This window comes from Micromonospora sp. NPDC093243 (assembly GCF_044753725.1).
Taxonomy (GTDB): Bacteria; Actinomycetota; Actinomycetes; order Mycobacteriales; family Micromonosporaceae; genus Micromonospora.
In genome coordinates, this window is sequence record NZ_JBIVNT010000009.1 from 225560 (window position 1) to 281118 (window position 55559).

At 73.6% G+C, this 55559-nt stretch carries 55 protein-coding genes, 1 tRNA gene, 1 other RNA gene and 2 pseudogenes (2 of these 59 running past the window's edge); 38 read left to right on the forward strand and 21 right to left on the reverse strand.

Features of this window, described 5'->3' with window-relative positions; translation table 11 throughout:
- From ACIP9D_RS28025 to ACIP9D_RS28040, 4 genes are all read left to right on the forward strand, one after another.
- Positions 1–224, forward strand: the 3' portion of a protein-coding gene (locus ACIP9D_RS28025) for a transketolase C-terminal domain-containing protein (protein ID WP_400451221.1). It extends 2353 nt beyond the left edge of the window; the window shows 224 of its 2577 coding nt (coding positions 2354–2577); the start codon falls outside the window, past its left edge; its stop codon occupies positions 222–224.
- 111 nt (positions 225–335) lie between these two features.
- The gene (locus ACIP9D_RS28030; RefSeq protein ID WP_350874143.1) at positions 336–773 is read left to right on the forward strand and encodes a DUF3052 domain-containing protein; all 438 of its coding nucleotides are present in this window, start codon (positions 336–338) and stop codon (positions 771–773) included.
- A 113-nt stretch (positions 774–886) separates the two neighbouring features.
- Positions 887–1351 carry a peroxiredoxin gene (locus ACIP9D_RS28035; protein WP_350874144.1) on the forward strand — a complete coding sequence of 155 codons (465 nt, stop codon included), beginning with the start codon at positions 887–889 and terminating at the stop codon, positions 1349–1351.
- A gap of 82 nt (positions 1352–1433) precedes the next feature.
- A tRNA-Val gene (locus ACIP9D_RS28040) sits at positions 1434–1505 on the forward strand.
- Positions 1506–1554: 49 nt separating this feature from the next.
- On the opposite strand, the gene ACIP9D_RS28045 is transcribed toward ACIP9D_RS28040, so the two are convergent.
- Together ACIP9D_RS28045 and ACIP9D_RS28050 are read right to left on the reverse strand one after the other, a co-directional pair.
- Positions 1555–2736, reverse strand: a complete 1182-nt coding sequence (locus ACIP9D_RS28045; protein ID WP_350874145.1) for a low temperature requirement protein A — start codon at positions 2734–2736, stop codon at positions 1555–1557.
- Positions 2737–2937: 201 nt separating this feature from the next.
- Positions 2938–3672, reverse strand: coding sequence for a VOC family protein (locus ACIP9D_RS28050; RefSeq protein ID WP_350874146.1), 735 nt, complete (start codon positions 3670–3672; stop codon positions 2938–2940).
- A gap of 7 nt (positions 3673–3679) precedes the next feature.
- Between ACIP9D_RS28050 and ACIP9D_RS28055 the strand changes: the two genes are divergently transcribed.
- Positions 3680–4465, forward strand: coding sequence for a DUF1028 domain-containing protein (locus ACIP9D_RS28055; protein ID WP_350874147.1), 786 nt, complete (start codon positions 3680–3682; stop codon positions 4463–4465).
- A gap of 65 nt (positions 4466–4530) precedes the next feature.
- Here ACIP9D_RS28055 and ACIP9D_RS28060 read toward each other — a convergent pair whose 3' ends face one another.
- A complete protein-coding gene (locus tag ACIP9D_RS28060; RefSeq protein ID WP_350874148.1) occupies positions 4531–5295 on the reverse strand; it encodes a DUF1223 domain-containing protein in 765 nt (254 codons plus the stop codon).
- Positions 5296–5575: 280 nt separating this feature from the next.
- Here ACIP9D_RS28060 and ACIP9D_RS28065 point away from each other — a divergent pair, with 280 nt between their 5' ends.
- On the forward strand, positions 5576–6160 hold the full coding sequence (locus ACIP9D_RS28065) for a hypothetical protein (protein ID WP_350874149.1): 585 nt from the start codon (positions 5576–5578) through the stop codon (positions 6158–6160).
- An 11-nt stretch (positions 6161–6171) separates the two neighbouring features.
- On the opposite strand, the gene ACIP9D_RS28070 is transcribed toward ACIP9D_RS28065, so the two are convergent.
- From ACIP9D_RS28070 to ACIP9D_RS28080, 3 genes are read right to left on the reverse strand one after another with little or no spacing between them, the layout of a single operon-like run.
- Positions 6172–6993, reverse strand: a complete 822-nt coding sequence (locus ACIP9D_RS28070) for an LLM class flavin-dependent oxidoreductase (RefSeq protein ID WP_350874150.1) — start codon at positions 6991–6993, stop codon at positions 6172–6174.
- Positions 6994–7002: 9 nt separating this feature from the next.
- Positions 7003–8136, reverse strand: a complete 1134-nt coding sequence (locus tag ACIP9D_RS28075) for a DNA glycosylase AlkZ-like family protein (protein WP_350874151.1) — start codon at positions 8134–8136, stop codon at positions 7003–7005.
- A 57-nt stretch (positions 8137–8193) separates the two neighbouring features.
- Positions 8194–10110, reverse strand: coding sequence for a transketolase (locus tag ACIP9D_RS28080; protein ID WP_350874152.1), 1917 nt, complete (start codon positions 10108–10110; stop codon positions 8194–8196).
- 119 nt (positions 10111–10229) lie between these two features.
- Here ACIP9D_RS28080 and ACIP9D_RS28085 point away from each other — a divergent pair, with 119 nt between their 5' ends.
- A complete protein-coding gene (locus ACIP9D_RS28085) occupies positions 10230–11027 on the forward strand; it encodes an alpha/beta fold hydrolase (RefSeq protein ID WP_350874153.1) in 798 nt (265 codons plus the stop codon).
- Here the strand turns inward: ACIP9D_RS28085 and ACIP9D_RS28090 are convergent.
- The 6 genes from ACIP9D_RS28090 to ACIP9D_RS28115 form a co-directional block, all read right to left on the reverse strand.
- Positions 10999–12390 (reverse strand): hypothetical protein, encoded by a 1392-nt coding sequence (locus ACIP9D_RS28090; protein ID WP_350874154.1) that lies wholly within the window; start codon positions 12388–12390, stop codon positions 10999–11001. The two genes, ACIP9D_RS28085 and ACIP9D_RS28090, sit on opposite strands and share 29 nt — an antisense overlap.
- Positions 12387–12890: a SigE family RNA polymerase sigma factor gene (locus tag ACIP9D_RS28095; RefSeq protein WP_350874155.1), complete on the reverse strand. Its 504-nt coding sequence runs from the start codon at positions 12888–12890 to the stop codon at positions 12387–12389. Before ACIP9D_RS28095 ends, ACIP9D_RS28090 begins: the two co-directional genes overlap by 4 nt.
- 88 nt (positions 12891–12978) lie before the next feature.
- A complete protein-coding gene (locus ACIP9D_RS28100; RefSeq protein WP_350874156.1) occupies positions 12979–13722 on the reverse strand; it encodes an SDR family oxidoreductase in 744 nt (247 codons plus the stop codon).
- Positions 13723–13874: 152 nt separating this feature from the next.
- The gene (locus ACIP9D_RS28105) at positions 13875–14810 is read right to left on the reverse strand and encodes a phosphotransferase (protein WP_350874157.1); all 936 of its coding nucleotides are present in this window, start codon (positions 14808–14810) and stop codon (positions 13875–13877) included.
- Between the two features lie 88 nt (positions 14811–14898).
- Positions 14899–15522, reverse strand: coding sequence for a Pr6Pr family membrane protein (locus tag ACIP9D_RS28110; RefSeq protein WP_350874158.1), 624 nt, complete (start codon positions 15520–15522; stop codon positions 14899–14901).
- A gap of 36 nt (positions 15523–15558) precedes the next feature.
- Positions 15559–16749, reverse strand: a complete 1191-nt coding sequence (locus tag ACIP9D_RS28115) for a glycosyltransferase (RefSeq protein WP_350874159.1) — start codon at positions 16747–16749, stop codon at positions 15559–15561.
- A gap of 129 nt (positions 16750–16878) precedes the next feature.
- Between ACIP9D_RS28115 and ACIP9D_RS28120 the strand changes: the two genes are divergently transcribed.
- Both ACIP9D_RS28120 and ACIP9D_RS28125 read left to right on the forward strand, forming a co-directional pair.
- Entirely contained in the window at positions 16879–17403 is a 525-nt protein-coding gene (locus ACIP9D_RS28120; RefSeq protein WP_350874160.1) for a GNAT family N-acetyltransferase, read from the forward strand.
- A 68-nt stretch (positions 17404–17471) separates the two neighbouring features.
- On the forward strand, positions 17472–18614 hold the full coding sequence (locus tag ACIP9D_RS28125; RefSeq protein ID WP_350874161.1) for a polysaccharide pyruvyl transferase family protein: 1143 nt from the start codon (positions 17472–17474) through the stop codon (positions 18612–18614).
- A gap of 11 nt (positions 18615–18625) precedes the next feature.
- Here ACIP9D_RS28125 and ACIP9D_RS28130 read toward each other — a convergent pair whose 3' ends face one another.
- A complete protein-coding gene (locus ACIP9D_RS28130; protein ID WP_350874162.1) occupies positions 18626–18832 on the reverse strand; it encodes a hypothetical protein in 207 nt (68 codons plus the stop codon).
- An 85-nt stretch (positions 18833–18917) separates the two neighbouring features.
- On the opposite strand from ACIP9D_RS28130, the gene ACIP9D_RS28135 reads away from it, so the two are divergent.
- Positions 18918–19439, forward strand: coding sequence for a DinB family protein (locus tag ACIP9D_RS28135; RefSeq protein WP_350874163.1), 522 nt, complete (start codon positions 18918–18920; stop codon positions 19437–19439).
- Positions 19440–19451: 12 nt separating this feature from the next.
- Here the strand turns inward: ACIP9D_RS28135 and ACIP9D_RS28140 are convergent, their stop codons facing one another.
- A complete protein-coding gene (locus ACIP9D_RS28140) occupies positions 19452–20318 on the reverse strand; it encodes a carbohydrate kinase family protein (protein ID WP_350874164.1) in 867 nt (288 codons plus the stop codon).
- Between the two features lie 62 nt (positions 20319–20380).
- On the opposite strand from ACIP9D_RS28140, the pseudogene ACIP9D_RS28145 reads away from it, so the two are divergent.
- The 3 genes and pseudogenes from ACIP9D_RS28145 to ACIP9D_RS28155 all read left to right on the forward strand — a co-directional run.
- Positions 20381–21370, forward strand: a pseudogene (locus ACIP9D_RS28145) (ATP-dependent helicase); the annotation flags it as partial.
- A gap of 72 nt (positions 21371–21442) precedes the next feature.
- Positions 21443–23674 (forward strand): annotated as a pseudogene (locus ACIP9D_RS28150) (DEAD/DEAH box helicase); the annotation flags it as partial.
- Positions 23671–24606 carry an SWIM zinc finger family protein gene (locus ACIP9D_RS28155; RefSeq protein ID WP_350874166.1) on the forward strand — a complete coding sequence of 312 codons (936 nt, stop codon included), beginning with the start codon at positions 23671–23673 and terminating at the stop codon, positions 24604–24606. The pseudogene ACIP9D_RS28150 and the gene ACIP9D_RS28155, both read left to right, overlap by 4 nt.
- A gap of 24 nt (positions 24607–24630) precedes the next feature.
- On the opposite strand, the gene ACIP9D_RS28160 is transcribed toward ACIP9D_RS28155, so the two are convergent.
- Entirely contained in the window at positions 24631–24888 is a 258-nt protein-coding gene (locus ACIP9D_RS28160; RefSeq protein WP_350874167.1) for a DUF3040 domain-containing protein, read from the reverse strand.
- Between the two features lie 461 nt (positions 24889–25349).
- Between ACIP9D_RS28160 and ACIP9D_RS28165 the strand changes: the two genes are divergently transcribed.
- From ACIP9D_RS28165 to ACIP9D_RS28185, 5 genes are read left to right on the forward strand one after another with little or no spacing between them, the layout of a single operon-like run.
- A complete protein-coding gene (locus tag ACIP9D_RS28165; protein WP_350874168.1) occupies positions 25350–27434 on the forward strand; it encodes a DUF1800 domain-containing protein in 2085 nt (694 codons plus the stop codon).
- A gap of 8 nt (positions 27435–27442) precedes the next feature.
- Entirely contained in the window at positions 27443–28825 is a 1383-nt protein-coding gene (locus tag ACIP9D_RS28170) for a DUF1501 domain-containing protein (protein ID WP_350874169.1), read from the forward strand.
- The gene (locus ACIP9D_RS28175; protein ID WP_350874170.1) at positions 28822–30240 is read left to right on the forward strand and encodes a ferredoxin reductase family protein; all 1419 of its coding nucleotides are present in this window, start codon (positions 28822–28824) and stop codon (positions 30238–30240) included. Before ACIP9D_RS28170 ends, ACIP9D_RS28175 begins: the two co-directional genes overlap by 4 nt.
- A gap of 13 nt (positions 30241–30253) precedes the next feature.
- A complete protein-coding gene (locus ACIP9D_RS28180; protein WP_350874171.1) occupies positions 30254–30838 on the forward strand; it encodes an FMN-binding protein in 585 nt (194 codons plus the stop codon).
- A 49-nt stretch (positions 30839–30887) separates the two neighbouring features.
- Entirely contained in the window at positions 30888–31610 is a 723-nt protein-coding gene (locus tag ACIP9D_RS28185) for an FAD:protein FMN transferase (RefSeq protein WP_350874225.1), read from the forward strand.
- A 270-nt stretch (positions 31611–31880) separates the two neighbouring features.
- Here the strand turns inward: ACIP9D_RS28185 and ACIP9D_RS28190 are convergent, their stop codons facing one another.
- On the reverse strand, positions 31881–32552 hold the full coding sequence (locus ACIP9D_RS28190; protein ID WP_350874226.1) for a bifunctional DNA primase/polymerase: 672 nt from the start codon (positions 32550–32552) through the stop codon (positions 31881–31883).
- 249 nt (positions 32553–32801) lie between these two features.
- On the opposite strand from ACIP9D_RS28190, the gene ACIP9D_RS28195 reads away from it, so the two are divergent.
- The 9 genes from ACIP9D_RS28195 (at position 32802) to mctP (ending at position 42525) form a co-directional block, all read left to right on the forward strand.
- Positions 32802–34031, forward strand: coding sequence for a helix-turn-helix domain-containing protein (locus ACIP9D_RS28195; RefSeq protein WP_350874172.1), 1230 nt, complete (start codon positions 32802–32804; stop codon positions 34029–34031).
- 16 nt (positions 34032–34047) lie between these two features.
- Entirely contained in the window at positions 34048–34620 is a 573-nt protein-coding gene (locus tag ACIP9D_RS28200; RefSeq protein WP_350874173.1) for a flavoprotein, read from the forward strand.
- 145 nt (positions 34621–34765) lie between these two features.
- Positions 34766–35596 (forward strand): Nif3-like dinuclear metal center hexameric protein, encoded by an 831-nt coding sequence (locus ACIP9D_RS28205; RefSeq protein ID WP_350874227.1) that lies wholly within the window; start codon positions 34766–34768, stop codon positions 35594–35596.
- Positions 35593–36330 (forward strand): C4-type zinc ribbon domain-containing protein, encoded by a 738-nt coding sequence (locus tag ACIP9D_RS28210; RefSeq protein WP_350874174.1) that lies wholly within the window; start codon positions 35593–35595, stop codon positions 36328–36330. Before ACIP9D_RS28205 ends, ACIP9D_RS28210 begins: the two co-directional genes overlap by 4 nt.
- Positions 36331–36336: 6 nt before the next feature.
- The gene (locus ACIP9D_RS28215) at positions 36337–37560 is read left to right on the forward strand and encodes a bifunctional RNase H/acid phosphatase (RefSeq protein WP_350874175.1); all 1224 of its coding nucleotides are present in this window, start codon (positions 36337–36339) and stop codon (positions 37558–37560) included.
- A gap of 88 nt (positions 37561–37648) precedes the next feature.
- Positions 37649–37729, forward strand: a complete 81-nt coding sequence (locus ACIP9D_RS28220) for a putative leader peptide (protein WP_350874228.1) — start codon at positions 37649–37651, stop codon at positions 37727–37729.
- Between the two features lie 115 nt (positions 37730–37844).
- Positions 37845–40298, forward strand: coding sequence for a M14 family zinc carboxypeptidase (locus tag ACIP9D_RS28225; protein WP_350874176.1), 2454 nt, complete (start codon positions 37845–37847; stop codon positions 40296–40298).
- Between the two features lie 335 nt (positions 40299–40633).
- On the forward strand, positions 40634–40876 hold the full coding sequence (locus ACIP9D_RS28230) for a DUF3311 domain-containing protein (RefSeq protein WP_281572902.1): 243 nt from the start codon (positions 40634–40636) through the stop codon (positions 40874–40876).
- Entirely contained in the window at positions 40876–42525 is a 1650-nt protein-coding gene (gene mctP / locus ACIP9D_RS28235) for a monocarboxylate uptake permease MctP (protein ID WP_350874177.1), read from the forward strand. Before ACIP9D_RS28230 ends, mctP begins: the two co-directional genes overlap by 1 nt.
- Before the next feature lie 117 nt (positions 42526–42642).
- Here mctP and ACIP9D_RS28240 read toward each other — a convergent pair whose 3' ends face one another.
- Positions 42643–43125 carry a MarR family transcriptional regulator gene (locus ACIP9D_RS28240; RefSeq protein WP_350874178.1) on the reverse strand — a complete coding sequence of 161 codons (483 nt, stop codon included), beginning with the start codon at positions 43123–43125 and terminating at the stop codon, positions 42643–42645.
- A gap of 53 nt (positions 43126–43178) precedes the next feature.
- Between ACIP9D_RS28240 and ACIP9D_RS28245 the strand changes: the two genes are divergently transcribed.
- A complete protein-coding gene (locus ACIP9D_RS28245) occupies positions 43179–44411 on the forward strand; it encodes an MFS transporter (protein ID WP_350874179.1) in 1233 nt (410 codons plus the stop codon).
- 130 nt (positions 44412–44541) lie between these two features.
- Here ACIP9D_RS28245 and ACIP9D_RS28250 read toward each other — a convergent pair whose 3' ends face one another.
- The gene (locus tag ACIP9D_RS28250; protein WP_350874180.1) at positions 44542–45303 is read right to left on the reverse strand and encodes a sulfite exporter TauE/SafE family protein; all 762 of its coding nucleotides are present in this window, start codon (positions 45301–45303) and stop codon (positions 44542–44544) included.
- A 136-nt stretch (positions 45304–45439) separates the two neighbouring features.
- On the opposite strand from ACIP9D_RS28250, the gene rnpB reads away from it, so the two are divergent.
- The 4 genes from rnpB (at position 45440) to ACIP9D_RS28270 (ending at position 48737) form a co-directional block, all read left to right on the forward strand.
- Positions 45440–45854: RNase P RNA component class A (rnpB, locus tag ACIP9D_RS28255), an RNA gene on the forward strand.
- Positions 45855–46078: 224 nt separating this feature from the next.
- Positions 46079–47311, forward strand: coding sequence for an epoxide hydrolase family protein (locus ACIP9D_RS28260; RefSeq protein ID WP_350874181.1), 1233 nt, complete (start codon positions 46079–46081; stop codon positions 47309–47311).
- Positions 47312–47335: 24 nt separating this feature from the next.
- Positions 47336–48265, forward strand: coding sequence for a redoxin domain-containing protein (locus ACIP9D_RS28265; RefSeq protein ID WP_350874182.1), 930 nt, complete (start codon positions 47336–47338; stop codon positions 48263–48265).
- A gap of 256 nt (positions 48266–48521) precedes the next feature.
- Positions 48522–48737 carry a hypothetical protein gene (locus tag ACIP9D_RS28270; RefSeq protein ID WP_350874229.1) on the forward strand — a complete coding sequence of 72 codons (216 nt, stop codon included), beginning with the start codon at positions 48522–48524 and terminating at the stop codon, positions 48735–48737.
- 76 nt (positions 48738–48813) lie between these two features.
- Here ACIP9D_RS28270 and ACIP9D_RS28275 read toward each other — a convergent pair whose 3' ends face one another.
- Positions 48814–48963, reverse strand: a complete 150-nt coding sequence (locus ACIP9D_RS28275; protein WP_350874183.1) for a hypothetical protein — start codon at positions 48961–48963, stop codon at positions 48814–48816.
- Between the two features lie 95 nt (positions 48964–49058).
- Between ACIP9D_RS28275 and ACIP9D_RS28280 the strand changes: the two genes are divergently transcribed.
- Entirely contained in the window at positions 49059–49439 is a 381-nt protein-coding gene (locus ACIP9D_RS28280) for a VOC family protein (protein ID WP_350874184.1), read from the forward strand.
- Between the two features lie 126 nt (positions 49440–49565).
- Positions 49566–50432, forward strand: coding sequence for an AraC family transcriptional regulator (locus ACIP9D_RS28285; protein ID WP_350874185.1), 867 nt, complete (start codon positions 49566–49568; stop codon positions 50430–50432).
- 60 nt (positions 50433–50492) lie between these two features.
- On the opposite strand, the gene ACIP9D_RS28290 is transcribed toward ACIP9D_RS28285, so the two are convergent.
- Together ACIP9D_RS28290 and ACIP9D_RS28295 are read right to left on the reverse strand one after the other, a co-directional pair.
- Positions 50493–50996, reverse strand: a complete 504-nt coding sequence (locus ACIP9D_RS28290; protein WP_350874186.1) for an NUDIX domain-containing protein — start codon at positions 50994–50996, stop codon at positions 50493–50495.
- 79 nt (positions 50997–51075) lie between these two features.
- Complete coding sequence (locus ACIP9D_RS28295; RefSeq protein WP_350874187.1) at positions 51076–52350, reverse strand: M48 family metallopeptidase; 1275 nt, start codon at positions 52348–52350, stop codon at positions 51076–51078.
- A gap of 197 nt (positions 52351–52547) precedes the next feature.
- Between ACIP9D_RS28295 and ACIP9D_RS28300 the strand changes: the two genes are divergently transcribed.
- The 4 genes from ACIP9D_RS28300 to npdG form a co-directional block, all read left to right on the forward strand.
- On the forward strand, positions 52548–52751 hold the full coding sequence (locus ACIP9D_RS28300; protein WP_350874188.1) for a hypothetical protein: 204 nt from the start codon (positions 52548–52550) through the stop codon (positions 52749–52751).
- 82 nt (positions 52752–52833) lie between these two features.
- Positions 52834–53652, forward strand: coding sequence for a histone (locus ACIP9D_RS28305; RefSeq protein WP_350874189.1), 819 nt, complete (start codon positions 52834–52836; stop codon positions 53650–53652).
- Positions 53653–53796: 144 nt separating this feature from the next.
- Positions 53797–55227 (forward strand): RNB domain-containing ribonuclease, encoded by a 1431-nt coding sequence (locus tag ACIP9D_RS28310; protein WP_350874190.1) that lies wholly within the window; start codon positions 53797–53799, stop codon positions 55225–55227.
- A 128-nt stretch (positions 55228–55355) separates the two neighbouring features.
- Positions 55356–55559: the beginning of an NADPH-dependent F420 reductase gene (gene npdG / locus ACIP9D_RS28315; protein ID WP_350874191.1), read on the forward strand. The gene runs 495 nt beyond the window's last position; the window shows 204 of its 699 coding nt (coding positions 1–204); the start codon lies at positions 55356–55358; its stop codon lies off the right edge, out of view.

The following is a 55559-nucleotide window of genomic DNA, read 5'->3' on the forward strand; positions in this document are numbered from 1 at the left end:
GGGAGGCCTCCGCGACCGGCCGGGTGCTGGTGGTGGACGAGACTCGCCGGTCCGGGGGCGTGGGCGAAGGGGTGATCGCGGCACTGGTCGATGCCGGATATGTCGGGGCGGCGCGACGAGTAGCCGGACTTGACTCGTTTGTACCATTAGGTCCGGCCGCGCGTCAGGTTCTGGTCTCCGAGGAAGCCATTACCCAGGGTGCCCGCACGCTCCTGGCACGGTAAATTCCGTTCCACCCGGTGCGCCACTTGCGCGGGGGGCCACAACTGTGTGGACTTGCCTGACGGCGTCGAGCGGGCGCCGCTGGCAGGGACGAGATGAGGAGGCACGCGACAGTGAGCGCGACCGCTGGTCAGGCCGCCGACGGGGTACGCAGCCTGGCGGACCGGTTCGGACTCGAGCCGGGGATGGTCGTCATGGAGATGGGGTACGACGATGACGTCGACCAGGATCTCCGGGACGCCCTGACCGACCGCTGTGGAGAGCTGGTCGACGAGGACACCGACGAGGTGGTCGACGCTGTCCTCGTCTGGTACCGCGACGGCGACGGTGATCTCTTCGAACTCCTCGTCGACGCCCTCGGCCCACTGGCCGACAACGGGGTCGTGTGGCTGCTCACCCCGAAGGCGGGGCGCGAGGGGCACGTCGAGCCGAGCGAGATCGCCGAGTCCGCCCCCACCGCCGGGCTGCAGCAGACCTCGACGGTCAACGCCGGCCGCGACTGGACCGGCGCCCGCCTGGTCCTGCGGCGCGGGGCCAAGGCCAAGAAGTAGCCGTCGGTCGCCGGTCGCACCGAGGGCGAGCGGCAGTCGATCGGACACCCGGCGGGGACTCCGCCGGGTGTGGCACGCTGGTGCCGTCCGGACCCCACCCGAGGAGTTCCCGCATGCCCATCGAGGTTGGCGCCGAGGCGCCGGACTTCGTGCTCAAGGACCAGAACAACCAGGAGGTACGGCTCGCCGACTTCCGGGGCAGGCGCACCGTGCTGCTGGTCTTCTACCCGCTCGCCTTCACCGGCGTCTGCCAGGGCGAGCTGTGCGAGGTCCGGGACAACCTCGACGAGTACGTCAACGACGAGGTCCAGGTGCTGACCGTCAGCGTCGACTCGGTCTACAGCCACAAGGTGTGGGCGGAGCGCGAGGGCTACCAGTTCCCGATGCTCGCCGACTTCTGGCCGCACGGCGCGGTCGCCCAGGCGTACGGCGTCTTCAACGACACGACCGGCGTCGCCAACCGGGGCACCTTCGTGATCGACAAGGCGGGCGTCGTCCGCTTCGCCGAGCAGAACATGCCCGGGGAACCCCGCGACCAGCTCCGCTGGCGCAAGGCACTGGCCGAGGCCGCCGACTGATCGTCAACCGGCCACGCGGTGCGACCGGACCGGCGGCGAGCAGGTAAGCTTGCCAGCCACCGGCCCGCCGCACGGGCGTTCCGGGCGCGTAGCTCAGTGGGAGAGCACTCGCCTTACAAGCGAGGGGTCGCAGGTTCGAAACCTGCCGCGCCCACCCATCACCACCAGCACAAACCCGTCGCGAGACCCATCCCCACAGCCGGCTAGCCGGGTGGCGACGGCGGCTCGGACGGGCCTCTGCGGGCGCGGGCCGCGTCGGATATGGCGATCCCGGTCAGGACGAGGGCGGCAGCGGCGGCGACCAGGACCGGCGGCAGGGGGAGCATCGCCGGTGTCAGGGCGGCCAGCGCAAGGACGCCGATCGGTCGGGACAGGGACACGCGGCCGAATACCGCGTACTCGAAGCGGGCGCGCCCGGCCAGGTACAGCGCGGGTCCGCCGAGGATGACGGCGATCCAGGCCGGTGGGGTGTGCCCGAGTGGACGGGCGATGACAAGTTCGTCGCCGACGGCCGTAGCGACCACGCCGGCCACCATGGTCAGGTGGGCGTATGACGCCGATCCGGCGAGGCGGACCGGGTCGCCGGACACGGCAATCGCTTCCGCCAGGACCTGTCCGGCGCGGTAGATGTAGATCCGCCACAGCAGCACGGTGGTCGCGATCGACACCGCGAACGCGGCGACCCTGTCCGGCGCGAAGCCGCTGCTGCTCAGCGCCAGGCCGGTAACCAGGATCAGCTCGCCGAGCGCGATGATGAAGAACTGCCGGTAGCGCTCGGACAGGTGTTCGCCCGAGATCACCAGGTCTTGGCTGGGCGTTCGGCCCGCCCCCGGGGTGGGGAAGCCGATTCTGCCTGCCGTGTGGTCAAGGACCACCGCGAGTGCCCACAGTGCGCCACGCGCCGTACCGTGCATGAGCGCCCCCGCGATCCACGGCAGCGCCGACAGGCCGTACCAGAACAGCCCGCGCACGCCGGTGCGCTGCAGCTCGTGGCCACGCAGAACGACCACGAGGACGAGACCGCGGCCGAGCTGGATGGCGACGTAGGCGCCCGCGAAGATCAGGCCCGTGTCGCCGAACGCCTCGGGCACCGCGGCTGCCATCACCAGGCTGCCGACCATGGTCGCGGTGACCAGCGCCTGGATCACCGGTCGTTGCGGGTCCGTCCGGTCGGTCAGCCACGCGGTGCTGGACCAGACCCACCAGATGGCCCCCAACAGCACCAGCGCCCGGAAGGCGCCGCTCCACCCGAGATCCTCGGCCAGGCCGCGCGAGAGCTGAGCGAGCGCGAGGACGAACACCAGGTCGAAGAAGAGTTCCAGGAACGTGGCCCGCTGTGGATCCCCGGCCTTCCGCACCAGCTCGGCCGCCCTGCGCGTCGTCATCGGCTCGCCCGTTCTGCCAGTCTGCTCCCGGTTTGGGGGCATTCTGACATGCGGCACCGGCGGCGACCGCGGACGTGCTGCCGTGAACTGGATCGAGCGACCCGCGGTACACGGACGGCGTTCGCGACGCAGCGGAGTCGCCCAGGGCGCGTCGCGGAGGCCGGGCTCGTGGCCGCAGTGAGCGGATGAAGAGGGTTTGGGTCAGCTTGGCGCGAGGAGGCAGAACTCGTTGCCTTCCGGGTCGGCGAGGACCGTCCACGGGACACTCTCGCCCAGGTCGATGGCGGTGGCACCGAGAGTGCGCAGTCTGGCCGCCTCGGCCTCCAGGTCGTCACCTGGGTACGGGCGGACGTCGAGATGGACGCGGTTCCACCCGGTTTTCACGTCCGGTGTGCGGCGGAACTGCAGGTAGGGGCCGACGCCCTTGGCGGAGCGCAGTACCGCTTCGTGGTCGGTCACCTCGTGCACGCTCCAGTCCGTGGCCGTGCCCCAGAAGCGGGCCATGGCTCGCGGATCCGCGCAATCGACCACCACCGCGGCGATCGGTCCGGTGTCTCGGTAGAGCGGTCGGGGGTCCAGGACGCAGAACTCGTTGCCCTCCGGGTCGGCCATGACCGTCCATGGGACGTCGCCCTGGCCCACGTCGGCGGGTGTTGCGCCGAGATCCTTCAGGCGGGTGACCACCTCCGCCTGATGGGCCGCCGACGTGGTGGCGAGGTCGACGTGCACGCGGTTCTTCACCGTCTTGGGTTCCGGGGAGACGATGAGGTCGAGGCAGACAGCGACGGGGTCGGGGTAGACGAAGCCCTCGGGTTCGAGGTTGGTCACGCCGGGTCCCTCGCTGGAGACTCCCCAGCCGAGCGCCTCCGCCCAGAAACCGCCCAGCGCGGAGTCGTCCCGAGCCTTCATGTTGATTTGAACAAGCCGCGTTGCCATGCCGAGGATGCTAGAGGAGATCAACGACCAGCCGACGTCTACAGCTCCCACGCACCTCGCCCGACCACCAGCCGGGGCTCCGGCATGGCGGGCGTTCGTCCGGGTACTGCCGAGCGTGACCTTCTCGATCGCCGCGCGGTGTCCGCGTACCGGTCAGCTCGGGGTGGGAGCCCTGACCGCGCGTCCCGCGGTCGGCAAGCTCGTCGCCCACGTCCACTCCGATGGTGGTGCGGTGGCGACCCAGGCCACCCCCAACCCGTTCCTGGCCTACGACGGCCTGCCGCTGCTCGGCGAGGGCCGCTCGCCGCAGGACGTCCTGACCGAGCTGCTGGCCCGGGATCCGGGTCGGGAGGTGCGGCAGGTCGGCATGGTCGACCGTCAGGGTCGCTCGTACGCCTTCACCGGCTCCCGTACCAGGGACTGGGCGGGGCACCACACCGGGCCGGGTTACGCGGTGCAGGGCAACCGCCTGGTCGGCCCGGAGACCCTCGCGGAGATCGTCCGGGTGTTCGAGGAGAGCCGGGAACTCGACCTGGCGGAGCGGCTCGTGCTGGCCATCGAGGCCGGCGAGGAGGCCGGCGGCGACCGGCACGGCGCCCGGTCGGCCACCGTGACGGTGATCGGCGATCAGCCGTATCCGCTCTGGGACGTGCGGGTCGACGACGCCGAGCATCCGGCGCGGGAGCTGCGCCGGCTGCACGGCGTCTTCCGGGCAGAGGTGCTGCCGACCATGCAGGGGCTGCCCACCCGCGACGACCCGATGGGCGAGGCCGCCCGGCAGGCGCTGGGGTAGCCACCAGACCCTCCGGCGCACGCCACCGGTCGCAGCGACGCTTGGCGCGAGCACCCTACGAGCGTTCAGGCCTCGGCGGGCACGTCGACGGCCGTGGCGCCGACGATGGCCCTGGCGCCGTCCTGCTGCACGTAGCCGACCACCGAGGCTTGTCGAGGGTCGAGATCGGGCGGGACCTCCAGCTCCAACCGCCCACGCTCCACGTCCAGTCCGAGCGACATGAAGGCGCGCACCACGTTGTCCTGCCGCAGCGTCCGCCCGGCGTTCTCACCCCGGGCGACCTCGCTCTCCAGGGCACGTTCCACGACCGCCACATTCAGCACCGCCCGCTGCGGCGGCCGCTCGGTCCGGAAGTCGACCACCACTCGGCGCCCGTCACCCCCGGCGGCCTCGACCGACAGCGCGAGCGGGGTGAGGGCCGCCGCCGTCAGGGCGGACGCGATCGCGGTCGCCGCACGTCGCCGGTCGGAACCGATGAACTCGACGGTGCCGTTGACGACCATCTGCGGGGTGTACAACCGGCCGGTGCCGAACGCGCGTGCGTACGCCTCCTGCCGCGCGCTGTAGGCCTCGTCGGCGAACCGGTCGGGCCAGCCCAGGTAGTCCCAGTAGTCGACGTGGAATCCGAGCGCGAAGACCGGCTGTCCCCGCTCCCGGGCGTCGCGCTCGATCTCGGTCAACACCTCCTCCGCGGGCGGACAACTCGAGCAGCCCTGGGAGGTGAACAGCTCCACGACGGCCACGCCGCCCCCCGGAGGGACGTCCCGCCCCTGCGGCATCGAGTCCTGCGGGCGGCCCCGATCCGACCCGGTGCGCGATCGGTCCGTCATGACGCCCCTCCTCGGTCGGTCCGGCTGGCGGCTCTCCGATTCCCGTTACCGCCGTGACCATGCCTGGTCGCCCTCGGCCGCGGGCTGCGGTCCGGCCGACGGTCCGTGGCGTCGGCCGGAGCGGGCCAGGTTTCCGACACGCGGCAGGAGCACGGCGGGGTTCGAGGCATGCTCCGAGGCGCGCGGCGCCGGTAGGTTCCGTGTGGACGGGTACGACGGGGAAACCTCGACCGGCTTCGCGGCGGCCCCGGCGTCGACGCCGACCGGAATGGGGATGTCGATGGCTGAACCGCGGGTCTTCTGGCTCGACGAGGACTTCGACCGCGAGCGCGGCGCTGACGGGCGCGGTCGCTACGAGGCCGAGGTGCTCGCCCGGATCGACGAGTTCGGCGAGACGTGGGGCGACATCGCGCCGGTCGCCTTCGCGGTGGCGGCCTGGCGGCTGGCCGGCGAGCTGTCACCCGGCTACGTCCGCTGGCACCGACGGATCCTCTCCGCGACCTGCACGCGAAGCCCGTGGGACGGGAGCCTGACCTGCGCGGTCACGGTGATCTCCCGGTGGCCGGCCGAACTGACCTGGACCAGGCAATGGCAGCGGGATCGGGGCTGGCGGGACTGGCCGCAACTGTTCGGCCAGTACACGACCCCGTCGGAGCAGGACCTGACCCGCAGCCCTCACCTGCGAGCGACACTGCGGGTGGACGCACCGGTCCCGCTCGATCGTCTGCCGCCGGCTCCGCAGGGGCCGGACGATTCGGTGGCGCCGGCGGCGCGCACAGCTGTCGCCGCCGTGGCTCGCGAGCTGAACGAACTCCTCGCCCCGCTCATCGGACAACTCGAGGCCGGGGTGCCGGCCGACTCCTGAACGTGTCGGGCTCAGCGGGGTGGGCCGGCCAGGATCCGGGCCCGGGCGGCGTCCACGCCACCACGCCACCAGCCCATCGCCTCGATCCACCAGGTCATGCCGGCGGCCGCGTACGGCGTGATGATCTCCGTGGCGTTTCCCGGCGACGTCCAGCCTTCGAGCCCGATGTCGAAGCCGTCGAGCGAACCCCGCTCGGCGGCCACGAAGCGGACCACGTCGGCGAAGTCCTCCACCGGCACGGGAATGTCACGGCCGGCGTGGGCGAAGGTGGGCACCACGCCGTCCCAGCGGGCCGACCGGCGTACGCCTGGCCGGTTGGGCCACCGGCCGGCACACCAGACGGGGATGCGCGGCTGCTGCACCGGTGTCGGCAGCATCCGCACCCGCGCACCGGACGGCATGGGCACCTCCGCACCCGACCACAACGCGGTGAGCTGCTCCAGGGACTCGTCCAGGCGTCTGCCCCGGCCCCGCAGGTCGGGATCCTCGCCGAAGGCGGCGTACTCGGCGTCGATCGAGCCGATGCCGGCCCCGAAGACGAGCCGGCCGCCGGAGAGCGTGTCCAGGGTGACCGTCTCCCGAGCCACCGTCTGCACCCGCCGGCGCGGTAGGGCCGCCATGAGCACCCCGAGCCGGATCCGCGACGTGCGGGCCGCGATCGCGGACGCGACGACGACCGGGTTCACCACCGGCCAGTCGTCGTGGTAGAGCAGGTGGTCCCAGAGGAAGACCCCGTCCCAACCGTGTTCCTCGGCCGCGACGGCCAGGTCGACCAGGGCGAGCGGGTCGGCGAAGGGCCCGACGTTGGGCAGACCGACGGCGTATCGGGTCATCCGGCAACCCTAGTCAGCTTTTCCCGCCCGGTCAGGACCCGGCCGGCCGGGCAGGAGGAGGTCGAGCTGGAGCCAGTCGGCCAACTCCTTGATCTCGCCGTCGACCGCGGCGGCCGTGGCCTTGTCGAAGGCCACGTCCTGATGGATCGCGTCGACCCGGAGTGCGCCGGCTCGGCGGTCGGCGGTGGCGTCGAGCTTTCCCACCAGCCGGTCGCCGGAGAGGATCGGCAGCGCGAAGTATCCCCACCGGCGCTTGCCGACGGGCTTGTACATCTCCAGCTGGTAGTCGAAGTCGAAGAGCTCGGTGGTGCGCCGGCGGTCGTGGATCAGCCGGTCGAAGGGCGACAGCAGGGCCGTCCGCCCCGAGAACGGTTGACCCAGGTAGGCCGGATCGACCCGCCACCGGCCCGGGACGCCCTGCACCACGGCGGGCTCACCGGCCTCGCCGACGTCCGCCGGCTCGCCCGGTGCCTCCGGGGCCCGGGCGCGGGCGATGCCCAGCGCGCGCAGCCGTCGTCGGTCGCGGGCGCGCAGCGCCTCGTCGGCGGGGACCACCGGGTCGTCGGGGTAGACCCGGGCCGCCAGATCCCAGAGCCGGTCGCGGCCCCGCCGGCCGGCGATCGCGACCTCGCCCCGCGCCACCATGAGCTCCAGCAGCTGGGTGACGTTGCGGTTGTTGGTCCACCCGGTGGACTTCCACGGCACGGCGCAGGTGTCCGGCAGGTCGCGCGACGGCAGTGGGCCGCTGGTGGCGAGCCGGTCGAGGATGTCGCGACGGCACGCGTCGTTGGCCGCCACCCAGTCGCGACGGGCCCGCTGCCAGGGCCGCGCCACCTCCTCGTGCCATTCCGCCATCTCGGCGCGGTAGAGGGCCAGGTCTTCGCTGGGCCGGATCATCGCCCGAAGCTCGAGCAGCGCCCGGTGGTCGAGGGCGGCGCGCAACTGGGCCGGCGAGTAGGACGAACCGAGGCGGCTCCACGCCACCAGATCGGCGTTCGGCGCGATGGCGGCGGTGGGGTCGAGCTGGAGCAGCGTCAACCGACGTACGACGCCGAGCAGGTCCGTCGGCCGCGCGCCGTCCAGCAGCTGCGCCCGGATCGCGATGCGGCGCGCGTCGGCGCGGGTGAGCTCGTGGACGGCCACGGAACGAGGGTAGGTGACGGGGCTGACGGAACGGCGTCCTCGCGTAGGCCGGGCAGGTCAGCCGCCCACCAGATACCGCGCGGCGGAGGTGACGTGGTCGGCGTCGATGCCCGCCCAGGCCAGGAGTTCCTTGCTCGACCCCGATCCGGGCATGGCCCGTACCGCGAGGTGGATCAGTGCCGGGCGCACCCGGCCGTCGGCGACGAGACTGTCCTTCACCGCCGACCCGAGGCCGCCCTCCGGATGGTGGTCCTCGACGACCACGATCCGGCCGGCGGTGGCGAGCGCGGCGGCGGCGATGGTCGCGTCGTCGATCGGTTTGATCGAGTAGCAGTCGATGACCCGGGCGCTGATCCCCTCTTCGCCCAGGGCGTCGGCGGCGGCGAGGCAGGCGTGCAGGGTGACCCCGGCGCCGATGAGGGTGACCGCGTCCTCGTCGGACGAGCGCAGCACCTTGGACCCGCCGACCGGGAAGGTCTCCCCGTCGGGGTACAGCACCGGGTACTTGCCGCGGGTGGTGCGCAGGTAGCTGATGCCCGGGGTGGCGGCCATCGCCTCGGTGAGGGCGACGGTGCTGGTCGCGTCGCTCGGGTAGAGCACCGTCGAGCCGTGCACGGCCCGCATCATGGCGAGATCCTCGAGCCCCATCTGCGAGGGTCCGTCGGGGCCGATCTCGATGCCGGCGTGTGAGCCGACCAGGCACAGGTCGACGCCGGAGACGGCGCCCATCCGGATGAAGTCGTACGCCCGGGTCAGGAACGCGGCGAAGGTGGAGGCGAAGGGGCGGTAGCCGCGCACCGCGAGGCCGGTCGCGGCGGCGACCATCTGCTGCTCGGCGATGAACATCTCGAAGTACCGCTCGGGGTGGGCACGCGCGAACTCGAAGGCGTACGTCGAGTTGCTGACCTCGCCGTCCAGCGCGACGATGCGCGGATCCCGGGCGCCGAGCGCGGCCAGCGCGTCACCGTACGCCTTGCGGGTGGGCACCGGCTCGCCCACGCCGTAGGTCGCCGGCGCCGCGCGCCGGGTCGGTTCGGTCGTGACGGGTCGGGCCGCCGGGTCGCTGGCGGGGCTGGCGCCGTTGATGCTGCCGGCGGCGGGGCGCGGGCCGCGCACGGTCAGGTTGCGTACGCCGCCGAGTTCCCGGATCGCCCGGTCGGCCATCTCCGGCGGGAAGGGCTTGCCGTGCCAGTCGTTGCTGTCCTCCACCTCGGCGAAACCGCGGCCCTTGACGGTCCGGGCCAGGATCACCGTCGGCTGGTCCCCGGCCGGGTCCTCGGCCGCGGCCAGGGCGTCGTCGACGGCGGTCAGGTCGTGCCCGTCGATGACCAGCACGCGGGCGCCGAACGCCTCGGCCCGGCGGGCGTACGCGTCGACGTCCCAGCCCAGGTCGGTGGGACCGCGCTGGCCGAGCCGGTTGATGTCGACCATGGTGACCAGGTTGGACAGCCGGTAGTAGGAGGCCTTGTCCAGCGCCTCCCAGATGGAACCCTCGGCGAACTCGCTGTCGCCGCAGAGCACCCAGACCCGGTAGGGCAGCTTGTCCAGGTACTTCCCGGCGAGCGCGACCCCGACGGCGTCCGGCAGCCCCTGACCGAGCGAGCCGGTGGCGACGTCGACCCAGGGCAGGGCGGGGGTGGGGTGGCCCTGCAGGCGCTGGCCGAGGCGGCGGTAGCCGTGCATCAGCTCGTCCTCGGAGATCACCCCCACGGCCTTGAAGAGCGAGTACAGCAGGGGGGAGGCGTGGCCCTTCGACAGCACCAGATGGTCGTTGGCCGCCGACCGTGGGTCGTCCCAGTCGTAACGCAGATGCCGGGTGGCGAGCACGGCGAAGAGGTCGGCCGCCGACATGCTGGACGTCGGATGCCCGGAACCGGCACTCGTGCTGGAACGGACCGAGTCCACCCGTAGCTGGGCGGCCAGTTCGGCGGCGGTGTCGAGGCCGATGGTCGCGGTGGGGGCGGTGAGGGTCACGATGCCTCCTGTGACTGCGCGTCCGGCAGGTGCTGTCGCCGCGGATACCCGCGTCGCCCGCGATCAGGCGTGCCGGTCGGCTATCCGGTGTTGGATCGGAGCGGACGGGAGGTGCCACGGTGAGCTACGCCGAGGTCAACGGGTTGCGGCTCTGGTACGAGTCGCACGGCGACGGACGCCCGCTGGTGCTGCTGCACGGTGGCTTCGGCGCGGCCGAGACCTTCGCCCCGATGCTGCCGGCCCTCAGCGAGCGGCACCGGGTGATCGGCGTCGACCTCCAGGGCCACGGCCGCACCGCCGACGCCGACCGGCCGCTGCGCTACGAGTCGATGGCCGACGACGTCGCCGCCCTGCTGCGCCATCTCGACCTGCCCGCGGCCGACCTGCTCGGCTACTCGCTCGGCGGCGGGGTGGCGCTGCGGGTCGCGATCCAGCACCCGGCGCTGGTCCGCCGGCTGGTGGTGGTCTCCGCCCCCTGCCGGCGGGCCGGCTGGTATCCGGAGGTGCTGGCCGCGATGGCCGGGCACGACGAGCAGGCCGGCGAGCGGATGCGGGGCACCCCGCCGCACCAGCTCTACACCCGGATCGCTCCCCGCCCCGACGACTGGCCACGACTCTGGGCGAAGTCGGGTGACCTGCTCCGCCGCGACTACGACTGGTCGGCCGAGGTGGCCGCGTTGGCCCTGCCCACCCTGCTGGTCTTCGCCGACGCCGACTCGATCCCGACCGCCCACGCAGCGGCGTTCTTCGGGCTGCTCGGTGGCGGTCACCGCGACGCGGGCTGGGACGGCACCGACCGGCCGGCCGCGCGACTGGCCGTGCTGCCGGGGCTGACCCACTACGACATCGTCGGCTCACCCGCCCTGCCGGCCGCGGTCCTGCCGTTCCTCAACCACCCCGTCGCGGCTCCGGCCTGAAGCGCCGCCGACGCTCCCGGCGCTCGGCCCGCCAGCCGCGACTCCAGTAGCCGGCCAACCCGATCACCAGCACGCCGACCAGACCCGTCCAGAGCCAGAACCGTAGCCCCACCCCGCCCGGTGGCTCGGCGTCCCGGACCCGGCCACTCTGGACGACCTCGTCGGCGACGTCGATGGCGAGCACCTGTTCGGGTGCGGTCGTCACGGTGCGCGGCTCGGCCGCTCCCGGCGTCAACGCCAGCAGGCGTACCGACCTGACGTGCCCGTACGCGACGCGCTGGTCCAGCTCCAGCGGCTGGTCGAACCGGGCCGGCGACGCCGGCTCCGGCTGGTACGCGACGACCAGCGCCGAGCTGTCCGGTCGCCAGCCGAGCAGCCGGATCGCGGTCACGCCGGACACCGCCGGCAGCGACAACCTGCCGCTGGCGCTGCCGGTCCGGGCATCGACCTGGCGCAGGCTCCATTCGGTGCTGCCGGGTCGCCGGGTGGCGAGCGTCAACCGGCCGTCCGGGGTCCATGCGCCCTTGCCGGCGAGCCAACTCTCGACCGGCAGCGCGAACGAGGAGAGTTCCCGCCCGTCGAGGTCGGTGACGGCCACCGTGCGCCCGTACTGGTAGGCGAGGCGGTCGGCGGAGAACGCGACGACCGAGCCGAAGCTCGCCTCCTGCGCGCCGCTGGCCAGCCGGCTCCACCGCTCACCGTCGAGGGTGACGATGCTCAGCACCGAGCGGTAGGTCGCCCCGTCGAAGGCGACTGGCACGGTGTCCCGGACCACCAGCCGCGCACCGCCGGGTGACCAGCCGACCGGCGTCGTCAGCACGCTGTCGGCGACCCTGCTCGGCAGGCGTCGGGTGCCCCCGGTGGCCAGGTCGATCACGTCGACCCGGGGGCGCTCGGAATCCCCCGCCGGCCGGGCCACGTACCGGCCGTCGGGGGAGAGGAGGACCTGGTCGCCAGCCGGTGCCTCGTACCCGATGGAGAAGATCCGGTAGCGGTCGGCGTCGGCGCTGACGACACCGACGATGCCGTCCTCGTTCCAGCCCTGCAGGCGGGGCGCCTGGCCGGTGAAGATGACCGACGCGGGCCCGAGCGCGGGTCGGTCGCTGGCGTGCCGGGTGCCGAGCGGCGGCAGGCCGATCCGGTCGGGCAGCGCGGCCCGCGCGCCCGTCGCCGGGTCCACCGCGGGCGTACCCGCCAGCGGCAGCGCCACCCCGGCCAGCACGACCAGGACGAGTGCCGCGACAGCGGCGGTGGCGCGTCGGCGGCGGGAGCGACGCGCGGTGGCCAGCGCTCGCTCGTACACCGGGTAGCCGGGCACCTGGTCCGCGGCGACGCGCAGCGCCTCGCGCAGCCGGGCGGTCATCGCGGGCTCCTCTCCGGGGTGCCATCGACGAGATCGGGAGCGATGAGCCGCAGCCGGCGTACGGCGTCGTGACCGTGCCGTTTGACGGTGCCGACCGAGCAGCCGAGCACCTCGGCGACCTGCGCCTCGGTCAGGTCCTCGTAGTAGCGCAGCACGATGACGGCCCGCTGGCGCGGGGTGAGCTGGCGCAGCGCCGCTGTCAGTGTCAGCCGCAGCGCGGTCGTCTCGGTGTGGTCGGCGCCGGTCCGATCGGTGGGCTCGGCCTCCAGCCGCTCGGCGACCCGGCGCCGCCGCCACCAGGAGATCTGCTGGTGGTACATCACCCGCCGGACGTACGCCTCCGGGTCGCCGCCGCGGATCCGCCGCCAGTGCCGGTAGGTGCGGGCCAGCGCGGCCTGCACCAGGTCCTCGGCGAGTTGGTGGTCGCCGGTGAGCAGGTAGGCGGTCCGGGACAGGGCCGGCGTTCGGTGCACCACGAACTCGTGGAACGTCTCGGTCATGCCCACCCCCTCACCGGGACAGACGCCGCCCGCCGGACGAATGGTTGAGGCCGGGCGCGACGGGTTTTCCGCCGCGCCCGGCTCTCGGTCAACTGGTGAAGCCGCCGTCCACGTTGACCACCGCGCCGGTGACGTACCCGGCCTCGGGTGCGGCCAGATGCGCGACGGTGGCCGCGATGTCGGCGGGGCGAGCGTAGCGGCCCAGGGCGGTGAAGCCGGCGATCGCCGCGGCGTTCGGGCCGTCGGCCGGGTTGGCGTCGGTGTCGGTCGGCCCGGGGTTGACCAGGTTGACCGTGATTCCGCGCGGCCCCAGCTCCCGGGCCAGGCCGCGGGTCAACCCGGTCAGCGCGGTCTTGCTCATCGAGTAGAGCGTCAGCCCGGGAAAGACCGCCCGCTCGCCGACGTTGCTGCCGATGCTGATGATCCGCCCGCCGTCGGCCAGGTGCCGCGCCGCCGCCCGCGCGGCGAGGTACGGCGCCCGCACGTTCACCGCGAGCGTCTGCTCCAGCTCGTCCGCGCCCAGCTCGTCGATGCCGCCGACCAGGAACACCGCGGCGTTGTTCACCAGGATGTCCAGCCGGCCCAGCTCGGCCGCCGTCCGGTCCACCGCGTCCCGGACCGCCGCCGGGTCGGCGCTGTCCGCCGGCAGGGCGAGCGCACGCCGGCCCAGCGCCTCGATCCGCTTCACCACCATCGTGGCCTGGTCCGCGTTCTGCCGGTAGGTGAGCGCCACGTCGGCACCGTCCTGCGCCAGCCGCAGCGCGATGCCCGCCCCGATGCCCCGGGCGCCACCGGTGACCAGGGCGACTTTTCCGTCGAGTTTCGTCGTCATGTGACGATCATGGAAGCGCGCAGGCGGTTGGTCTGGCGACGATCGGACGTCTCGTTCGGCGGCCACCACCAGGTCCGATTCCCGCCTTCACCATGACCGGTCCAGCCGCGCGCCACGACCGCGCGGGCCGGGCGGCGGCCCCCCGGAGGGGGTCAGGAGAGGCGGTCGGCCAGCCAGGGCAGCAGGGCGTCGCCCTGGGCCTGCTGGAACGCGCGCACCGTGGGGATGTTGGCCGGCGCGGGCCGCCGGGCCCCGTCGGTGAAGAAGCCGGCCAGGCCCGCGTACGTGCCGGTCAGCACGTCCGGGTCGACGTCCGCGGTGAGCGGCAGCCGGCGCAGCAACGCCTCGGTGTCGTGCCCGCCGTGCAGCCGCACGTTGACCAGCAGCAGCGCGGTGTCCAGCCACGCCGGCCCGCGGCAGGCCCACGGCCAGTCGACCACGGTGACCGCACCGGCCGCGTCCACCAGCAGGTTGTCCGACCGGACGTCGAGGTGGCAGAGCGTGTCACCGGTCAGCGCGGCGAGGCCCCGGTCGGCGGCGGCGCGCAGCTCGTCCAGGTGTGCGCGGGCCCACGGGTCGAGGCTCGCGGGTGGGTCGGCGGCGATCCGGTGCCAGCCGGCGAAGTCGTGCGCCAGCCGCTCGGCGGCGGTCGGCACCTGCGACACCGGGGCCGGGGTGAGCGCCACCGCCATCGCCTCCAGCGCGGCGAGCACGGCGGTCAACTCGTCGGCACGCCACGGGGTGGCCGGGTGCCGACCGTCCACATCGGTAAAGACCAGGGCCACCCAGTCGCCGTCGTCGTGGCAGCCGAGCAACCGGGGTGTGGGCGCGGTCGCCGGCAGGACGGTCGCCACCTGCGCCTCGGCGCGGTGCAGCCGGGGACTGTCCGGGTTGCGCGCCGGGTTGACCGCCTTGACGAACGCCCGCCGGCCGGTCGCGGTGCGGACCCGGTCGGCGGAGCCGGGAGAGTAGCCACCGGGCTGGGAGACCGCCTCGACCACCCGGTCACCGAGGATCTCGTGCACCGCCGCCCGGACGTGCTCGGGCAGCTCGGCCCAGCCGAGCCGGGTCCTGATCGAAGCCGTCATCCGCCCACGGTGCGCGACGAGCGCGCCGCCGGGCAACGTGATTACCCGTGTGGACGCGCCGCCGCCCCGGACCCCGCCGGTGCGCGGTTCAGGTGGCGGGCGATCCGCCGGGCAGCGGGTCCGGTCGGCGGCGCGACAGCCGGACCGCGCCGAGACCGAGCAGCAGCACCAGCACCGCGAAGACCAGCGCGTTGACCGCGATCGTCGGGTAGCCGAGCCGGGGCACGTCGAGGAAGGGATAGAGGTAGCGGTCGTCGGCCTGGCTGAACGCCGCGCCCCGGACCAGGATCAGGGTGAGCCAGACCAGCGGATATCCGAGCAGGCCGACCGCGTACGCCGCGGTCGGCGCCCGCCGGGGAGGGCGGGCGAGCCAGTCGGCGGCGGCCAGCGGTGGCGCCACCGCGTGCAGCAGCAGATTGCCGGCGTCGGAGACCAGCCCCCGGGCGTCGGCCGTCGCCACCATGGCGTAGCCGCTCCACGGGTTCGCCAGCACCAGGACGAAGACCAGGCCGGTGACGAGCAGATAGACGGTGAGCGCGGTGCGTAACCGGTCGCCGCCGCCGAGCAGCAGCACGGCGAGGTAGGCCAGGTCCACCTGGATGGTGAAGTAGCAGAGCAGCTCCACCGGCTCCTCGCGGGCGGCGACGAAGGCGAGGGCCAGCCCGACCGCGAGCACCACCACGATGCTTCCCCGCAGGACCCGGCCGGACACGCGCGGACGCTACCACCGGCGCATCGACAGGCGCGACTACGAGCGCGCGGCTCCGGCGACCGCGGCATAGATCGTCGTCAACTCGGCCAGGTAGCGCTGACCGGTCCACGCGGCGCAGCTGTCCCGCCCCTCGGCGATCACCCGCCGCCGCAGGTCGACCTCGGTGAGCAGCCGGGTGAGCAGCTCCCCGAACGCCTCCGGCGTGCCGGCGGCGACCGGGCGGGTGGTGCCGGTGCCGGGGCGCGTGGCGAGCCCGGCGTCCACCATGGCCACCGGCAACCCATGGGCCTCGGCCTCGCCGAGCACCAGCCCCTGGGTGTCCGTGGTGGAGGGAAAGGCGAGCAGGTCGGCGGCCCGGTAGTGGGCGCCGATCCGCTCGCGCGGCACCGGGGGCAGCAGGTGCAACGCGTCGGCGACACCGAGCCGGCGGGCGGCCCGGCGCACCGCCGGCCGGTGGCGCCGCACACCGAGCAGCACCAGCCGGGCGTCCGGCAGGTCACGCCGCACCCGAGCGAACGCGGCGAGCAGCAGCCGGGGGCTCTTCTCCGGCGTGGCCCGGCCCACCGCGAGCAGCACCGGCGCGTCGGCGGGAAGGTCCAGTCGGGCCCGCAGCCGCCGCCGGTCGTCGGCGTCGTCGGCCGGCGCGGCGACCGGGGTGGGCAGCACCACGATCCGGGTCGGGCCGGCCATCGGCGCCATCGCCGTCGCGGTCTTCGCGGAGGGGGCGAGCAGCACGGTGGTGTGCGCGAGCAGGCACCGGCCGAGTTCGGCGAGCCGCGCCTGCCGGCCCGGCCCGGGACGGGCCAGCGCCCACAGGTCCCGGGCCCGCCAGCGCAGCCCCAGCCGCAGGCCGGCGTAGCCGGCTCCGATCGGTATCTCCGGGTAGTACGCCGCGTACGCGATCAGGTCGGTGTGCCAGGTGAACACGACCGGCAGGCCCCGGGCGGCGGCGAACCGCAGCCCGGCCACGCCGACCGGGCCGGTGGTGTGCACGTGCACCACGTCCACCGGCGCGTCCGGCAGCCGGGGCAGCGCCAGCCGGTACGGCCGGGTGGGCACCGGCATCGAGGGCAGCTCGCCGGGGCGCCGCCGCCGGGACAGCGGGCCGGGGCTGTGCAGGGTGACCTGGTGCCCGGCGGCGCGCAGCAACGCGACCGTGGCGCCCACCGAGGTGGCCACCCCCTCGATGTTGGCGAGGTGGCTGTCGCTGACGTGCGCGATCCTCACCCCGCCATCATCGTCAGCCTCCGCTAGCCCGGCCGCCCCCGATCGGCCGTATCGCAGCGGTTACCGGGTGGCGGGTTCCGGGTCGGCTCTGCTGCACTACCCGCTGAACGAGGAGAGGGTGGTACCCCGATGGAGCTGACGCTGACCCCGATGACGGCCGGCGAGCTGGCGCGGCTGAGCGGCGCGCTGGAGCGCTCGTACGCCGAGGAGCTGTCCCGGCACCGGGCGATGAGCCCGGCCGACGCGCAGGCCCGCGCGGTGGCCCAGATCCGGGACCTGCTGCCGGACGGCGCGGCCACCCCGGGGGTGCTGCTGCGGGTGGCCCGGGTGGGTGACGTCGAGGTCGGTTGGATCTGGGTGACCCTGCCCGGTACGGCCGGGGCGTCCGACGCGCCGCCCGGCTCCGGACGGGCCTGGATCCACAACATCGAGGTGCACGAGGCGCAGCGGGGACGTGGCCACGCCCGACGGATGATCCAGCTCATCGAGGCCGAACTCGCCCAGCTCGGCGTGGCCGAGCTGGGGCTGAACGTGTTCGGCTCGAACACCGTCGCCATCGGGCTCTACCAGAGCCTCGGCTTCCGGGTCACCGCCCAGCAGATGGCCAAGCCGGTCTCCGCCGGCCCGCCGGCCGGCCCCGTCGCCCCGCGCTGACCTGCGCTGAGGACTGTTCGCCGGTCCAGCGGGAACCCTGGCCCCGACGCACCCGGGAGGAGCGACGGATGACGCATGGGGCCGGACTGACCATCGGTGTGCTGGGCTCGTACGGCGGTCGCAACCTCGGTGACGAGGCGATCCTCACCGGCCTGCTGACCGACCTGCGCCAGCAGGAGCCCAACGCCCGGATCATCGTCTTCTCCCGCAACCCCGCGCACACCCGGGTCGCCCATCCGGACGTGGAGGCGGTGCCCTGGGAGGGCGTGAGCCGGACCGACTCGGCGTTGGTCCTGGCCCAGCTCGACCTGCTGATCCTGGGCGGCGGCGGCATCCTGTACGACCGGGAGGCCCGCCGCTACCTGCGGGTGGTCCGGGTCGCCCAGGAGCGGGGCCTGCCGCTGATCACCTATGCGGTGGGGGTGGGGCCGCTCAGCGACGGGGTGGACACCGGCATGGTCCGGGAGACGCTCGCCGGCGCCACCCAGGTGACCGTCCGGGACCAGGAGTCCCGGATGGTGCTGGAGGAGGCCGGGCTGATCAACCCGATCACGGTCACCGCCGACCCGGCGTTTCTGCTCGAACCGGAGGACTTCCCGGCCGAGCTGCTGCGCGAGGAGGGTGTGCCGGCCGGCCGGCGGCTGGTCGGGATGAGTGTGCGGGAGCCGGGGCGGGCCGCCGAGCGGCTCGACGTGGACGGTTACCACCGCCTGCTGGCCCAGATCGGCGACTTCCTGGTGCACCGGATCGACGCGTACGTGCTCTTCGTGCCGATGGAGCGCGACGACATCCGGCACTCGCACGGCGTGCTGTCACACATGATCGCCGCCGAGCGCGGCCGCATCTTGCACGGCAAGTACTCGCCACAGCAGGTGCTGGGCCTGATGCGCCACTTCGACCTGGCCGTCGGCATGCGGCTGCACTTCCTGATCTTCGCCGCGATGGTGGGTACGCCGTTCCTTCCGCTGCCGTACGCCGGGAAGGTCTTCGACCTGGCCCAGCGGCTCGGCGTGCCGGCGCTGCGCGGGGTCGAGCGGGAAGTGGAGGGCCCGCTGCTCGCCGAGGTCGACCGGCTCTGGGACGAGCGCGAGGCGCGCGCCGAGGCCACCGCCCGCCGGGTCGCCGAGGTATGCGACCAGGCCCGCGGCACCTCCGAGGTGACCCGGGGGGTGCTGGAGAGCCTGCGTACCCGCCGGCTCACCCGCGCCTGAACCGGCCCGGCTCAGACCGCCGGGCCGCGCCAGCAGTAGCGCCAGTCCTGGGCCCCGTCGACGGTGACTTCCAACTCGTAGATCTCCGCCTCGGCGAGCCCGCCCGGGCCGAGGTGGTGGTGGGTCAGCGGTGGGCGGCCGTTGCTGTCCAGCTCGACGGTGACGCTCTGCCCGTCGGCCACGCCACCCACCAGCGGGATCTCTACCGTTGAGGCCATGGGCCCATCCTGCCCTTCCCGGCGGGCCCCTCGCAGCGGTTAGCGGGGGCAGCGCCCGGCGGGCGTGCGCGGGTAGCGTCCGGTCATGGCGGAGACGACGATCGACCCCACGCTCGGGCCCGTGCTGGCGCGCACCGGCGACGAGCGGGCCGTGCTCGAATCGTTCCTCGACTTCCACCGGGGCGTGCTGCTGCGCAAGCTGCGCGGCCTCTCCGACGCCGACGCGGCCCGCCGGCTGGTGCCCTCGGCGACCACCGTCGCCGGCCTGGTCAAGCACCTCACGATGGTGGAGCGCAACTGGTTCCCCTGTCTGCTCGCGCCCGAGCCCGGCGACGTCTACCTGACCACCGAGGAAGAGGCGGTGGCCAGCTTCACGGTCGCCGACCAGGACACTGTCGACCGGATCGCCGCCGGCTACGAGCGGGCGTGCGCCCGCTCCCGCGCGGTCGCCGCGCGCTTCGACCTCGACCACGTGGTGCCGCACCCGCAGCTCGGCGAGGTCTCGCTGCGCTGGATCCTGGTGCACATGATCGAGGAAACCGCCCGGCACGCCGGCCACGCCGACATCCTGCGGGAGCTGACCGACGGGCAGACCGGCGCGATCTGAGCGCCGGCCGGCTCAGCCGGCGGGGAACAGCCCGGGCGGATACTCCATCCCGTCGTGCGTGCAGGCCGCCGCGGCCACCCGGGCGGCGTACGCCGCGGCGTCGGTGAGCGCCGCGCCGTCCAGCCGGGCGGCGATCAGGCCGGCCGCGAACGCGTCCCCGGCGCCGTTGGTGTCCACCACCGGCGCGGGCGGCACGGCGGCCGGCACCGGTGTCGGGGCGTCGCCACCGACGTGCAGCTCGGCGCCGTCGGCGCCCCGGGTCACCACGACGGTGCGCGGCGCCAGGCCGGCGGCGACCGCCGCGGCCCGCTCGCCGAGCCGGACCCCGCTGACGAAGACCAGGTCGGCCACCTCGGCGAACGGCCGGTGGTAGGGGTTGTCGCCGTCCCAGTCGTGCAGGTCGGTGCTGACGCCGACGCCGCGTGGGGCCCGCAGGTCGGGCAGCAGACCGGTCGCCCAATCCATGATCGACAGGTGTACGTGCCGCGCGTCCCGGACCAGCGCGGTCAGCTCGGCGCCGGTCAGCGGCGGCGGGCCCTGCCAGGGACGGGGGTCGTAGAGCGACATCCGCCGCCCGGCCGGGTCGACCAGGTTCACCGAGCGGCGGGTGCCGGCCGGGCCCGCCAGCAGCACCGGATGCACCCCGGTGCGGTCCAGCGCGGTCCGGACCACGTCACCGGCCGGATCCGCGCCGAGCACGTCGACCAGGGCCACCCGGAGCCCGAGCGCGTGCGCGGCGAGCGCCACCCCGGCGCCGGTGTTGCCGATCCGCAGCTCGACCGGGTCGACGGTGAGGGAGTCGGCGGCCGGCAGCGGCAGCGCGGGCACCCTGACCCGCACATCCACCCCGAGACCGCCCACGACGAGGAGGTCGAACATGGCGCCGACGGTAGCCGGCCGGCGCCGCCTATCCTGGGCCCGGGCGTCGTAAGGGGGAGTGCGTGCTGGTCATCCACGGGTTGTGGCGACCCGGCCCGGCCGAGGCCGAGCTCGCCGTCTGGGCCGAGGAGAGCACGCTGCCGGCGCAGGCGCCGCGCCGCCCCGGCCGGGCGCCGCGGGAGCGCCCGCACCCGTTCGCCGCCGACCACCCCACCCTGGCCGCCGCGCTCGCCGAGGCCGCCGAGCCGACCGGGCTCGGCACCGCGCTGCTCACCCTGCCGACCCGGGCCGGCTCGCCGGCCGACTCGCCGGAGCTGGTCCGGACCGTCGTGGCCGCCCCGGCCCGTGGGCGGGTCACCCTCGCCGGGTGGCGGGTTCCGGTGCTGCGGTACGCCCCGGACGCCGCGCTGTCGCTACTGCGCGCGCTGGCCGAGCTGCCGGCCGTGCCGGGGGCGACCCTGCGCCACCTCGCCCAACTGGCCGAGTTCGCGGCCGATCTGGTGACCCGCGGCCGGATCCTGCCCGGTCTCGCCGATGCTCTCCCGGCGCGCGCCGCCGGGTCAGCCGCCCGGCCGCCCGCGCCAGCCGACTCCGACTCCGACTTCGACGCCGACGCCGACGCCGACGCCGACTCCGACTCCGACGGGGCGGTCGGGTGGGCTTCCCCGTCGGACGCCGGCCTGCCGGCGCGGGCGGTGTGGCGGCCACTGCTCACCGGCACGGACGCCGCCTGGGCGCGGTCCCTCGCGCTCGCCGTGCCGCCGGCCGCCCGTGCCGCCGAGCCGACGATCGCCGTCGGCGAGCTGGTCGCCGACGCGTTGGACGCGCTGACCGACGCCGCCGCCCGGGTCGCCCTCGCGCAGACCCCGCTGGCCCGCGGGGTTCGGCCCGGCGGCGCGGTGCCCGCCTGGCTGGCCGCCCTCGCCGGACCGCACCGGGACTTCACCGCCGATCCGGGCGCGCTGGCCACCCTCCGCGCGGAGCTGGACGCCTGGCAGCGGGACGCGGCCGGAGGCGCGGTCCGGGCCAGCTTCCGGCTGGTCGAGCCCGCCGCCGAGATCACCGAACCGGTGGTGGTGACCGTCGGCGGCCCGGCCGGCACCGGCGGGGCCGCCGCGAACGGCGACCCGGGCACCTCGCCCGGCCAGGACTCCGGCGCCGGCCGCCCGGAACACCGGGGGGCGGACGCGACGCACGACGGGTGGCGGCTGGAGTTCGGTCTCCAGGCCGCCGACCAGCCGAGCCTGCACGTCGACGCCGGGCGGGTGTGGCGGGAGCCGGCGGCGGTGGCCGCGCTGGCCGGCCCGGCGACCAGCGCGCAGGAGACGCTCCTCGCCGAGCTGGGTCGGGCCAGTCGGCTCTGGCCGGACCTCGACCCGGCGCTGCGCACCGCCGCCCCCGAGGTGCTGGAGCTGGACGTCGAGGGCGCGCACCGGTTCCTCCGCGAGGGAGCGCCCGTGCTGCACGCCGCCGGTTTCGGTGTGCTGCTGCCGTCCTGGTGGCAGCGGCCGTCGTCCCGGCTCGGCGCGCGGTTGCGGGCCCGCAGCAGGACCGCCCCCGGCACCGTCGCCGCAGCGGGTCCCGGGGTGGGCCTGGACGCGCTGGTCGACTACCGCTGGGAGGTGGCGCTCGGCGACCAGCCGCTCTCCGCCGACGAGCTGGCCGCGTTGGCCGAGTTGAAGACCCCACTGGTGCGGCTGCGGGGGCGCTGGGTCGAGCTGGACCCGAAGCGGCTCGCCGCCGGGCTGCGGCTGCTCCGCTCGGCCGGCGAGCTGACCGTCGCCGACCTGCTCCGGCTCGGGCTCACCGACAGCGACGACGGCGCGGCGCTGCCGGTGCTGGAGGTGACCGCCGACGGCACGCTCGGTGACCTGCTCGCCGGCGCGGTGGAGCGGCGACTCACCCCGCTCTATCCGCCCTCGACGTTCCGCGGCACGCTGCGCCCGTACCAGCGGCGGGGGTTGGCCTGGCTGGCCTTCCTCCAGTCGCTCGGGCTCGGTGGGGTGCTCGCCGACGACATGGGCCTGGGCAAGACGGTGCAGCTGCTCGCGCTGCTCGCCGGGGACCCGCCGGAGGCCGGGCCGACCCTGCTGGTCTGCCCGATGTCGCTGGTCGGCAACTGGCAGCGGGAGGCGGCCCGGTTCACGCCGGAGCTGCGCGTACACGTGCACCACGGCGCCGAACGGGCGCGGGGCGCCGAGTTCACCGCGGCCGTGCACGGCGCGGACCTGGTCCTCACCACCTACTCGGTGGCGGCGCGCGACGCGGTCGCGCTGGCCGGCGTCGACTGGCACCGGGTGGTGGTGGACGAGGCGCAGGCGATCAAGAACGCCTCGACCCGGCAGGCCGAGGCGGTGCGGTCCCTGCCGGCCCGGCAGCGGGTTGCGGTCACTGGCACGCCGGTGGAGAACCGGCTCGCCGACCTCTGGTCGATCATGCAGTTCGCCAACCCCGGCCTGCTCGGCCCGGCGGCGACCTTCAAGAAGCGGTTCGCCGAGCCGATCGAGCGGCACGGTGACGCCGAGGTCGCCGAGCGGCTGCGCCGGATCACCGGCCCGTTCGTGCTGCGCCGGCTCAAGACCGACTCGTCGATCATCTCCGACCTGCCGGAGAAGCTGGAGATGGAGGTGGTGTGCAACCTCACCGCGGAGCAGGCGTCGCTCTACCGGGCGGTCGTCGACGACATGCTCGCGAAGATCGAGTCCAGCGACGGCATCGAGCGGCGAGGGCTGGTGCTGGCCACCATGACCCGGCTCAAGCAGGTCTGCAACCACCCCGCCCAGCTGCTGCGCGACGGCTCCGCGCTGGACGGTCGCTCCGGCAAGCTGGCCCGGCTGGAGGAGATCCTGGACGAGGTGCTGGCCGCGGGGGAGAAGGCGCTGCTCTTCACCCAGTACGCGGAGTTCGGCGGGATGCTGCGCGGGCACCTCTCCGCCCGGTTCGGCCGGGAGGTGCTGTTCCTGCACGGCGGCGTCGGCAAGGCCGACCGGGACGCCATGGTGACCCGGTTCCAGTCCCCGGACGGCCCGGCGATCTTCGTCCTCTCGCTGAAGGCCGGCGGCACCGGGCTCACCCTCACCGCGGCCAACCACGTGGTGCACGTCGACCGGTGGTGGAACCCGGCCGTCGAGGACCAGGCCACCGACCGGGCGTTCCGGATCGGGCAGCGCCGGCGGGTGCAGGTCCGCAAGTTCGTCTGCGCCGGCACGGTGGAGGAGAAGGTGGCCGCGCTGATCGCCGACAAGCGCAGCCTCGCGTCCCGGGTGGTGGGCAGCGGCGAGCAGTGGGTCACCGAGCTCTCCACCGGGCAGCTGCGCGAGCTCTTCGCGCTGGAGTCCGGGGCGGTGGTCGAGTGAACGAGCGAACCACCCGGCCGAGCAGCGGCGGCGGGGACGGGACGTCCAGCGGCCGGTTCGCCGACTACGGCCGGCCCCGCCGGGTGGACGGCGGGCTGAAGGCGCGCAGCACCCGGGGCGCTATCGGCCGGTCCTGGTGGTCGCGGCGCTTCCTGGAGGTGCTGGAGTCGTTCGCGCTCGGCACCCGGCTCACCCGCGGCCGGTCGTACGCGCGCGCCGGCCAGGTGGTCAGCCTCGACATCGCCCCCGGCGCAGTGACCGCGGTCGTGCAGGGTTCCCGGCCCCGTCCGTACGCCGTCCACATCGGACTTTCCGCGTTCCCGGCCGAGTTCTGGGACCGGATCGAGGCCGAGCTGGCCGGTCAGGCCTTCTTCAGCGCCCGGCTGCTCGCCGGTGACCTGCCGGCCGAGATGGAGGAGCTGTTCGCCGCGGCGGGCTCACCGCTCTTTCCGGCCGGGGTCGACGAGTTGGCCCAGCGATGCGACTGCCCGGACTTCGCCGTGCCGTGCAAACACCTGGCGGCCACCTTCTACCTGCTCGCCGAGGCGTTCGACGCCGACCCGTTCGAGCTGCTGCACTGGCGCGGGCGGGGCCGGGCCGAGCTGCTCGGCCGGCTGCGTGCCCTGCGGGCCGCGGCCACCGGCGCCCCGGCACCGTCCGAGCAGGACAGTGCGCCCGTGCCGGTCGTCGCCGAGCCCGTCGAGGCCGCGCCGGCGGGAGCCGCCCGGGCGCTGGCCGGCCTGCCGTCGGCGCCACTGGCCGACGCGGCGGACCGGTTCTGGCTGCCACCGGTGCCGTTGCCGGACCGGCCGCCCAGCCTGGCCACCGGCCCGGATCTGCTGTTGCGGCAGCTCGGCCCGCCGGCTCCCGCCATCGGCGGGCCCGGGCTGGTGGAGCGGCTACGCCGGGCGTATCAGGCGTTCGGCCGGTGAAGCCGCGCCGACCAGCCCGGGCGGTCATAGCCAGCGCCGACGGAAGCGCCACATGAGCACCGCGTTGGCCACCAGCACCACGGCGCAGATCGCGCCGGCCAGCCGCCCTGCCAGCACGGTCATCGCCGGCAACGAGGCCCACAGCACGATGGTCAGCAGCAGCAGGTAGCGGCCGCGGCGACCCTTGGCCCGGTTGTCCAACCGGGCGAAGAACGCCGGGTCGCTCTCCCGGAGCTGGCGGGTGATCTGTTCGAACCTGCGCTGATCCTCTTTGCTGAGCATGGCGGTGCCTTCCCCTCACGCGTTCAGCGGTCCGGCGGCATACCCGCTGCGGCGGCGGCTCACGCCGCCCGCCGCTGGTCCTTTTCCCCGCCGGGCCCGCGCCACGTGCCCGCCGAGCGCTGCTCTGACGCCTCAGCGCCGGCTTATCCGATCCTTAAGTTTCGCTGTGGCGGTGAACGGTGCAGGAAGCGTCCAGCGCGGCGAAACTGTCACATCGACGTCGTCGCGGTACACGTACCCCCTGCTGGGGGCGTTCGCGCCAGCGTGGTCGTCCGGGCCCCACCCGGACCCCGCGATGAGGGCTGTCTTAAGTGCCCTCACGAGGGCATTCCGCTCGCCTTGTCGGGGCCAGACCCCTTGGTTACCTTCCCGTAGCAACCCCCTCAGGCATCAGTCGCCGCCGCTGCCATCCCTGCCCGATCGCAGTCGTGCCGGCGCTCAGCAGAAATCGGGATTGGTACATGGCCGACCAGAATGTGCCACCACGTCGACCGCGGGACGACCGCGGCTGGGACGCACAGCAGCACCCCTCCTCCGGCGGGTACCAGGACCTGACCGCCTCCGCTCCGTACGGGTACGACACGCCGCACCCGCACCAGGGCGGCTACCCGGCGCAGGCCGACCCGCGCACCTCGTACCACTTCGCCGGCCAGCCGGACCCGGCGCCGCGCGGACCACAGTGGGTGGGCCCAGAGGGCCTCGGCCGCCCGGCCCCGGCCCGCACCGCCGGCGCCGGACTGCCCAACCTGGACGACGGGGACGAGCCCGGCCGTGGCGTCGGCCGTCGGAAGGCCCTCGTCGCGCTCGGTGGCACCGCCGCGGTGGTTGCCGGCGGCGCCGCGCTGGCGATGACCCCGCAGGTGCGTGGCCTCTTCGGCGGCGACGCCGCGGCCGGTGACGCCACCGGCACCACGGTCACCGACGGCACCGCGGCCCGCCCGAGCGGGCAGCAGCCGAGCACGGTGCGCACCTACACCGAGCAGAACGAGAGCTACATGGGCTCCCGGGCCGGCGAGGCGCTGAAGAAGAACGCGCCGGCGGGTGGCCGTACCTTCTCCGGGCCGGCCGCCGCGGCCGCCGAGACCAAGGTGACCGTGAAGACGGTGCTCGCCAAGGACCCGGTGCTGCACCTGGCCCGCCGGGCCACCTTCGGCCCGACCCCCCAGCTGCTCGCCGACATCAAGCGGCAGGGCATCGACGGCTGGATCCGGGCGCAGTTCGAGCCGGACAAGATCGAGCCGAGCCGCGCCGAGCTGAAGCTCGCCGACCTGCCCACCCAGAAGCTCTCCGTGCAGCAGCTGCGCGACCAGCGCGACCAGCTCAACGAGCGGGGCGCGCAGCCGGAGCGGGAGATGGTGGACGCCACGGTCGCCCGGCAGATCTGGTCCAAGCGCCAGCTCTTCGAGGTGATGGTCGACTTCTGGAACGACTTCCTGCACGTGGCCGCGGAGTTCGACGGCGGCGAGGTCTACCGCAGTTCGTTCGACCGGGACGTCGTCCGGGCCCACGCGCTGGGCAGCTACCCGGAGATGCTGGTCGCCGCGAACAAGCACCCGGCGCTGCTGCTCTACCTGAACCAGAACGACTCCCGCGCCGACGCGGTCAATGAGAACCTGGCCCGGGAGAACCTGGAGCTCTACTCGGTCGGCGTCGACGGCGGCTACACCGAGAAGGACGTCCGGCAGGCGGCCCTGCTGCAGACCGGCCGGGGCGTCGAGGACGGAAAGTACATCTTCCGGGCCGACCGGCACTACGTCGGCAAGGTGAAGATCCTCGGGTTCACCCACGCCAACAACTCGAAGGACGCCAAGAAGGCCGACGCTGCGGTCGACGCCTACATCGCCTACATCGCGCTGCACCCGTCGACCGCCAAGTACGTGGCGCAGAGCCTGGCGACCCGATTCGTCTCGGACACTCCGCCGAAGTCCCTGGTGGACCGGCTGGCCAAGACGTACACGGCGAACAAGGGCATGATCAAGCCGGTGCTGATGACGCTCTTCAGCTCCTCGGAGTTCTGGGCCGCCGTCGGGCAGAAGGTCCGCCGGCCGATGGAGTACCTGGTCGCCACGTACCGCGCCCTCGGCGTCTCGCCGGAGGCGTCGCCGAAGCACGACAACGGCGACAACAAGCGGACCCCGTTCGCGCGGGGCCTGCGGCAGGTCTCCGACAAGATGCGGGAGCTGGGGCAGTTCCCGATGGGCCAGCCCACCCCGGACGGCTACCCGGACGTCTACATCGCGTGGACCTCGGCCGGCACGATGGTCAACGGCTGGAACGAGGCCGGCGAGCTCATCGCCGGCTATCGCACCCAGTTCACGTACGTCAAGCCGGAGAAGCTGGTCGCGAAGCCGCCGGCCACCGCCGGGGCGTACGTGGACGCGCTCGCCCTGCGCCTGGTCGGCCAGAAGCTCACCGCCCGGGAGAAGAACCTGATCCTCGGCGTGGCCGACGTGTCGGCGACCGCCAAGGTCGACGCCACGTTCAACGGGGCCATCACCGCCGTCGCGCGGGCGATCCTCGCGTCCCCTCAGCACCACCTCCGGTGAGGCACCCGATGGAGAAGACTGTGTACAACACCTACCCCCTGCACCCCGAATGCCCTGACCTGCGGCGGCTGGCCGACAACCCGGCCGAGGCGCTGCTGCGGGCGGAGGCCGACGTCGTGGCCGCCGAGAACGCCGCCGAGCGGGACCGCTACCGCCGGCTGGAGGACCTGGAGGAGGCCCAGCAGGACGGTCGCGGCGTCACCCGGCGGACCTTCGTCGCCGGCGCCGCCGCCACCGCCACCGCGCTGGCCACCGCCCAGTTCGTCACCACCTCGGCCTCGTTCGCGGCCACCAAGACCGGCACCCTGATCCACGTCTTCCTCTACGGCGGGCTGGACGGGCTGAGCCTGGTCGCGCCGGACAACGACCCGGTGCTCGCCAAGGCCCGCCCCGACCTGCTGCTCGGCGACGACTCGCTGGCCCTGGGCCGCGGCTTCAAGCTGACCAGCGCGTTCAAGCCGCTGGAGCAGTGGCTCAAGGCCGGCCAGTTGGGCTTCATCCCGGCGGTCTCCGACGAGCGGCTGTCCCGCAGCCACTTCCAGGCGGCGGACGCCTGCAACCTGGGCGGGCTGCCGAACGAGACCGGCGGCCGGGGCTGGCTCGACGGCCTGGTCGACAACCTCGGCAAGGGCACCGCGTTCCGCAGCGTCGGTGTCGGCAGCACGCTTCCCCGCTCGCTGGTCGGCAACAACGGCGCGCTGTCGCTGAACAGCGTCGGCTCGCTGCGGCTCAACGGCGACGACCGGTTCCGGGCCGCCACCGAGAAGGCCATCAGAGGGCTCTTCACCGGGATCAACCACCCGGTCGAGGAGGCCGTGCAGGACGGCCTCGGCGCGCTGGCCACCGCGCAGAAGCTCGCCGCCAAGCCGTACCAGCCGGCCGAGGGCGTCAAGTACGAGGGCGTCGGCAACGCGTTCCAGCAGCTCGCCCAGCTGATCAAGGGCGGCGCCAACGTCCGGGTCGCCACGGTCGGCATGGGTGGCTACGACACCCACGAGAACCAGGGCACCCGCTCCGGCGGCCAGCTGCACCGCCGGCTCAACGAGCTGGCCAGCGCGATGGCCGCGTTCTTCACCGACCTCGGCCCGAAGGCCGCCGACGTGACGATCATGGTGTCCAGCGAGTTCGGCCGGCGGGTCGGCTCCAACAGCGGCGGCACCGACCACGGCCACGGCGGCGTGATCACCCTGCTCTCCGGCAAGAAGCTCGCCGGCTCGCTGCTCGGCACCTGGAACGGTCTGGACAAGCTGGACTCCGGTGACGTGCCCGAGTACAACAACATGTTCAACGTCTACGGCGCGGTCGCGCAGGGCCGGTTCGGGCTCACCAACGCCGAGGTGGACAAGGTCTTCCCCCGGCAGAAGTACGCCCCGATGAAGCTGTACGCGTGACCTACCAGCACACCCACGCCGCCGGCCGCCGCACCGGGACCTCGTCCCGGCCCGGCGGCCGGTCGGCTGCGCCCGTACCGCCGCAGGTGCCGGCGCGACGCGGCCCCGGCGGCCGACGGCTGCTCGCCGCCCTGCTCGTGGTCGGCCTGCTCGCCAGCGTGCTGCCCTGGTGGCTGGACACTCCCGCCGGTTCGCTGCGCTCCACCGCGGCGACGCTCACCGCGGCCGGCCGGATCAGCGGCCTGGTCGCCGGCTACCTGCTGCTGGTGCAGGTGCTGATGATGAGCCGGCTGCCGGTGCTCGAACGGTGGATCGGCGGCGAGCAGCTCGCCCGCTGGCACCGCGACGTCGGCGCCACCCTGCTGGTCGCGGTGCTCGCGCACCTGTCGCTGATCCTGCTCGGCTACGCCGGCCTGCGGGACCACTCGGTGCTCACCGAGGCCGGCGTGCTGCTGCGCGACTACGAGGACATGCTCGGGGCGTTCCTGGCCACCGGCATCATGGTGCTGGTCGGTTTCACCAGCGTCCGGGCGATCCGCACCGCGCTGCCCTACGAGCTCTGGCACGTGCTGCACCTCTCCAGCTACCTGGTGCTGCTGCTCGGCTTCGGCCACCAGTTCAGCAACGGCGCGCAGCTGTTCCAGCCCGGCCCGGTCCGCACCGGGTGGATCGCGATGTACGTGCTGGTGGTCGCCGCGCTCGGCTGGGGCCGGGTCGTGGTGCCGCTGCGGTTCAACCTGCGGCACCGGCTCCGGGTCGCCGACGTGGTGGCGGAGAGCCCGGACACCATCTCGATCTACCTCACCGGCGCGCGTTTGGACCGGTTGGCGCTGCTCGGCGGGCAGTTCTTCCGCTGGCGGTTCCTCACCCCGGGCTGCTGGTGGCAGTCGCACCCGTTCTCCGTCTCCGCCGCGGCCAACGGCCGGTGGCTCCGGCTGACCGTCAAGGTGGTCGGCGCGCACACCGCCGACCTGCGCGACCTCGACCCGGGCACCCGGGTCTGGGCGGAGGGGCCGTCGGGCACCTTCACCGCCGCGCACCGCACCCGGGAGCGGGCTCTGCTGATCGCCGGTGGCAGCGGGATCACCCCGATCCGGGCCATGCTGGAGGAGCTGCCGCCCGGCGCGGCGCTCATCTACCGCGCCCGCACCCCGGCCGACGTGCTGCTCGGCCGGGAACTGGACTGGCTCGCCCAGGCCCGGAACACCGACATCTGGTACGTCATCGGCTCCCGCGACGACCCCGGCCCCCGCCAGGTGATGAGCCCCGACGGGCTGCGCCAGCTGGTTCCGGACCTGACCGCGCGGGACGTCTACCTCTGCGGGCCGCCCGGGCTGGTCGAGCAGTCGGTGCGCGCGCTGCGCCGGGCCGGCGTGCCCCGCCGGCAGATCCACCTGGCCACCTTCGAGCTGTAGAAGGACGATCACCATGCGCCGCGCGTTCCTCGCGATCACCGGCCTGGCGGCCAGCACCACCGCGCTGGTGGTGCTGAAGGGCTCGCCTGGCACCAGCCAGGTCGCCCAGGAGGTGCCGGCCGGCCAGCCGGTCAGCCCTACGCCGGCCGGGTCGGCCCCACCCGCGGCGGAGAGCCCGGCGCCGGGCGCCACGCCGACCGGCGTCGCCGGGTCGCCCCGGCCCAGCCGCAGCGCCACCAAGGCGCCGGCCAGCCGCCCCACCACCAAGGCGCCGGCCGCGCCCCGGACCACGACCAGCAAGCCGCCGCAGCCGACCACCCGCCGGGTGACCGGGCCGATCGTGGAGAACGAGTACGGCAACGTCCAGGTGCAGATCGTCCTCTCCGGCAACCGGATCGTCGAGGCGCTCACTCTGGAGCTGCCGAGCGGGCCGGGCGAGACCGAGCGGCACAGCGACGACGTGCGGCGGGCGTACAACGGCACGTCGGGGCAGGTGGTGCGCAACCAGAGCGCCGACCTGGACACCGTCTCGGGGGCCACCGAGACCAGCGCCTCGTACGAGCAGTCGCTGCGGGCCGCCATCGAGCAGGCCCGCTGAGATGACTGCGCCGCTGACCCGGCCCGGTTTGCGCCGGGTCGAGCAGATCATGGGTACGGCGATCAGCCTGGACCTCGCCGACGACCTGCCCGGCGCCACCCTGCACGAGCTGGCCGACGAGGTCTTCGACTGGCTGCGCGAGGTGGACGCCCGGTTCAGCACCTACCGCGAGGAGAGCGAGGTGCGCCGCTTCGACCGCGGTGAGCTGCTGCTCTCCGAGGCGTCGGCGGACCTGCGGTCGGTGCTGGCGGCCTGCGCCGAGCTGTGGGGGGCCACCGACGGCTTCTTCGACGCGTACGCCACCGGCGGACTCGACCCGTCCGGCTACGTGAAGGGGTGGGCCGCCCAGGTGGCCTCGGACCGGCTGCTCGCGGCCGGCGCGGTCAACCACTGCGTGAACGCCGGCGGGGACGTCCGGCTGCGCGGGCAATCGGCGGCGGGGCGACCGTGGCGGGTCGGCGTCCGGCATCCGTGGGACGCGGGGGCGACCTGCCTGGTGCTCACCGGCACCGACCTCGCGGTGGCCACCTCGGGCGTCTACGAGCGCGGCCACCACGTGCTGGACCCGCGACGGGGCGCCCCGGCGAGCGGCCTGCGCTCGGTCACCGTGGTCGGCCCGGACCTGGCGGTGGCCGACGCGTACGCCACCGCCGCGTTGGCGATGGGGGTGGCCGGCATCGGCTGGCTGGACAAGCTCCCGGGCCACACCCACGCGATCGTCACCGAGGACGCCCGGCTGCTCCGCTCCAGCAGCCTTCCGCTCGCCCCCTGACGTCCCGCGCGATCTGCGGGGTCAGCGGATGGGGCGGTGGGTGCCGGCGGGGCGGGTACCGGTCGGTCGGGGTCGGCCGGGTCGCGAGCCGGCGGGTCGGGTGCCGGCCCAGCGGTGCCGCGGGCGGCTGCGGTACGGAGGCTCGCTGCCGCCGGTCTGCGATGCGGTGTCGTCGCTGGACATCATTCCCCCCGCTCCTGGCGCGTTCGCGCCGTCGCCGTGCTCAACGAGGGGAGGCGCCCCGGCGACGCTGCCGCCCCCGCGACCCGCTCAGACGCCGCGGCGGGGCAGCGGCAGGTGGCCGGGGAACAGGTCGGAGGTGAGCGTGACCCCGGTGGCCCGCAGGGCCTCGATCAGCGTGTTCTGCACCAGGTACGAGTCGGGCAGCTGCCAGCGGGCCTGCTCCGGCGCGACGGCCCAGCGGACGGTGCCCTCGGGCAGCCGGGTGGGCGGGGCCGGTATCCACGAGCCGGGCCCGTGCCGGACCACGTGGAAGCAGTGCTCCAGCTCGGGCCGGAGCGGATCGCCCGGGCGGACCAGGAACATCCACCGCCCGGTCGGGGTCACCAGCACCGGACCGCGTACGCCGGTGCCGGCCGGGTGGGTCTGCACCGCGTCCAGCACCCGTCGGCCGAGGTGGGCGGGGACCTCCAGCACGTCGAACGCCCGCCCGGTGGGCAACAGCACCCCGTGTGGCCGGTCGCGCCACCAGGTCGCCACCCGGGCCGGGTCGGCGCTGGCGGCGTGCTCCCAGTTCTCCAGGGCGGGATGGCAGCCGACCGTCGGGCAGCCGGCGCGCCCGCAGACGAAGCGGCTGCGGGCCAGACACGCGCCCGGGGTCACCTCCCAGCCGTGTGCGGCGTACCGCACCGCGACCCGGCGCAGCCGGACCCGTTCCAGTGGCGACAACTCCGCGACCCGTGGGCCGACATTCCCCCACATCTGTGCCATCTCCCCTCGTCGGGCCCCGCGGGCACCACGTCCTACGTCGAGCACCGTCACTGCCGTAACCCGCGATCGTTGAGTTGACGAACGGCTCATGCAACTTGCACGAAAAGTACGAGGACTGGCTGTACGGCTGACGCACTGGCTGTGCGACCAGCGAAAACCTGAGACGACGCACCGCGCGCCGCGACCGCGAGGGGTGTCCGGCCATCGGCCGGTATCTCAGTCAGGGGGAGGGACCAGGAGATGGACGAGCTACCCATAGGCCGTCGGGTCGCCTACTGGCGGGGCCGGCGCAAGATGTCGCAGCAGGTCTTCGCGGACCGGTTGGGCAAGTCGAAGAGCTGGGTGGACAAGGTCGAGCGCGGGGTGCGCCGGCTGGACAAGTTCTCCGTCCTCTACGAGATCGCCGACATCCTCCAGGTCGACGTGCAGCTGCTGCTGGGCAAGGACCCGGAGCGGCGCACCGACGCGCTGAACTGCATCGACCAGGTCGAGGTCGAGGAGATCCGGGCGGCCCTGGAGCGGTACGACTCGATGAGCGCGTACTTCGACGCCGCGCCCTACCCGCCGCCGCTGGCCGACATGCGCAAAGCCGTCAACCACGCCTGGCTCACCTACCAGTACGGCCGCTACGGGATGCTCACCCGGGCCCTGCCAAAGCTGCTGCGCGACGCCCAGGCGGCCGACGCCGGCCTCGGCGGCGACGACGGCCGCGAGGCCGCCCACCTGCTCGGGCAGGTGTACCAGATCGCCTCCTCGGTGCTACGGAAGCTGGGTGAGTGTGAGCTGGCCTGGCTGGCCGCCGACCGGTCGATGGCGGTCGCCCAGCGGGCCGACGACCCGCTGCTCGCCGGCATCGCCACCACCCGGGTCTGCAACGCCCTCGTCGCCATGGGCCGGGCCCGCCCCGCGCTGGAGCTCAACGTCACCATCGCCAACCGGCTCGCCCCCGGCGGCGGCAACGACGCCTCCCCGGCCCGGCTCTCCGTCTACGGCATGCTGCTGCTCCAGGGCGCCATGGCCGCCTCCCGGATCGGCGACACGGCCACCGTCGACGACCTGATCAGTGGCGCCCAGGAGGCGGCCACCCTGCTGGGCAGCGACCAGAACCACTACTGGACCTCGTTCGGGCCGACCAACCTCGAGCTGCACCGGGCCGCTGCGGCCGTCGAGCTGGGCGACGGTGGTCGGGCGGTGGAGGTGCACCAGCTGCGGATCCAGGAGCCGGCGTTCAACGCGCTGCTGCCCGAGCGGCGTGCGCACCACCTGCTCGACATCGCTCGCGGCTACGCCCAGGTGGGCGACGTGGCCAACGCGGGCGAGATGCTGCTGCGCGGCGACCGGCTCGCCCCGTCCGAGATCCGCTGCCGGCCGATCGCGCACGAGGTGATGTCCGACATCCTCCGTCGCACACGTGGTGCGCCGCCTTCTCCGATTGCGGAGTTGGCTGAGCACATGGGAGTAGGGGTATGAGCGCGGAGCCGGCCTGATGTCCGGCCCGCAGTCCAGCAACGGGCGCCGCGAGGTGCTCTACGTCATCGCCTGCGGTTCGCCGCTGGCCCGTCACGTCGGTCGTCTCGTCGACCTGGCCCAGCAGGACAACTGGGACGTGTGCGTGATCACCACACCGGACGGCGCGAAGTTCGTCGACCAGCCCGCGCTGGCCCGGCAGACCGGTCACCCGGTCCGGACGCACTACAAGCAACCCAACGACCCGGACCTGCTGCCGCCGGCGGACGCGATGATCGTCTGCCCGGCCACGGTCAACACGGTCAACAAGTGGGCGGCCGGAATCACCGACACCCTCGCCCTCGGGCTGCTGGTGGAGGGGCAGGGCCTGGGCCTGCCGATCGTGGCGGTCCCGTTCACCAACGCCGCCATGGCGGCCCACCCCGCCTTCCGGGCCGGCCTCGCCCGACTGGACGAGTGGGGGATCACGGTGCTCTTCGGCGAGCACGTCTTCCCGCTGCACGCGCCCGGCACCGGGGAGCGGCGGATGCACGCCTTCCCCTGGGACGTCGGTCTCACCGCGCTGCGGGCCCGTCTCTGCCCGCTGGTCTGAGCCGGCGCTCCGGCCCTCGCCCCACCCGGGCGGGGGCCGTCGAGGCCGATCGGCCCGCTCCGGCGGGGGAGGCCGCCCGGCACCGCCCGCGCCGGTAAGCTGGCCCGCCGTGAGCACAACCGGATCCGGGCCGACGGTGACCGACGTGGTGGCCGAGCTGGAACGGCGCTACCCGCCGGTCTGGGCCGAGGAGTGGGACCGGGTCGGTCTGGTGCTCGGTGAGCCGTCCGCCCCGGTACGCCGGATTCTCTGCGTGGTGGACGTGGTGCCGGAGACGGTGGCCGAGGCGCTCGCCGCCGGGGCCGACATGATCGTCGCCCACCATCCGCTGCTGCTGCGCGGGGTCTCCTCGGTCGCGCCGACCACGTACAAGGGTCGGATCGTGCACCAGCTGATCCGCGCCGGCGTGGCGCTCTACGTCGCGCACACCAACGCCGACACGGCCGCCCCGGGCGTCTCCGACGCCCTCGCGGCCCGCTTCGGGCTGACCGGGCTGCGGCCGTTGCACCCGGCGGCGCCCGGCTCGCCCGCCCACGGGCCCGGCCGGGGGATCGGCCGGATCGGCGAGCTGCCCCGGCCGATGACCCTCGCCGAGCTGACCCGGCACGCCGCCGCCGTGCTTCCCGCGACGTCCTCGGGCGTTCGCGCTGCGGGCGACCCGGGGCGTATGGTGCGTACCCTTGCGGTCAGCGGCGGCTCGGGAGATGCCTTCCTCGCCGACGCGTCCGCCGCCGGGGTGGACGCGTACCTCACCGCCGACCTGCGGCACCACCCGGCTGGCGAGCACCTCGCCGCCGAAGGCCCCGCCCTGCTCGACGCCGCCCACTGGGCGACCGAACGACCCTGGCTGGACGACCTGGCCGCGCTCCTACGGGAGACGCCGGGCGTCGAGACCCTGGTGTCCGACCTGGACACCGACCCGTGGACCGTACACGCCTCCGCACCCGCTGTGGACGACAAGGAGCCCCGACCGTGAAGGCTGACCCCCAGGTCCAGCGCCGCCTGCTCGACCTCCAGGCGATCGACACCACCCTCGCCCAGCTCGCCCACCGCCGTCGGGCGCTGCCGGAGCGGGCCGAGCTGGAGGGCCTCGCCCGGGAGCTGTCCGGGCTGGAGGACGAGCGGGTGCGTGCCCAGGTGGCGGTCGACGACCTGGACCGGGACATCGCCCGGCTGGAGAAGGACGTCGACCAGGTCCGGGCCCGCAAGGAGAAGGACCAGGCCCGGCTCGCCGCCGGCACCGGCCCGGCCCGGGAGCTGGAGGCGTTGCAGCACGAGCTGGCGTCGCTGAACCGCCGCCAGAGCGACCTGGAAGACGCCGAGCTGGAACTGATGGAGCAGCGGGAGACCGCGCAGGGCGTGCTCGACGGCGTGGAGCAGCGGCTGGCCGAGACCCGGGAGAAGCGGGCGGCCACCGAGCAGCGCCGGGACGAGAGCCTGGCCGAGATCGGCAAGGAGGAGGAGTTCAAGCGCTCCGCCCGCCAGCCGCTCGCCGCCGACCTCCCGGCCGACCTGGTCACCCTCTACGACCGGATCCGCGAGGAGAGCGGGCTCGGCGCTGCGCTGCTCACCGCCGGCCGGTGCGGCGGCTGTCGGCTCGAGCTCTCCGGCGCCGACCTGGCCCGCATCCGCAAGGCGGCACCGGACGAGGTGGTCCGCTGCGAGGAGTGCCGGCGGATCATGGTCCGTACCAACGAGTCGGGGCTGTAACCGGCGATGGCGGCACGGGTGGTGCAGATCGAGGCGGACGGCGGCTCCCGGGGCAACCCCGGCCCGGCCGGCTACGGCGCCGTCGTCCGTGACCCGGAGACCGGCGAGGTGCTCGCCGAGCGGTCCGAGTCGATCGGGGTGGCCACCAACAACGTGGCCGAGTACCGGGGTCTGATCGCCGGGCTGGAGGCCGCTGCCGAGCTGGACGCCGCCGAGGTCGACGTTCGGATGGACTCCAAGCTGGTGGTCGAGCAGATGTGCGGCCGCTGGCAGATCAAGCACCCCGGGCTGCGCCCGCTCGCCGCGCAGGCGGCCGGGCTGGTCGCCCGCTTCGCCGCCGTCCGGTTCAGTTGGATCCCCCGGGAGCGCAACCGGCACGCCGACGCGCTGGCCAACGCCGCGATGGACGCCGCGGCCGCCGGCGCTTCCGCCCCGCCGGCGATCGAGAAGCCGCGGATCGTCGAGCCGCCCCGGGAGGTCGCCGCCCCCGACTCGGCGGCCCGGGCCCGGGCCCGCGAGGTCGCCGCCGGTGCCGCCACCGCGCGGGCCACCGGCAGCGACGCGACGGCGGCGCCCGCCTCGTGGGAGCCGCGGCCCAGCCTGACCGGGACCCGGCTGGTGCTGGTCCGGCACGGCGAGACCGAGTACACCGAGCAGGGCCGCTACTCCGGTCGCGGCGACATCGCGCTCTCCGCCCGGGGGCGGGCCCAGATCCGGGCCACCGCCGCCCGGGTCGCCGCGCTGGCGCCGGGCGCCGTGGCCGTGGTCAGCTCGCCGCTGACCCGCTGCGTGGCGACCGCCGAGGCGATCGCGGCCGCCCTCGGCGATCGGCCGGTCCGCCGGGACGACGACCTCATCGAGTGCGACTTCGGCGCCTGGGAGGGGCGGACCTTCGCCGAGGTACGGCAGGGGTGGCCGGGAGAGCTGGACGCCTGGCTCGCGTCGACGAGGATCGCGCCGCCGCAGGGGGAGTCGTTCACCCAGGTCGCCGAGCGGGCCAGTCGGGCCGTCGCCCGGCTCTGCGCGGCGTACCCCCGGGAGACCGTCGTGGTGGTCTCGCACGTCTCGCCGATCAAGCTGATGCTGCGCGACGCGCTCGCCGCCGGCGACTCCTTCCTGCACCGGCTCTACCTCGACGCCGCCGGCATCTCGGTGCTCGACATGTGGCCGGACGGCGGGGTGGCGGTGCGCTCGGTGAACGAGACCGGTCACCTCGACGGGATCGACTGACTCCCATCCACCGGGATGGCTCTCGCGCCACCATGGACGATGCGGGAAGCGGTTGACAGCCCCGCCGGCGACCTTGAAGATCAGTTTCGTGCGAAGCGTTCACCTGACGAAGCGGGGTCACATCGACCTCCTGCGCGTCGCCAGCGCCGCCTGTCGACGCTCCATCTGACGCCGGGTCTCTCCCTTCCTCGCACGCTGCTGGCGTAAAACCGATCCGCTGGTCTCCGGCCCCGCGGTGCGTCCGCCTGCGCGCACTCCTCCTTCCGACAGGAGATGTGTCCTTGTTGGTCCGTAGACTCCTTCCCCGGCTCGCCGCGACCACGGTGACCGCGGCGGTGCTCGGCACGGCGGCGTTCACCGCGCCGGCCGTCGCCTCGGCGCTGCCGGCGGTGCCGCCGCGCGCCCCCGACCTGTCCGACATCCGGGGCCTCCCGCAGCGCAACGTCCTGCCGGTCTGGCCCGACAACCCGGCCGACGCCTCGATCCCGATCGGCGTCACCCCCTACGACGACATCGCGCCGAAGCTCAACGCCCTGCAGGCCGGCAGCGACCGGGTCTCGGCCCGGGTGGCCGGCCGGTCCGCCGGCGGCCACGACCTGTACGCGGTGACGGTGACCGCGCCGGAGAGCCGCGCCGAGGCGCGCCAGCAGGAGCTCTGGAAGCGTCGCATCGAGGAGGAGCCGGCCCGCGCCCAGCGGGACGCGGCGCTGCTCGCCGGCTACAAGACGCCCCTCTTCGTCAACGCCAACATCCACGGCAACGAGTGGGAGGGCACCGACGCGGCGCTACGGGTGATCGAGGACCTGGCCACCGACACCAGCGCCGAGACGGCCGGACTGCTCAAGCGCAACCGGCTGGTCTTCAACATCACCTCGAACCCGGACGGCCGGGTGGCCGGCACCCGCGCCAACGCCGCCGGCTACGACCTGAACCGTGACCTCACCATCGTGTCGCAGCCGGAGACCAACCTGATCCGCGAGCTGATCATCGACACGAAGCCGATCATCACGCTCGACCTGCACGGCTACGTCAGCCCGACGCTGCTGCACCCCAGCACCCCGCCGCACAACGTCAACAACGAGTACGACCTCTACATCAAGCACGGGCTGCCGAACGCGCTGGCGATCGAGGCGGGCCTGCGCGACCTCGGGTACGCCGAGACCCAGCAGGCCCGCATCCCGTTCCGGGACGACGAGCCCGGGGTGTGGGACGACTTCCCGCCGATCTACGTGCCGTCCTTCGCCATGCTGCAGAGCAGCATCCCCTACACCATCGAGGCGCCGCTCAACCCGCGCGGCAGCACGCTCACCCCGGCCGAGCGGGTGCGCCGCTCGGGCATCAACACCGACGTGCACGAGGTGGCGATCCGGACGTCGCTGCGCTACATCCAGGAGCACCGGGCCGAGGTGCTGCACGACCAGGCCGAGGTCTACCGACGCGGTTGGGCCGGGGAACCGCTGCGCGACATCCCCGACGGTTACGTGCCCGGCTGGGGTCCGGAGGACGACTACCGCACCACCTTCCCGCGGGCGTACGTCATCCCGAGCGGCTCCGGCCAGCGGTCGGAGCCGGCAGCCGCCCGCCTCGTCGACCTGCTGATCGGCAGCGGCGGCCGGGTGTGGCGGGCGAAGAAGGCGTTCACCGCGGGCGGCCGAAGCTACCCGGCGGGCTCCTACGTGGTCGACCTGCACCAGCCCAAGCGCGGTCTGGTCAACTCGCTGCTGGAACCGGGCGCCGACATCACCGAGCGGGTCGACGACCTGTACGCCGGCCCGGCCGCCTGGAGCCAGGGGCTGACCTGGGGCGCCACCGTGGACACCCTGTGGGACCGGCTGCCGAAGGTGCCGTTGGAGCGCACCTACGACGGGCGGGCCGAGGGTGACCTCCCCGGCGGCAGGGGTGACCTGCGCCTCGACCTCCGGGACGCCGCCGACCTGTTGGCGGTGAACTCGCTGATCGGGCGGGGCGTCGCGGTCCACCGGCTCGCCGACGGATCGGTGGTCGTCCCCGGCACGCCGGCCAACCGCGTGCTGGCCCGCGCCGAGGTCCGCGCCCACGGGGTGCGGTTCGAGCGGGCGCCGGCCGGCTGGCGCGGTACCCGCCTCGGCGAGGTGGTGGTCGGCTACCTCGGCACGGTGGAGGAGCGGGACACCCTGGCCGACCTCGGCTTCGCGGCCCGCGCGCTGACCACCGACACGCTCAGCACGACCCTGACCGACGACGTCGACGTGCTGCTCGTCGCCAACTCGGTCAACCTGGCCAACCTGTCGCCGGAGAACCGGGCGGCCCTGGACGCCTTCCTCGCCCGCGGCGGTGGCGTGGTCGGTCTGGGTACGGCCGGAGCGGGCTTCAGCAACGCCGCCGGGCTGCTGACGGTGACCGCCACCGCCGGACCGAGCCTGGCCAGTGGCGTGGCCAACGTGGTCAACCGGGGCGGCCCGGTGAGTACGAGCGCGGCGCCGCACTCGTTCATCAGTCAGCCGGTCTGGTTCACCGATCTGGGCCAGGGCGTCACGGTCGAGCAGTCCTACGCGGCCGACCCGCTGCTCTCCGGCTGGTGGGTGACCGACGGTCCCGGCGGTCAGAGCGCGGCGGCCAACCAGGCCAGCATCGTCCGGGGGACCGCCGTCGGGGGCAACCCGGTGGTGCTGTTCGGCACCGACCCGACGTTCCGCCTGCACCCCAAGGGGCTCCAGTCGCAGCTCGGCCGCGCACTGCTCTGGGCCGCCCGGCGCTGACCGGACGGCGGTGAGCGGGTGGCGGGCCCGGGTGCGAACGGCACCCGGGCCCGTCACCGTTCGCGGCGGCCGTCCCCCGCGCGATCGGCGCCGGCCCCGCGGTCCGGCGTCACCGTGCGGCCTCGCCTCCCCCCGCTCGGTGCGGTCGTCGGCGGGCTGGAACAGGCGGCTGACCGGCGGGGCAGCGGCGCCGGCCAGCCGGCCGGGGCCGCCGTTCGGCGCAGCCCGCCGGCCGTTCGGCGCAGCGCCGTCCGCCGGCCGAGCGTGACGGCAGTCACAGGGTCGTAGCCTCCGGCCGTTACAACGCGAGTTACGACTTCCCGGAGGTGTGTCAGATGGCTGCACCCGAACCGGAGGCGCCACCCAAGGCGTCGTCCAGGGCGAAGGACCACAGCCCCTGGAACTGGTTGCTCTTCATCCCGATCGTGGTGCCGCTGGTCCCGGCGTTCTTCAACGCGGACTCGCCCCGCCTGTTCGGCTTTCCGCGGTTCTACTGGCTCCAGCTGGCCTTCATCATCCTCGGCGTGACCACCACGACCGTCGTGTACCAGCTGACGAAGAAGCGGGGTGACCGCTGATGTGGCGCGACCACCTCACCGAGATCATCGTCTTCTCGCTGCTCTTCCTGCTGGTCAGCGCGATGGGCTTCGTGGCCGCCCGGTGGCGTGCGCCGAAGGACATGGCGCACCTGGACGAGTGGGGTCTGGGCGGACGCAGCTTCGGCGGCTGGATCACCTGGTTCCTGGTCGGTGGTGACCTCTACACCGCGTACACCTTCGTGGCGGTGCCGGCGCTGATGTTCGGCGCGGGCGCGGCCGGCTTCTTCGCCGTGCCGTACACCATCGTGATCTACCCGCTGGTCTTCCTGGTGCTGGTCCGGCTCTGGTCGGTCTCGCACCGGCACGGCTTCGTCACCCCGGCCGACTTCGTCCGGAAGCGGTTCGACTCGCCGGTGCTGGCGCTGCTGATCGCGATCACCGGCATCGTCGCCACGATGCCCTACATCGCGCTGCAACTGGTCGGCATCGAGGCGGTGCTCAAGACCATGGGGGTGACCGGCGAGAGCACCCTCGCCCGGCACCTGCCGATCATCATCGCGTTCGCCATCCTGGCGGCGTACACCTACCAGTCCGGGCTGCGCGCGCCGGCGCTCATCGCGTTCGTCAAGGACTCACTGATCTACATCGTGATCCTGGTGGCGGTCTTCTACCTGCCGTACAAGCTGGGCGGCTGGGGCGACATCTTCGCCGCGGCGGACGCCAAGTTCGACGCGTCACCGAACCCGAACGACGGCGTCCTGCTCAACGCGAACAACCAGCTCCAGTACGTCACGTTGGCGTTCGGCTCGGCGCTGGCGCTCTTCCTCTACCCGCACAGCCTCACCGGTGTGCTGGCCAGCAAGAACCGCGACGTGATCAAGCGGAACATGTCCGCGCTGCCGGCGTACAGCCTGCTGCTCGGCCTGATCGCGCTGCTCGGCTTCATGGCCATCGCCGCCGGGGTGACGCCGCTGCCCGGGTCGAAGGAGGGCACGGTCGACAGCAACACGGTGGTGCCGGTCCTGTTCGACCAGCAGTTCCCGGACTGGTTCGCCGGTGTCGCCTACGCGGCCATCGGAATCGGGGCGCTGGTGCCCGCGGCGATCATGTCGATCGCGGCGGCGAACCTGTTCACCCGCAACATCTACAAGGAGTACCTGAAGCGGGACGCCAGCCCGGCGCAGGAGGCGAACGTCTCGAAGATCACCTCGCTGGTGGTCAAGGTCGGCGCGGTGGCCTGCATCGTCTTCCTCGACCCGCAGTTCTCCATCGACCTCCAGCTGATCGGCGGCGTGATCATCCTCCAGACGCTGCCGGCGGTGGCGCTGGGCCTCTACACCCGCTGGTTCCACCGTGGCGCGCTCATCGCGGGCTGGGCGGCCGGCATGGGCCTCGGCATGTGGATGCTCTACCAGATCTCCAGCCCGACCCGGCAGCACTTCGGCGGCTCGGCGTTCCCGCTGGAGAAGTTCGGCTTCGACACCCCGAAGACGATCTACGTCGGGATCGTGGCGGTGCTGGTCAACCTGGCGGTCGCGGCGCTGGTCACGCTGGTGCTGCGGGCCGGCAAGGTGGGCGACGGCGTCGACGGCACCGAGCCGGACGACTACTTCGCCGACGAGGGCGACCCGCGGGTCACGGTGGGCGACCGCCGCGACGCCGACGCCGCCCCAGAGCCGGTGGCCTGAGCGGAACGCACCGGCGGCCCCCGGGTTCATGGCCCGGGGGCCGTCGGCTGTCCGGGGGGCCGGACCGCGCCGGTCGGGCCGGCCGCGGTCACGGCGATCCGGGTGGTCGTCCGGCCGTCAGCGTTGGCGGGCGCGGGAACTCAGGGCCCGGTTGAGCCGGTGCAGCAGCGCGGCGAGGGTGTCCCGGTCCTGCGGCGCCCATTCGGCCAGCATGTCGCCGTAGAGCCGGGTGCGGGCGGCCTGCACGGCCGCCATCCGTTGCAGCCCGGTCGGGGTGGGCGAAACCACCATGCCCCGCCCGTCGCGCGGGTCGGGCTCCCGCATGATCAGGCCGTCGCGCTGCATCGCCGAGACCTGCCGGGTCACCGTCGAGCCGTCCAGATTCAGCCGCGCGGCGAGCGCCGAGACGTTCTGCGGGCCGGCGTCGGCGAGGTGGCGCAGGATCACGTACGCCGCGCGGTCGAGGACCCGGTGCTCGGCGGTGCCGGTGCCCCGCCGGGTGGCCTCGCCGAGTCGCATCAGCATGGCCACCTCGGTCTCGATCCGGCCCAGGGTGGCCTCCGCGGTCTCGTCGGCATCCGTGGAGGAGTCGTCGCTCATAGCTGTATGATACAAGGTATATACCTGTAACATACAGCTACTTGGGAGTCGGAGTGGATCGGCGTTCCGAACCGAACCGCAGTGCCATCTACGCCACCACGCTGGTGGCCTTCCTCGCCATCGCCGGCATCGCCGTCGTCGACCCGATCCTGCCCGCCATCGGCGAGGCGATCGGAGTGACCGCCTGGCAGGTCGAGCTGCTCTTCACCGCGTACATCGCGGTGATGGCGCTCGGCATGATCCCGGCGACCCTCGCCAGTGGCCGGTTCGGCTTCAAACCGGTGCTGATCACCGGGGTCTCCGTCGTCGGCCTGGCCGCCATCCTCGCCTCGTTCAGCGACAACATCGTTCAACTCTCGGTGCTGCGCGGCGTGTGGGGACTCGGCAACGCGATGTTCTTCGCCACCGCCATGGTGGTGCTGGTCAACCTGGCCGTCGACCGGGAGTGGGTGGTCGGGCTCTTCGAGACCGCGCTCGGCCTGGGCTTCGCGGTCGGCCCGCTGATCGGCGGTCTGCTCGGCCACGTGAGCTGGCGGCTGCCGTTCTTCGTCTGCGGTGTGTTCATGGTCCTCGCCCTCGCGGTGGCGTCCCGCAAGCTGCGCGAGCCGGCCAACCGGCAGGCGCCGGTCCGGGTGGGCCAGATCTTCGCCACCTACCGCAGGCCGGCCTTCGTCGCGCTCTGCGTGGTGACCGCGGCGTACAACTTCGTCTTCTTCGTGGTGCTCGGCTACACCCCGCTCTTCCTGCACCTCGACGTGGTGCCGTTGGGGTTGGCGTTCACCGCGTGGGGCCTCGGCCTGGCCGCCGGCATCCTGGTGATCGGGCACCGGCTCGCCCACCGGATCGGCGCGGTGCAGACCGTCGGCATCGCCATCGCCGGGCTGCTGGTCTGCATGGCGCTCTTCGCCACCTCGACCGGCACCGCCGAGGCGCTGGTCGTGCTCGTCCTCGCCGGGGTCTGCATGGGCCTCGCCAACGCGAACCTCACCGACCTGGCGCTCGGCCTCGGCTCCGCCGACCGGCGGGTGGCCACCGGCGCGTTCAACCTGGTCCGCTGGGGCGCCGCCGCGCCGGCGCCGATCATCTCCGGCAAGCTCGCCGAGCACTCGCTGGCGCTGCCGTTCTGGGTCGGCTTCGGGGTGCTCGCCGTCGGCGTACTGGTCTACCTCGCCTCCGCGCACCTGATGGCCGCCGGCTACGGCGAGCGGGTGCTCTGGTCGCGGTGGAACCGGGCCGCCGCGGAGGCCGAGCGCGCGCCGGAGGAGCCGGTCGGCGAGGCGTACTGAACTCACCGTCCCCCGCCCGTACCGCCCCGCCGCACCCCGCGACGGGGCGGTACGCGGTCCGGCCCGGGTGGGGCCGCCGTCCGGTCGGGGTCTCCGGCGACCGGGTCGCCGGGCCGTCGCCGGATTCGACTCAGCCGAGCGCGCGGGAGAGCAGGTAGAGGCCGATCACCGTGCCGAAGACCACGATCACGGTCTTGAGCACCACCGGAGGCAGCCGACGCACCAGCCGGGCCCCGACGTACCCGCCGAGCAGCGTCGCCGGGGCGACCACCCCGACGGCGGCCCAGTTCACCGGCCCGAAGAGAGCGAAGACCACCAGCGTGGTCAGCCCCACCGTCGCGGAGAGCAGGTTCTTGATCGCGCTGACCCGGGCCAGCGTGGCGTCCAGCACCAGGGCGAGGCCGGCGACCAGCATCACCCCGAGCGCCGCGCCGAAGTAGCCGCCGTACACCGCGCCGAGCCCGACCATGGCCTGCACGGTGACCGTACGGCGGCGCGGCGACAGGTCACGCGGGTGACCGACCAGCCGGCGCAGCGGATCCTGGAAGGCCAGCACCGCGGTCGCGCCGAGCACCAGGAACGGTACGACCACCTCGAAGGCGCGGGCCGGGGTGGCGAGCAGCAGCAGCGCTCCGGCGATGGTGCCAAGCACGGTGGTGGGCAGCAGGGTGGCCAGGGTGCGCCCGGGCGGCAGGTCCGCCCGGCTCCCCGCCACGCTGGCCACGTACCCGGGGAAGACGGCCACGGAGTTGCTGACGTTGGCCGGCACCGGCGGCAACCCGACCGCGATCATCGCCGGGAAGGTGATCAGCGACCCGCCGCCGGCCACCGCGTTCATCGTGCCCGCGGCGAGACCGGCGGCGAGCAGCAGCGCGGCGTGGGAGAGATCCATGATCTCCCGAGGCTAGTACCTGGCCGACCCGCCGGCTTCCCGGCGGTGGCGGTCGTCCGCCCACCCGTTGCGATCTTGTGCCGCGGGGTGGCAATAGCCGCGCGGCCGGCGTCGTTAGGATGAAGAGCGCGACGGACGAGTCGACCGGGCGGTCGCGTCGGCGGGCTCCGGCCCGCCGCCGAGGAACGTCCGGACTCCACAGGGCAGGGTGGTTGCTAACGGCAACCCGGGGTGACCCGCGGGACAGTGCCACAGAAAACAGACCGCCGCCCCCATCGGGGACGGTAAGGGTGAAACGGTGGGGTAAGAGCCCACCAGCACCCCGGGTGACCGGGGTGGCTCGGTAAACCCCACCCGGAGCAAGGCCAAGAAAGGGTCGTCACCGCAAGATGACGGCCCGCGCGGACGCTTGAGGACGGCCCGTCCGATGTCCGCGGGTAGGCCGCTGGAGCCTGTCGGCAACGGCAGGCCGAGATGGATGGCCGCCGCCGGCGCGAGCCCCTCGGGGCACGCGCCGCGCACAAAATCCGGCGTACAGGTCGACTCGTCCGTCGCCCACCAGGCCAGCCGCCCGTCCACCGGGTGGCTGGCCTTTCGCTATTCGTCCGTCTCCCGAGGCCGCGGGGAATATCGCCGCGATGACGGGGTAACGCGTGCCAGGCCACACATGGCGGCGGCGTGCCCATGTCGAACTGGCATGTGAGTCCGTGCCTTCAGCGACGCGCCTGCAGTAAATGGCACCTTCCAGCGAACCCGGACGGAGAGGAAGGCACGCATGGCTGTCAAGACCGAAGCGCGACCCAGCACGACAGAGATCCGGCCGTTCACGGTGGAAATCCCCGACGCGGAACTCAAGGCGCTGCGTGCGCGGATCGCGGCCACGCGCTGGCCGGAGAAGGAGACGGTCGCAGATCAGTCGCAGGGTGTGCCGCTCGCGACGAGCCAGGCACTCGCCCGCTACTGGGAGAAAGAGTACGACTGGCGCAAGGTCGAGGCGAGGCTGAATGCCCTACCGCAGTTCATGACCAAGATCGACGGCCTGGACATCCATTTCATCCACGTCCGCTCGAAGCATGAGGACGCGCTGCCGCTCATCGTCACGCACGGATGGCCCGGCTCGATCATCGAGCAGCTGAAGATTGTCGACCCGCTCACCAATCCCACGGCACATGGCGCGAGCGCATCGGACGCCTTCCATCTGGTGATTCCGTCGCTGCCGGGCTACGGCTTCTCGGGCAAGCCGACCGAGCCGGGCTGGGGCCCCGAGCGCATCGCGAGTGCGTGGACCGAGCTGATGAAGCGCCTGGGATACACGCGATTCGTGGCGCAAGGCGGCGACTGGGGCGCGATCGTCACGGATATGATGGGTGTGCAGGCGCCGCCGGAACTGATCGGCATCCACGTCAACATGCCTGGCGTCTTTCCACCCGACATCGATGCGCTGTTCCAGTCCGACGTCACCGGAGCGAACAACGCCCTCGGCAAACTGCCGGCCAATCTCTCGGCCGAGGAAAAGCGCGCGTCCGAGCAGCTGGACTTCGTGTGGAAGCACGTCGGCTACGGCCTCATGATGGCGACGCGCCCGCAGACACTGACCGGGCTCGCGGATTCGCCCATGGGTCTCGCAACCTTTCTGCTCGATCATGACGCAGCCAGCCTGGCGCTGATCTCCCGGGTCTTTGCCGGACAGTCCGAAGGCCTTACCCGAGACGATGTTCTCGACAACATCACGCTCTTCTGGCTGACGAACACGGGAGTTTCCGCGTCGCGCCTGTACGCGGAAAACAAGCTCTCCTTCTTCGCCGTCAAGGGCGTATCCCCAGCCCTCCCCGTTGCCGTCAGCGTCTTTCCTGACGAGCTCTACCAGGCCCCGAAGAGCTGGGCGGAGCAGGCGTATCCCAACCTCATCCACTACAACAAGCTCGACAAGGGCGGGCACTTCGCGGCCTGGGAACAGCCGCAACTCCTTTCCGAAGAGATTCGCGCCGGCTTCCGGTCGCTCCGCTAGATGACCGTGCCCGGAGGTCCGCGCATGCCCTCGCTCGACGGGGCGACCGGGTGGCTCAACTCCGAGCCACTCGGCCCCGCCGAGCTACGCGGCCGCGTGGTCCTCGCGAACTTCTGGACGCTGACGTGCATCAACTGGCTGCGCCAGGAGCCGTACGTCCGCGCGTGGTCACGGGCCTACCGAAGCGACGGGTTGGTCGTCATCGGGGTCCACACGCCGGAGTTCACGTTGGAGTACGAGATCGACCGCGTGCGGCAGGCGATCGCGCACCGCGGAATCGACTACCCGGTTGCGATCGACAACGACTACGAGATCTGGAAGGCCTTCGACAACCACTACTGGCCCGCGCTCTACTTCGTCGACGCGGACGGGGTCATCCGCGACCAGCACTTCGGCGAGGGACGCTACGAGCAGTCCGAACGCCTCCTCCAGCAGCTGCTCGGTGTCGAGCGGGAACTCGTCGGCGCCGAAGGGCTCGGTGTGGAGGCGGAGGCCGACTGGGATCACCTGCGTACGCCAGAGACGTACCTCGGCTATCAACGCGGCGAGCACTTCGCGTCGCCGGACGGCGCCGCGTTCGACGAACGCCGCGCCTACCAGCTCCCCGAGAGACTGCGCCTGAACCAGTGGGCCCTCGCCGGCGAGTGGACGGTCGGGTCCGAGAAGGTCGTGCTCGACCGGGCCGGCGGGAGCATCGCCTACCGGTTCCACGCGCGCGACGCGCACCTGGTGCTGTCCTCCGAGGCGCGAGCGCCGATCCCGTTCCGCGTGCTCCTCGACGGCGAACCGCCGGGCCCGTCACACGGCGTCGACGTCGACGAGAGCGGGAGCGGCCTGCTCCGGGAGGGCCGCCTGTACCAGCTGGTGCGCCAGCACGACGCGGTGCGCGAACGGACCCTCGAAATCACGTTCCTCGAGCCCGGCGTCGAGGCGTACGTGTTCACGTTCGGGTAGACCCCGCGTCTGACCGCGCCCCGCTGTCGTGGGTCGCACCGACCGTCCGGGGCGCCCGCGAAATCGACCAAATCGGCCACTGGAGGCCGAAGACCGTGGGAGACCCGCTCTCCGGCTTCTGGGACTGACCACCACAGACCGGTCCGGGCAACAGGGACAGCCGGTCCAGCCGGAGGTGCCACCCGCATTCCGAGACGGATCTGTCACTGGCCACGCTCTCGGCCGTGCCGCCGCCTCCTGCTACGGTCGCGATGTGATGGTCGAGGAGCACTGGTGGAATGGGGATGCAACGGCACGAGGGCGTCGTGACGTCTACATCCGTACCGATGGTCAGCGCTGGGAAGTGCAGGCGCAGATCGGTGGCGCGCAGGGCCGTTCCGAGGTGCTGGAGTGCCAGAGCCGTAGCTCGGCCAGCATCGTCGCGGGAGCCTGGCGCGGGGGCAGTTCCGGCTGGCGCGAACTGCCCAGCTGAGCACCGCCCCGCCGGGCTCAGCCCGGCGGCCGCGACACGAGCCGACGCGACGGGTCGGTCGGCCCGCCGTCGGCGGTCAGGGCGCGCCGTCGCTCGTGGCGTCGAGGCCGCTGAGGTCGAGTTGGCGTAGCCGCTCCGGGTCGGAGAGGACGTCGATGGCGACGATCCGTTCTTCGGCCACGGTGAAACCCATGATGGAGAGCGGCCGGCCGTTCGCGGTGACCACGACGCCGGCTGCGCCCGTTGACGAGCGCCGGCCGGACGAACGGCGGCCGTCGGCGTGCCCTGCCCGTCGGGACGCGGCTCGTTATCCTGCCCCGCATGCATCGAAGCCGCATGTACGCCCTACTGATCGACACTCCCCGCGCGGAGGCGGACCAGGCGGTGGCCTTCTGGTCCGCCGCCCTCGGCGCCACCGCCGAGCCGTACGCACCGGAGCCACAGTTCATCTCCCTGCACGGCGCGCTGCCCGGGCTGGTCGCCGCCGTCCAGGTGGTCGACGACGCGCCCCGGTTCCACGTCGACATCGAGACCGACGACGTGCCGGCCGAGACGGCTCGGCTGCTCGCCCTCGGCGCCACCGAGGTCGCGCGGTGGCAGGAGTGCCGGATCCTGCGGGCGCCCGGCGGGCACCTGCTCTGCGTGCTGCCGGTGGAGAGCACGCCGGAGGTCTTCGACGCCGGTGCGAAGACCTGGCCGTAGGCCACGCAGGACGCCCCTGGCCGGCGGCCTGGGGGTGGCGCCACCCGACCGCATCGGGCACCGATAGTCGGGTCCGGCCACCCCGGTCCCGCCTAGCGTCGCGGTGGACAAGGGAAGGAGGCCCGGGTGCTGGAGCGACTCAACCAGGCGATGGCGTACCTCGAGGAGCACCTCGACCAGCCGATCGAGGTGGCCGAACTGGCCCGGATCGCGACGACGTCGGAGTACCACTTCCGCCGGCTCTTCTCCGCGCTGGCGGGCCTGCCGCTGTCGGAGTACGTCCGGCGTCGGCGGCTCACCGTCGCGGCGGCCGCGGTGCTCGCCGGTGAGGAGACGCTGCTCGCCATCGCGGTGCGCTACGGCTACGGCTCCGCCGAGGCGTTCGCCCGGGCGTTCCAGGCCGTGCACGGGGTCGGCCCGGGCGAGGCCCGGCGGACCGGAGCCGCGCTGAGCGCCCAGCCCCGGATGTCCTTCCGCCTCACCGTCGAAGGGAGCAGCAGCATGCGATACCGGATCGTGCAGAAGGACGGGTTCCGGCTGGTGGGCCGCAGGGCCCGGGTGCCGCTCGTGCACGAGGGGATGAACCCGGCGATCGTCGCGTTCATCAAGGGCATCGAGCGGGAGACCGTCGAACGGATGGAGGCGCTCTCCGACCAGGAACCGGCGGGCGTGGTGAACGTCAGCGACAACCTCGCCGGCGATCGCGCCGAGGGCAGCGAGCTGGACTACTGGCACGGCGTGGTCACCGGCGCGGACGTGCCGGGGGATATGGACGCGCTCGAGGTGCCGGCCGGCGCCTGGGCCGTCTTCGAGACCTCCGGCGCGTTCCCGCAGGCGGTGCAGTACCTCTGGCGGGACGTCTTCACCCAGTGGTTCCCGTCCAACCCGTACCGCAGCCGGCCCGGGCCGGAGATCTCCCGGACCCGGCTCTCGGCGGACGGCACCCAGGCGGACGCGGAGCTGTGGATCCCGGTGGAGCGGGTTCCCGCCTGAGCCCTGGCGGCGCCGTCGCTTCGCCGGCTATCGCTGGGCGACGCGGGGACCGGGGCGGGCCTACCGAGGCCCGTCCCGGTCGTCCCAGACCGTGCCGGCGGGCAGATACCAGGCGCGATCCGCGGCGCCGAGCGCGTGCGCGATGACCAGTCGGGCGTGCGCGTCGAGTTCCGGCAGCCGGTCCGGCGGGAACCACTGCACCGCCTCGGACTCGTCGTCGTTGACCCGGGCCGTACCGCCGAGCAGCCGGCACTGGAAGCCGAGGTTCAGGTACTCGCAGCGGTCGCCGTTGGGGTAGGTGTGCGGGTGCGACACGACGCTGGCGAGCCGGATCGGCTCGACGTCCAGCCCGGTCTCCTCCTGCACCTCGCGGACGACGGCGGTGGCCGGCTGCTCGCCCGGCTCGACGAAGCCGCTGACCACCGACCAGCGCCCGTCGTCGGACCGCTTGCCGAGCAGCAGTTCACCGGCCTCGTTGCGGACCACGGCACTGACGCTCGGCAGCCAGAGCAGGTCGTGGCCGACGTGCTTGCGCATCCGCAGGATGTAGTCCGGTACGCCCATCGGCAGACCATAACCGCAACCGCCACCGCGGATCCGTCCTGGTCAGCCGTGCGCGTCGGCCGCTGCGACCCGGCCCGGCTCAGCCCGACCAGGCGACGGCCCGGCGGATCTGCTCGTACTCCTTGGCCAACTCGGCGTCGATGCGCGCCATCCGCTCCTCGGTGAGCACCACCAGCGGGTCGTGCCGGGGTCGCTCCGCGAGCATCCGGCGGCGCAACCCGGACGGCGGATGCGACGAGAAGAGCGAGGACTCCTCCCGGACCGACAGTTGGCGCAGCAGCGACAAGCGGCCGCCCGCCGCGGCCTGGGACTCGGCCACCGCGCTGCGCCACCGTTGCGGTCCGTGCCCGGCACGCATCTCCCGGCGTACGGCCAGAGCCACCGACTCGTGCCCGAGCGCGGTGTCCAGCAGGCTCGTTGCCGCGTCGGTGCCCGCGACCCGGGCCGACATCTCGTCGGCCAGGTACTCGGCGCGCTGGCTGTCCCGCAGCGCCACCGCGACCAACACCAGGTGTACGCCGAAGAGCAGCCGGGACAGCGTCCACTGGAACGCCTTGCCGAGCGCCTCACCGATCATCTCGATGATGCCGCCGCCGGCGATGGTGTCCACCGGCCGGACCAGGTCGGCGGCCGAGCCGAGCATGGTGAACGCGGGTTGGGTGAGCGCCATCCGGCGCGGGTCGCCGTTGGCGAAGTGGCCGAGTTCGTGCCCGAGCAACGCGACCCGTTCCGGCGGACTCAGCGCGCCCCACCAGGGCAGCCCGAGGCAGAGCACGCGGCGCCGGCGCAGGCCGACCGCCGTGGCGTACGCGTTGAGGTCGCCGTTGACGCCGATGACCTGCGGGCGCGGTGTACCGATCGCGGCTGCGACCTCGTCGACCAGCGCGAACAGCTCGGGCGCCCGGTCGGCGGAGAGCACCTCCAGCTCCGGGTCGAGCCGGCCGAACCGGGGCCGCAGAGCGACGGCCAGTCCCAGCAGCGCGACGCCGAGCAGGATGGCGACATTGGGGAACGGGAACGCCACGATCAGCCAGACGCCGGTGAACGCCAGCACCAGCACCGCGCCGATCAGCAGCACGGAGACGCCCGCGGTCACCATGGCGGCGACGCTGCGTCCGTCCGTGCCGAGCGGACGACCGGCCAGGTGGGTGAACTGGCGTCGGGTCAGCCGGTACCCGAGACGGTGGCTCCACCGGTCCACCCATGCCCACCCGAACGCGGGCGCCCGCCGCTGTTGGTCGTACGCGTCGAGGTTCCACTCGCACCCGGCGCACCAGGGCTCGGCGTCGTCCACCGACACCGTGGCCGCGCCACAGGTCGGGCAACGGTCGGCGGTGGACGTGGTGATGATCATGAAGCCCGATCCTGCCGACCGTCGACGCGCACCGGAACCGTCCGTTCAGCCGACCCGGCGGGCGGGTCCTGGATTTCTCTGCTGCCCCATTTGCCGGATTTCGACCCAAGTCGGCCACACCGGATCTACTGTGGAGAGCAGCGGCGACTTGCGGTGTTCCGGTGGCGGTCGGGTGGCTCGCGGTGCACAGTGATCCCATGAGCGACAGCGGACGTGGTGGGCACTACTACTGGTGCACCCGACACCACCGGGTCGAGACCGAGGCCGACGTGTGTCCGGCGAAGCACGTCCTCGGCCCGTACGCCTCGGCCGCCGACGCGGAGAACGCACTGCAGCGGGTGCAGGAGCGCAACGAAGCGTGGGATGCCGAGGACGCCCGTTGGGCCGGGGAGGACAGGTAGACGGCGCGGGACGGCCCGTGTCGAGGTACTCAGTGCTCCGCGTGGAGACACGCGAGAGCACGTCCCCAAGGAGGGAACCGAGATGGCCGAAGCAACGAAGGCCACCACGCGCCCGGCCGCCAGACGTACCACCGCGAAGAAGACCGCCGCGGCGGAGCGGAACACGGCTGCCAGCCGGACCACCCCGGCCCGCCGGGCCGCCACCGGCACGGCCGCGAAGGCACCGGCCAAGAAGGCGGCCGGTGGAGCGGGGCGCGCTCCGGCGAAGAAGACGACCGCGGCCAAGGCCCCCGCCAAGAAGGCGGCGACCAAGGCCTCGACCACCGCCCGGAAGACCACCGCGACCGCGAAGAAGGCGCCGGCGAAGAACTCGACCGCCGCGAAGAAGACCGGCTCGACCGCCCGGAAGACCACCACCGCCGCGAAGAAGACCACGACCGCCGCGAAGCGCACCACCACCTCGGCGGCGAAGAAGACGACGGCGGCGGCCCGCAAGACCACCGGGGCAGCGAAGAAGACCGCCACCGCCACCGCGCGCAAGACCAGCACCGCGGCGAAGAAGGCCCCGGCGAAGAAGGCCCCGGCCAAGCGGGCGCCGGCGAAGAAGGCACCGGCCGCCAAGAAGACGACGGCCGCCACGACCCGCCCCGCCGCCACGACCCGCCCGACCGGCGCGGCGCGTACGGCCGCCGCGAAGACGGCCTCGGCCCGCAAGACGACCACGGCTCGCCCGACCGCCGCGACCCGTACGACCGCCGCGACCGCCGCGAAGAAGGCCCCGGCCCGCAAGACCGCCGCCAAGACGACCACCAAGCGGACGACGGCGGCCACGAAGGCGACGCCGCGGACGACCGCGACCCGGGCCACCACCACGCGCGGCACCCGGACCACCGGCCGATAGCCGACCCGCTGGCCCGGCACGCCGCGGCCGACCGGCGAACGGAGGCATCGGGACGGTCGATCGGCTGGCCGGAACGCCGTCGCGGCCGATCTTCGCGGGCCGCCGATGGAGGCGGATCAACGGCCGCACTGTCAGGATGGACCCGTGGTCATCCGACGCGTGCTCGCGCCCCGCATCGACTTCGCCGCGCTCCGCCGCGAGCTGGGACTGCCCGAGGAGTTCCCGGCCGCGGCGCAGCGGGAGGCGGACGCCGCCGCGGCGGCGCCGCCGCGCCCGACCGCGGACCGCACCGACGTCCCCTTCGTCACCGTCGACCCGGCCGGCTCGCGTGACCTGGACCAGGCGATGCACCTCGCCCGCCGTCCCGGTGGCGGTTACCGGGTGCGGTACGCGATCGCCGACGTGGCCGCGCACGTCCAGCCCGGCGGCGCGCTGGAGGAGGAGACCTGGCGGCGGGGGCAGACCGTCTACCTTCCGGACGGAAACGTGCCGCTGCATCCCGAGACGCTCAGCGAGTGTGCGGCGAGCCTGCTGCCCGACGTCGACCGGGCGGCGGTCGTCTGGACCATCGACCTGGACGCCGACGGCGGCACCGTCGCGGTCGCGCTGGAACGCGCCCTCGTCCGGAGCCGGGCCAAACTGGACTACGCCGGTGCCCAGGCCGACGCGGACGCCGGCCGGCTGCCCGAGCCGATCGCTCTGCTGCCCGAGATCGGCGCCCGGCTCACCGCCCGAGGGCTGCGCCGGGGCGCGATCAATCTGCCGCTGCCCGAGCAGGACGTCGAGGCTGACGGCGACGGCTGGCGGCTGGTGCTGCGCGGGCCGGTGCCGTTGGAGGAGCACAACGCGCAGATCTCCCTGCTCACCGGGATGGCCGCCGCCGACATCATGCTCGCCGGGCGGATCGGCCTGCTGCGGACGATGCCGCCGCCGAAGCCGGACGCCGTGCAGCGGCTGCGCGCCGCCGCCGTGCCGCTGGGCGTGCGCTGGCCGGACGGCGCCGGCGCCGGCGAGGTGATCGCCGGGCTCGACCCCGCGCAGCCCCGGGCGGCGGCCTTCATCGACCAGGCGGCCGAGTTGATGCGCGGCGCCGCGTACACCGCTTTCGACGGCGAGTTGCCCGAGCAACCGGCGCACGGCGGGGTCGCCGCCGCGTACGCCCACGTCACGGCGCCGCTGCGCCGGCTGGCCGACCGGTACGCGACCGAGGTCTGCCTGGCCCTGCACGATGGCCGGCCGGTGCCGGAGTGGGCCCGCGCGGCGCTGCCCCGGCTGCCCGAGGTCATGGCCACCACCGACCGGACCGCCTCCGCGGCCACCCGCGGGGCGGTCGAACTCACCGAGGCCGTGCTGCTCGCCGATCGGGTGGGGGAGACCTTCGACGCGGCGGTGCTGGACGTCGACGCGCCGCCGAACGGCCGGTCCCGACCCCGCCCTCCGGGCGGCACCGTGGCTCTCGACACCCCACCGGTGCGCGCCCGCTGCATCGGCGAACTGCCGCTCGGCGAGCGGATCCGGGTCCGCCTGGTCACCGCCGACCCGGCCGCGCGGACCGTACTCTTCGAGCGGGCCTGACCGCGCCGGGACCGGCGCCCGCCGGGTCGGCCCGGTGTGCCCTCGACTGCGGGGCGCGGTCGGGGCAGCGGGAAGTGTCACATCATCGGGCGCTGCTGCCGGCCCGCCTGGTTTGCGAGGATGGGCCCATGGCATACGACGCGAGCACGCTGCCCGACGTTTCCGGGCTGACCGTCGGCATCATCGGCGGCACCGGTGACCAGGGGCGGGGCCTTGCCTACCGGTTCGCCAGGGCCGGTCAGACCGTGCTGATCGGCTCCCGCTCCGCCGAGCGGGCCGCCCAGTCGGCCGACGAGATCGCCGCGCTGCCCGGCGTGCCGGCCGGCACGAGC

Bases quoted from the DNA above. Each gene is read 5' to 3' on its own strand.
- ACIP9D_RS28035 (WP_350874144.1), top strand. From the start codon at position 887: ATGCCCATCGAGGTTGGCGCCGAGGCGCCGGACTTCGTGCTCAAGGAC.
- ACIP9D_RS28045 (WP_350874145.1), bottom strand. From the start codon at position 2,736: ATGACGACGCGCAGGGCGGCCGAGCTGGTGCGGAAGGCCGGGGATCCA.
- ACIP9D_RS28050 (WP_350874146.1), bottom strand. From the start codon at position 3,672: ATGGCAACGCGGCTTGTTCAAATCAACATGAAGGCTCGGGACGACTCC.
- ACIP9D_RS28055 (WP_350874147.1), top strand. From the start codon at position 3,680: ATGCTAGAGGAGATCAACGACCAGCCGACGTCTACAGCTCCCACGCAC.
- ACIP9D_RS28060 (WP_350874148.1), bottom strand. From the start codon at position 5,295: ATGACGGACCGATCGCGCACCGGGTCGGATCGGGGCCGCCCGCAGGAC.
- ACIP9D_RS28065 (WP_350874149.1), top strand. From the start codon at position 5,576: ATGGCTGAACCGCGGGTCTTCTGGCTCGACGAGGACTTCGACCGCGAG.
- ACIP9D_RS28070 (WP_350874150.1), bottom strand. From the start codon at position 6,993: ATGACCCGATACGCCGTCGGTCTGCCCAACGTCGGGCCCTTCGCCGAC.
- ACIP9D_RS28090 (WP_350874154.1), bottom strand. From the start codon at position 12,390: ATGACCGCCCGGCTGCGCGAGGCGCTGCGCGTCGCCGCGGACCAGGTG.
- ACIP9D_RS28095 (WP_350874155.1), bottom strand. From the start codon at position 12,890: ATGACCGAGACGTTCCACGAGTTCGTGGTGCACCGAACGCCGGCCCTG.
- ACIP9D_RS28100 (WP_350874156.1), bottom strand. From the start codon at position 13,722: ATGACGACGAAACTCGACGGAAAAGTCGCCCTGGTCACCGGTGGCGCC.
- ACIP9D_RS28105 (WP_350874157.1), bottom strand. From the start codon at position 14,810: ATGACGGCTTCGATCAGGACCCGGCTCGGCTGGGCCGAGCTGCCCGAG.
- ACIP9D_RS28120 (WP_350874160.1), top strand. From the start codon at position 16,879: ATGGAGCTGACGCTGACCCCGATGACGGCCGGCGAGCTGGCGCGGCTG.
- ACIP9D_RS28125 (WP_350874161.1), top strand. From the start codon at position 17,472: ATGACGCATGGGGCCGGACTGACCATCGGTGTGCTGGGCTCGTACGGC.
- ACIP9D_RS28130 (WP_350874162.1), bottom strand. From the start codon at position 18,832: ATGGCCTCAACGGTAGAGATCCCGCTGGTGGGTGGCGTGGCCGACGGG.
- ACIP9D_RS28135 (WP_350874163.1), top strand. From the start codon at position 18,918: ATGGCGGAGACGACGATCGACCCCACGCTCGGGCCCGTGCTGGCGCGC.
- ACIP9D_RS28140 (WP_350874164.1), bottom strand. From the start codon at position 20,318: ATGTTCGACCTCCTCGTCGTGGGCGGTCTCGGGGTGGATGTGCGGGTC.
- ACIP9D_RS28160 (WP_350874167.1), bottom strand. From the start codon at position 24,888: ATGCTCAGCAAAGAGGATCAGCGCAGGTTCGAACAGATCACCCGCCAG.
- ACIP9D_RS28165 (WP_350874168.1), top strand. From the start codon at position 25,350: ATGGCCGACCAGAATGTGCCACCACGTCGACCGCGGGACGACCGCGGC.
- ACIP9D_RS28170 (WP_350874169.1), top strand. From the start codon at position 27,443: ATGGAGAAGACTGTGTACAACACCTACCCCCTGCACCCCGAATGCCCT.
- ACIP9D_RS28180 (WP_350874171.1), top strand. From the start codon at position 30,254: ATGCGCCGCGCGTTCCTCGCGATCACCGGCCTGGCGGCCAGCACCACC.
- ACIP9D_RS28185 (WP_350874225.1), top strand. From the start codon at position 30,888: ATGGGTACGGCGATCAGCCTGGACCTCGCCGACGACCTGCCCGGCGCC.
- ACIP9D_RS28190 (WP_350874226.1), bottom strand. From the start codon at position 32,552: ATGTGGGGGAATGTCGGCCCACGGGTCGCGGAGTTGTCGCCACTGGAA.
- ACIP9D_RS28195 (WP_350874172.1), top strand. From the start codon at position 32,802: ATGGACGAGCTACCCATAGGCCGTCGGGTCGCCTACTGGCGGGGCCGG.
- ACIP9D_RS28200 (WP_350874173.1), top strand. From the start codon at position 34,048: ATGTCCGGCCCGCAGTCCAGCAACGGGCGCCGCGAGGTGCTCTACGTC.
- ACIP9D_RS28215 (WP_350874175.1), top strand. From the start codon at position 36,337: ATGGCGGCACGGGTGGTGCAGATCGAGGCGGACGGCGGCTCCCGGGGC.
- ACIP9D_RS28230 (WP_281572902.1), top strand. From the start codon at position 40,634: ATGGCTGCACCCGAACCGGAGGCGCCACCCAAGGCGTCGTCCAGGGCG.
- mctP (WP_350874177.1), top strand. From the start codon at position 40,876: ATGTGGCGCGACCACCTCACCGAGATCATCGTCTTCTCGCTGCTCTTC.
- ACIP9D_RS28240 (WP_350874178.1), bottom strand. From the start codon at position 43,125: ATGAGCGACGACTCCTCCACGGATGCCGACGAGACCGCGGAGGCCACC.
- ACIP9D_RS28250 (WP_350874180.1), bottom strand. From the start codon at position 45,303: ATGGATCTCTCCCACGCCGCGCTGCTGCTCGCCGCCGGTCTCGCCGCG.
- ACIP9D_RS28260 (WP_350874181.1), top strand. From the start codon at position 46,079: ATGGCTGTCAAGACCGAAGCGCGACCCAGCACGACAGAGATCCGGCCG.
- ACIP9D_RS28265 (WP_350874182.1), top strand. From the start codon at position 47,336: ATGCCCTCGCTCGACGGGGCGACCGGGTGGCTCAACTCCGAGCCACTC.
- ACIP9D_RS28270 (WP_350874229.1), top strand. From the start codon at position 48,522: ATGGTCGAGGAGCACTGGTGGAATGGGGATGCAACGGCACGAGGGCGT.
- ACIP9D_RS28280 (WP_350874184.1), top strand. From the start codon at position 49,059: ATGCATCGAAGCCGCATGTACGCCCTACTGATCGACACTCCCCGCGCG.
- ACIP9D_RS28290 (WP_350874186.1), bottom strand. From the start codon at position 50,996: ATGGGCGTACCGGACTACATCCTGCGGATGCGCAAGCACGTCGGCCAC.
- ACIP9D_RS28295 (WP_350874187.1), bottom strand. From the start codon at position 52,350: ATGATCATCACCACGTCCACCGCCGACCGTTGCCCGACCTGTGGCGCG.
- ACIP9D_RS28300 (WP_350874188.1), top strand. From the start codon at position 52,548: ATGAGCGACAGCGGACGTGGTGGGCACTACTACTGGTGCACCCGACAC.
- ACIP9D_RS28305 (WP_350874189.1), top strand. From the start codon at position 52,834: ATGGCCGAAGCAACGAAGGCCACCACGCGCCCGGCCGCCAGACGTACC.